The 57,671-nt window shown below is 32.6% G+C and carries 55 protein-coding genes and 2 pseudogenes (1 of these 57 only partly in view); 16 read left to right on the top strand and 41 right to left on the bottom strand.

Annotated elements, in window-relative coordinates; all coding sequences use genetic code 11:
• Positions 1–42: 42 nt before the first annotated feature.
• The 3 genes from ACU68W_RS02845 to ACU68W_RS02855 all read right to left on the bottom strand — a co-directional run bounded on the left by ACU68W_RS02845 (position 43) and on the right by ACU68W_RS02855 (position 2,547).
• The gene (locus ACU68W_RS02845; RefSeq protein ID WP_180371929.1) at positions 43–216 is read right to left on the bottom strand and encodes a hypothetical protein; all 174 of its coding nucleotides are present in this window, start codon (positions 214–216) and stop codon (positions 43–45) included.
• Positions 217–289: 73 nt separating this feature from the next.
• Positions 290–1,924 carry a MobQ family relaxase gene (mobQ, locus tag ACU68W_RS02850; RefSeq protein WP_446756078.1) on the bottom strand — a complete coding sequence of 545 codons (1,635 nt, stop codon included), beginning with the start codon at positions 1,922–1,924 and terminating at the stop codon, positions 290–292.
• A 332-nt stretch (positions 1,925–2,256) separates the two neighbouring features.
• Positions 2,257–2,547, bottom strand: coding sequence for a DUF3847 domain-containing protein (locus tag ACU68W_RS02855; protein WP_446756079.1), 291 nt, complete (start codon positions 2,545–2,547; stop codon positions 2,257–2,259).
• Positions 2,548–2,732: 185 nt separating this feature from the next.
• Here ACU68W_RS02855 and ACU68W_RS02860 point away from each other — a divergent pair.
• Positions 2,733–3,073 (top strand): annotated as a pseudogene (locus ACU68W_RS02860) (helix-turn-helix domain-containing protein); the annotation flags it as partial.
• Between the two features lie 260 nt (positions 3,074–3,333).
• On the opposite strand, the gene ACU68W_RS02865 reads toward ACU68W_RS02860, so the two are convergent.
• The 24 genes and pseudogenes from ACU68W_RS02865 to ACU68W_RS02980 form a co-directional block, all read right to left on the bottom strand.
• Positions 3,334–3,828, bottom strand: a complete 495-nt coding sequence (locus ACU68W_RS02865; protein ID WP_138159663.1) for a hypothetical protein — start codon at positions 3,826–3,828, stop codon at positions 3,334–3,336.
• A 427-nt stretch (positions 3,829–4,255) separates the two neighbouring features.
• Positions 4,256–4,474 carry a helix-turn-helix domain-containing protein gene (locus ACU68W_RS02870; protein WP_446756080.1) on the bottom strand — a complete coding sequence of 73 codons (219 nt, stop codon included), beginning with the start codon at positions 4,472–4,474 and terminating at the stop codon, positions 4,256–4,258.
• Between the two features lie 117 nt (positions 4,475–4,591).
• Positions 4,592–4,750 (bottom strand): Maff2 family mobile element protein, encoded by a 159-nt coding sequence (locus ACU68W_RS02875; RefSeq protein WP_102722993.1) that lies wholly within the window; start codon positions 4,748–4,750, stop codon positions 4,592–4,594.
• A complete protein-coding gene (locus ACU68W_RS02880; protein ID WP_002842079.1) occupies positions 4,751–5,074 on the bottom strand; it encodes a single-stranded DNA-binding protein in 324 nt (107 codons plus the stop codon).
• A gap of 87 nt (positions 5,075–5,161) precedes the next feature.
• The gene (gene ltrA / locus ACU68W_RS02885; RefSeq protein WP_446756081.1) at positions 5,162–6,415 is read right to left on the bottom strand and encodes a group II intron reverse transcriptase/maturase; all 1,254 of its coding nucleotides are present in this window, start codon (positions 6,413–6,415) and stop codon (positions 5,162–5,164) included.
• 676 nt (positions 6,416–7,091) lie between these two features.
• Positions 7,092–7,955: an Abi family protein gene (locus ACU68W_RS02890; RefSeq protein WP_019107265.1), complete on the bottom strand. Its 864-nt coding sequence runs from the start codon at positions 7,953–7,955 to the stop codon at positions 7,092–7,094.
• A 151-nt stretch (positions 7,956–8,106) separates the two neighbouring features.
• Positions 8,107–9,909, bottom strand: a complete 1,803-nt coding sequence (locus ACU68W_RS02895) for a VirD4-like conjugal transfer protein, CD1115 family (protein ID WP_070736945.1) — start codon at positions 9,907–9,909, stop codon at positions 8,107–8,109.
• Positions 9,910–9,953: 44 nt separating this feature from the next.
• On the bottom strand, positions 9,954–10,160 hold the full coding sequence (locus ACU68W_RS02900) for a hypothetical protein (RefSeq protein WP_022620867.1): 207 nt from the start codon (positions 10,158–10,160) through the stop codon (positions 9,954–9,956).
• 196 nt (positions 10,161–10,356) lie between these two features.
• Positions 10,357–10,848 (bottom strand): PcfB family protein, encoded by a 492-nt coding sequence (locus tag ACU68W_RS02905; protein ID WP_446756082.1) that lies wholly within the window; start codon positions 10,846–10,848, stop codon positions 10,357–10,359.
• 14 nt (positions 10,849–10,862) lie between these two features.
• Positions 10,863–11,720 carry an ATP-binding protein gene (locus ACU68W_RS02910; RefSeq protein ID WP_002838954.1) on the bottom strand — a complete coding sequence of 286 codons (858 nt, stop codon included), beginning with the start codon at positions 11,718–11,720 and terminating at the stop codon, positions 10,863–10,865.
• A gap of 14 nt (positions 11,721–11,734) precedes the next feature.
• Positions 11,735–12,711: pseudogene (locus ACU68W_RS02915) on the bottom strand (replication initiator protein A).
• 86 nt (positions 12,712–12,797) lie between these two features.
• The gene (locus ACU68W_RS02920) at positions 12,798–13,088 is read right to left on the bottom strand and encodes a CD1845 family protein (protein ID WP_000583243.1); all 291 of its coding nucleotides are present in this window, start codon (positions 13,086–13,088) and stop codon (positions 12,798–12,800) included.
• A 43-nt stretch (positions 13,089–13,131) separates the two neighbouring features.
• On the bottom strand, positions 13,132–14,337 hold the full coding sequence (locus tag ACU68W_RS02925) for an ABC transporter transmembrane domain-containing protein (protein WP_446756083.1): 1,206 nt from the start codon (positions 14,335–14,337) through the stop codon (positions 13,132–13,134).
• Positions 14,338–14,745: 408 nt separating this feature from the next.
• On the bottom strand, positions 14,746–15,120 hold the full coding sequence (locus ACU68W_RS02930) for a hypothetical protein (protein WP_304066091.1): 375 nt from the start codon (positions 15,118–15,120) through the stop codon (positions 14,746–14,748).
• A 4-nt stretch (positions 15,121–15,124) separates the two neighbouring features.
• Positions 15,125–16,324 carry a radical SAM/SPASM domain-containing protein gene (locus ACU68W_RS02935; RefSeq protein ID WP_304066094.1) on the bottom strand — a complete coding sequence of 400 codons (1,200 nt, stop codon included), beginning with the start codon at positions 16,322–16,324 and terminating at the stop codon, positions 15,125–15,127.
• Positions 16,317–16,709, bottom strand: coding sequence for a hypothetical protein (locus ACU68W_RS02940; protein WP_446756084.1), 393 nt, complete (start codon positions 16,707–16,709; stop codon positions 16,317–16,319). The genes ACU68W_RS02935 and ACU68W_RS02940 overlap by 8 nt, the downstream gene beginning before the upstream one ends.
• A gap of 58 nt (positions 16,710–16,767) precedes the next feature.
• Positions 16,768–17,391 carry a CPBP family intramembrane glutamic endopeptidase gene (locus tag ACU68W_RS02945; RefSeq protein ID WP_311437644.1) on the bottom strand — a complete coding sequence of 208 codons (624 nt, stop codon included), beginning with the start codon at positions 17,389–17,391 and terminating at the stop codon, positions 16,768–16,770.
• A gap of 153 nt (positions 17,392–17,544) precedes the next feature.
• Positions 17,545–18,825, bottom strand: a complete 1,281-nt coding sequence (locus ACU68W_RS02950) for a GHKL domain-containing protein (RefSeq protein WP_306479274.1) — start codon at positions 18,823–18,825, stop codon at positions 17,545–17,547.
• A complete protein-coding gene (locus tag ACU68W_RS02955; RefSeq protein ID WP_306479275.1) occupies positions 18,822–19,550 on the bottom strand; it encodes a LytR/AlgR family response regulator transcription factor in 729 nt (242 codons plus the stop codon). Before ACU68W_RS02955 ends, ACU68W_RS02950 begins: the two co-directional genes overlap by 4 nt.
• Positions 19,551–20,337: 787 nt before the next feature.
• A complete protein-coding gene (locus tag ACU68W_RS02960) occupies positions 20,338–21,798 on the bottom strand; it encodes a flippase (RefSeq protein ID WP_094223956.1) in 1,461 nt (486 codons plus the stop codon).
• 190 nt (positions 21,799–21,988) lie between these two features.
• The gene (locus ACU68W_RS02965) at positions 21,989–23,134 is read right to left on the bottom strand and encodes a double-cubane-cluster-containing anaerobic reductase (RefSeq protein ID WP_094223957.1); all 1,146 of its coding nucleotides are present in this window, start codon (positions 23,132–23,134) and stop codon (positions 21,989–21,991) included.
• Between the two features lie 414 nt (positions 23,135–23,548).
• Entirely contained in the window at positions 23,549–24,985 is a 1,437-nt protein-coding gene (locus ACU68W_RS02970; protein ID WP_446756085.1) for a UDP-N-acetylmuramoyl-L-alanyl-D-glutamate--2,6-diaminopimelate ligase, read from the bottom strand.
• A gap of 106 nt (positions 24,986–25,091) precedes the next feature.
• Complete coding sequence (locus tag ACU68W_RS02975; protein WP_446756086.1) at positions 25,092–25,946, bottom strand: beta-carotene 15,15'-monooxygenase; 855 nt, start codon at positions 25,944–25,946, stop codon at positions 25,092–25,094.
• 19 nt (positions 25,947–25,965) lie between these two features.
• Complete coding sequence (locus ACU68W_RS02980; RefSeq protein ID WP_110058589.1) at positions 25,966–26,832, bottom strand: polyphosphate kinase 2 family protein; 867 nt, start codon at positions 26,830–26,832, stop codon at positions 25,966–25,968.
• A gap of 198 nt (positions 26,833–27,030) precedes the next feature.
• Here ACU68W_RS02980 and ACU68W_RS02985 point away from each other — a divergent pair, with 198 nt between their 5' ends.
• Positions 27,031–28,017 carry an LLM class flavin-dependent oxidoreductase gene (locus ACU68W_RS02985; protein ID WP_446756087.1) on the top strand — a complete coding sequence of 329 codons (987 nt, stop codon included), beginning with the start codon at positions 27,031–27,033 and terminating at the stop codon, positions 28,015–28,017.
• 220 nt (positions 28,018–28,237) lie between these two features.
• Here ACU68W_RS02985 and rbsK read toward each other — a convergent pair whose 3' ends face one another.
• The gene (rbsK, locus tag ACU68W_RS02990; RefSeq protein WP_446756088.1) at positions 28,238–29,116 is read right to left on the bottom strand and encodes a ribokinase; all 879 of its coding nucleotides are present in this window, start codon (positions 29,114–29,116) and stop codon (positions 28,238–28,240) included.
• Between the two features lie 146 nt (positions 29,117–29,262).
• A complete protein-coding gene (locus tag ACU68W_RS02995) occupies positions 29,263–33,582 on the bottom strand; it encodes a leucine-rich repeat protein (protein WP_446756089.1) in 4,320 nt (1,439 codons plus the stop codon).
• A gap of 243 nt (positions 33,583–33,825) precedes the next feature.
• On the opposite strand from ACU68W_RS02995, the gene ACU68W_RS03000 reads away from it, so the two are divergent.
• The 3 genes from ACU68W_RS03000 to ACU68W_RS03010 all read left to right on the top strand — a co-directional run bounded on the left by ACU68W_RS03000 (position 33,826) and on the right by ACU68W_RS03010 (position 36,701).
• The gene (locus tag ACU68W_RS03000) at positions 33,826–34,665 is read left to right on the top strand and encodes a hypothetical protein (protein WP_446756090.1); all 840 of its coding nucleotides are present in this window, start codon (positions 33,826–33,828) and stop codon (positions 34,663–34,665) included.
• A 156-nt stretch (positions 34,666–34,821) separates the two neighbouring features.
• Positions 34,822–35,370, top strand: a complete 549-nt coding sequence (locus tag ACU68W_RS03005; protein ID WP_446756091.1) for a hypothetical protein — start codon at positions 34,822–34,824, stop codon at positions 35,368–35,370.
• 35 nt (positions 35,371–35,405) lie between these two features.
• The gene (locus ACU68W_RS03010; protein ID WP_446756092.1) at positions 35,406–36,701 is read left to right on the top strand and encodes a cell wall-binding repeat-containing protein; all 1,296 of its coding nucleotides are present in this window, start codon (positions 35,406–35,408) and stop codon (positions 36,699–36,701) included.
• Positions 36,702–36,785: 84 nt separating this feature from the next.
• Here the strand turns inward: ACU68W_RS03010 and ACU68W_RS03015 are convergent, their stop codons facing one another.
• Positions 36,786–37,613: a hypothetical protein gene (locus tag ACU68W_RS03015; RefSeq protein WP_446756093.1), complete on the bottom strand. Its 828-nt coding sequence runs from the start codon at positions 37,611–37,613 to the stop codon at positions 36,786–36,788.
• 156 nt (positions 37,614–37,769) lie between these two features.
• Between ACU68W_RS03015 and ACU68W_RS03020 the strand changes: the two genes are divergently transcribed.
• The 4 genes from ACU68W_RS03020 to ACU68W_RS03035 all read left to right on the top strand — a co-directional run bounded on the left by ACU68W_RS03020 (position 37,770) and on the right by ACU68W_RS03035 (position 40,181).
• The gene (locus tag ACU68W_RS03020) at positions 37,770–38,417 is read left to right on the top strand and encodes an ATP-binding cassette domain-containing protein (RefSeq protein WP_278735671.1); all 648 of its coding nucleotides are present in this window, start codon (positions 37,770–37,772) and stop codon (positions 38,415–38,417) included.
• The gene (locus ACU68W_RS03025; RefSeq protein WP_446756094.1) at positions 38,401–39,045 is read left to right on the top strand and encodes a sugar ABC transporter permease; all 645 of its coding nucleotides are present in this window, start codon (positions 38,401–38,403) and stop codon (positions 39,043–39,045) included. Before ACU68W_RS03020 ends, ACU68W_RS03025 begins: the two co-directional genes overlap by 17 nt.
• Entirely contained in the window at positions 39,046–39,567 is a 522-nt protein-coding gene (locus ACU68W_RS03030; protein WP_446756095.1) for a hypothetical protein, read from the top strand.
• 86 nt (positions 39,568–39,653) lie between these two features.
• Positions 39,654–40,181, top strand: coding sequence for a hypothetical protein (locus ACU68W_RS03035; protein ID WP_446756096.1), 528 nt, complete (start codon positions 39,654–39,656; stop codon positions 40,179–40,181).
• A gap of 210 nt (positions 40,182–40,391) precedes the next feature.
• Here the strand turns inward: ACU68W_RS03035 and ACU68W_RS03040 are convergent, their stop codons facing one another.
• The 8 genes from ACU68W_RS03040 to ACU68W_RS03075 form a co-directional block, all read right to left on the bottom strand.
• Positions 40,392–40,841 carry a hypothetical protein gene (locus ACU68W_RS03040; RefSeq protein WP_446756097.1) on the bottom strand — a complete coding sequence of 150 codons (450 nt, stop codon included), beginning with the start codon at positions 40,839–40,841 and terminating at the stop codon, positions 40,392–40,394.
• Position 40,842: 1 nt separating this feature from the next.
• Positions 40,843–41,043 (bottom strand): helix-turn-helix transcriptional regulator, encoded by a 201-nt coding sequence (locus ACU68W_RS03045; RefSeq protein WP_446756098.1) that lies wholly within the window; start codon positions 41,041–41,043, stop codon positions 40,843–40,845.
• 197 nt (positions 41,044–41,240) lie between these two features.
• Entirely contained in the window at positions 41,241–44,465 is a 3,225-nt protein-coding gene (locus ACU68W_RS03050) for a type I restriction endonuclease subunit R (protein ID WP_446756099.1), read from the bottom strand.
• Positions 44,466–44,485: 20 nt separating this feature from the next.
• Positions 44,486–45,583 carry a restriction endonuclease subunit S gene (locus ACU68W_RS03055; RefSeq protein ID WP_094223974.1) on the bottom strand — a complete coding sequence of 366 codons (1,098 nt, stop codon included), beginning with the start codon at positions 45,581–45,583 and terminating at the stop codon, positions 44,486–44,488.
• A gap of 3 nt (positions 45,584–45,586) precedes the next feature.
• Positions 45,587–47,167 carry a type I restriction-modification system subunit M gene (locus tag ACU68W_RS03060; protein ID WP_278735679.1) on the bottom strand — a complete coding sequence of 527 codons (1,581 nt, stop codon included), beginning with the start codon at positions 47,165–47,167 and terminating at the stop codon, positions 45,587–45,589.
• Positions 47,167–47,400 carry a helix-turn-helix domain-containing protein gene (locus ACU68W_RS03065; protein WP_446756100.1) on the bottom strand — a complete coding sequence of 78 codons (234 nt, stop codon included), beginning with the start codon at positions 47,398–47,400 and terminating at the stop codon, positions 47,167–47,169. Before ACU68W_RS03065 ends, ACU68W_RS03060 begins: the two co-directional genes overlap by 1 nt.
• Before the next feature lie 323 nt (positions 47,401–47,723).
• The gene (locus ACU68W_RS03070; protein WP_446756107.1) at positions 47,724–50,411 is read right to left on the bottom strand and encodes a calcium-translocating P-type ATPase, SERCA-type; all 2,688 of its coding nucleotides are present in this window, start codon (positions 50,409–50,411) and stop codon (positions 47,724–47,726) included.
• A 169-nt stretch (positions 50,412–50,580) separates the two neighbouring features.
• Complete coding sequence (locus ACU68W_RS03075) at positions 50,581–51,339, bottom strand: MBL fold metallo-hydrolase (RefSeq protein ID WP_304066915.1); 759 nt, start codon at positions 51,337–51,339, stop codon at positions 50,581–50,583.
• Positions 51,340–51,464: 125 nt separating this feature from the next.
• Between ACU68W_RS03075 and ybaK the strand changes: the two genes are divergently transcribed.
• Genes ybaK through ACU68W_RS03090 form a run of 3 tightly spaced genes read left to right on the top strand, consistent with a single transcriptional unit; the run spans position 51,465 to position 54,545 of the window.
• Positions 51,465–51,935, top strand: a complete 471-nt coding sequence (gene ybaK / locus ACU68W_RS03080; protein ID WP_094223978.1) for a Cys-tRNA(Pro) deacylase — start codon at positions 51,465–51,467, stop codon at positions 51,933–51,935.
• 2 nt (positions 51,936–51,937) lie between these two features.
• On the top strand, positions 51,938–53,242 hold the full coding sequence (locus ACU68W_RS03085; protein WP_446756101.1) for a glutamate--cysteine ligase: 1,305 nt from the start codon (positions 51,938–51,940) through the stop codon (positions 53,240–53,242).
• Positions 53,235–54,545 (top strand): glutathionylspermidine synthase family protein, encoded by a 1,311-nt coding sequence (locus ACU68W_RS03090; RefSeq protein WP_094223980.1) that lies wholly within the window; start codon positions 53,235–53,237, stop codon positions 54,543–54,545. Before ACU68W_RS03085 ends, ACU68W_RS03090 begins: the two co-directional genes overlap by 8 nt.
• A gap of 107 nt (positions 54,546–54,652) precedes the next feature.
• Here the strand turns inward: ACU68W_RS03090 and ACU68W_RS03095 are convergent, their stop codons facing one another.
• From ACU68W_RS03095 to ACU68W_RS03105, 3 genes are all read right to left on the bottom strand, one after another.
• Positions 54,653–54,913 (bottom strand): type II toxin-antitoxin system RelE family toxin, encoded by a 261-nt coding sequence (locus ACU68W_RS03095; RefSeq protein WP_094223981.1) that lies wholly within the window; start codon positions 54,911–54,913, stop codon positions 54,653–54,655.
• The gene (relB, locus tag ACU68W_RS03100) at positions 54,910–55,128 is read right to left on the bottom strand and encodes a type II toxin-antitoxin system RelB family antitoxin (protein WP_002838701.1); all 219 of its coding nucleotides are present in this window, start codon (positions 55,126–55,128) and stop codon (positions 54,910–54,912) included. The genes ACU68W_RS03095 and relB overlap by 4 nt, the downstream gene beginning before the upstream one ends.
• 115 nt (positions 55,129–55,243) lie before the next feature.
• Positions 55,244–55,501 carry a type II toxin-antitoxin system Phd/YefM family antitoxin gene (locus ACU68W_RS03105; protein ID WP_094223982.1) on the bottom strand — a complete coding sequence of 86 codons (258 nt, stop codon included), beginning with the start codon at positions 55,499–55,501 and terminating at the stop codon, positions 55,244–55,246.
• Positions 55,502–55,604: 103 nt separating this feature from the next.
• Between ACU68W_RS03105 and ACU68W_RS03110 the strand changes: the two genes are divergently transcribed.
• The 4 genes from ACU68W_RS03110 to ACU68W_RS03125 form a co-directional block, all read left to right on the top strand.
• The gene (locus ACU68W_RS03110; protein ID WP_094207779.1) at positions 55,605–55,982 is read left to right on the top strand and encodes a type II toxin-antitoxin system HicB family antitoxin; all 378 of its coding nucleotides are present in this window, start codon (positions 55,605–55,607) and stop codon (positions 55,980–55,982) included.
• Positions 55,983–56,204: 222 nt separating this feature from the next.
• Positions 56,205–56,606 carry a DUF2752 domain-containing protein gene (locus ACU68W_RS03115; RefSeq protein WP_094223983.1) on the top strand — a complete coding sequence of 134 codons (402 nt, stop codon included), beginning with the start codon at positions 56,205–56,207 and terminating at the stop codon, positions 56,604–56,606.
• Positions 56,607–56,621: 15 nt separating this feature from the next.
• Positions 56,622–57,101 (top strand): zinc ribbon domain-containing protein, encoded by a 480-nt coding sequence (locus ACU68W_RS03120; RefSeq protein WP_094223984.1) that lies wholly within the window; start codon positions 56,622–56,624, stop codon positions 57,099–57,101.
• Positions 57,101–57,671 carry the 5' portion of a DUF4234 domain-containing protein gene (locus ACU68W_RS03125; protein WP_446756102.1) on the top strand. It continues 350 nt past the right edge of the window, so 571 of the gene's 921 nt are visible here — the first part of the coding sequence; it begins with the start codon at positions 57,101–57,103; its stop codon lies beyond the right edge, outside the window. Before ACU68W_RS03120 ends, ACU68W_RS03125 begins: the two co-directional genes overlap by 1 nt.

Consider the following 57,671-nt stretch of genomic DNA (forward strand, 5'->3'; position numbering starts at 1 on the left):
TTTCTGCCTGACCAATCTCTTTTAAATCCGGCTTTTCCACCTTTAGTAGTTTATATGTGTTCTTTTGTCTGATAGATAGTTTTTCATGTTGGAATATATAATCTGTATTTCCTCATTATTCATTGCTTTTATTTCTTCTGTGCTTTTATATGTTTTATATTTTCCATCTTGGTCTGCTTTTATGAGTTCATCTATTAGCTCTTGCCTTTTATTCATCTCTATTACCTCCTAGATCTGCCTTTATTTTCTTGGTCATATTGTAGCTTGGATAAAATATTTTTACCAGGTCTTATCTTTCTTGATTTTTGTAATAGTCTTTGGTTGATTGTCTTTTTTTATTAAACATATCACTATCTTGCTTATATTCTTTTATCTTTTCTATGATACTTTCTTTTTCTCCTCTCTTAATCGCCTTGTCAATTTCTATTGATAGGTCGATACCATATTCTTTATTTACTACTTCTACTGCATATTTGATATGATTTATTTCCTTGTATCTTTCCCTTATCTTCTCTGACTCTGTATTTAATTTACTGATTTCATCTTCTAAGTTTTTGATTTCTCCTATCCATTCTTTTTCTCTTAAATTTTTCTTTCCACTAATTTTTTCAATTAAGGTTCTTGCCCTTATATGTTGGTCTATTTCCTTTTGATTATTCTTGTAGAAGCTTTCTTTGAATATTTTCTTGCTTTCATATTCTTGGTAGGTTGCCTTTGTTTTTCTTACAGTCTTTGCATAGGCTAAACATTTGTTAAGGTCTTCTATCTTTTGACTGTTTTCTTTTATGGTCTTATATATTTCAGAGTTTTTACTTCTTAAGATATTTATATGTCCTTGTAGGTCGGATATGGTTTTTATTTTATTTTCTCTTAGATAATTTATTCCACTTGCATATCTTTTTAGATCATAGATTGCCTTGTTTCTTTTCCCATAAAATGATAATCCAGCTCTATTATTTTCTTGCATTTCTTGATAAAAGCTTAAATATTCATAGAGGTTAAAGAGTCCTGATCCATTTTCTATTTGCTTTTTACTTTGGTCTTTATATTCCTTGTATGATTCTTTTAGCTTATCTTTAAAGCCTGCTAACCATGATGTTATTTTCTTTATTTCATTGCCTATGTTTTTTAATAGTTCATTCTGTTTTTTTATTTCACGATTTATATCTCCTTTTTCTGTTCTTATTCCTTTTCTTTCCATTGCACTAGCACTTGCTCCTAGATGTATTGTTGGTATTTGTTTTATACCTTGTCTTTTAAAACTCCTATGGTCTACTCTTTTTTCTATCTTATTTTTTGCTAGATATTCATTGCAAAGGTCTGAAAAATTTTCTCTCCATTTTTCTACATTGCCCTTATCATTCCAACTTGTTAGTTCTACTTTTCTTGTCTTTGGTTTTCCATTTTTGTTTAATACTTTTTCTCCTTTTTCATCTAGGATATATTCTTTTTTACTTTTTTGCCCCCATGTTCCATCTTCATTTATTGGTCTTACTATGGTCATTATATGAGCATGAATGTTTTGATTTCCATCTCTACTTTCATCATGAATTGCTATGTCTACTATCATTCCCTCTTTTACAAAGTTGGTTTGTATATATTCTTCTATCATATTTTTATTTTCTTCTATGCTTAACTCTTTTGGTAGGGATATGATAAAGTTTCTTGCAAGTTGGGCATTAGAATTTTTCTCAAATAGTTCTACCGAGTTCCACAAGGTTTTTCGGTCTTTATATTCTTTTGGTGCGTGATCTGGTAAATATATTTCTTTGCAAATTACTCCTTGTTTCTTGGTATAGTCATGGGTTACTCCATCCCATTCATTTTTTATTTTTTCTCCACTTATATATGCTGAACTTGCTACTGCACTTTTTCCTTTTCCTCTTGATATTATGTTTACTGAAAAATGAAAACTGTCTGCCATTTTATCACTTCCTTTCTTTTTTTGTTGTTTTAGGTGGAGGCTTAATAGATTTTTATAACCTCTTTGTGAATGAGCGTTTTGAAATGATAGAATAGAAAAAGCCGACTACTGAATTAATTTTTGTTGTTTCAGTATGTCGGCTTAATTGTTTTGTTCATTTCAAATTTTAAAAGTCAAGGGCGAGCGTTAGCGAGTTTATTTACCCTTGACTTTTAAAAAGCGAATGGTTGTTGGTCGCTTCAGGGGTTTGGCTCTAAAGGCACGCAAGCACCCTTTAGGGTGTATAATTGCGCCCTTAGAAATCTAAGGGAGATTTGTTTATTTTATTTTTCTTAATTTTCTCTCATTATTTTTAGTGTTTCTTTAAATTCTTTTGTCTTTGTTGCTTCTTCTAGTAGGATTTTTATTTCTTCATCTGTTAGTTTTTCTGCATTTTCTATAAGGCTTTCTAAGATTGCTCCTCTTGTTATTAGTCTGTGAGTTCTTTCTTTTCTTTTTTTCACTATGTCTTGTTTTAATATCTTCTTTTCTTGATTTTTTAGTTGCCTTAATCTTTCTTCTGTATGGTCAATTTTGTCTTTTATTTCTTTTGATTCTTGTCTTATCTGATCTAATTTTTTCATACTTATATCCTTTCCTACAATAAAAAAGACGACTAGATTTTTATTTCTAATCGTTTTCGTTTTAAATATTATAATTTGCTATATTCCGTTTTAATTTTATGTTTTCTATATTTCTTTCCATGTAATCCCAATCTGGAATGTTATAACTTTTTGTTTATCTTTTTTATCATATTTTTCTCACAAAGATAAAAGATGTAGCCAGATTCTTAGATGATCATTTCGCCATGAATGTAAACCAAGAAACTCTTGAAAAAAAATCTACAATGAGCGGGACTAAATTAAAAAATCTATTCAAAGAAAAATATGGTCAGAGCATTACAGAATACACCCAAAGAAAAAGAATGAATGTAGCTGAAACTCTTCTCTTAAATACCAAACTTCCTATAAAAGAAATAGCTCAATCTGTTGGATACTCATCCCATAGCAAATTTTCCATTTATTACAAAAGATACAAGGGAAAACTTCCTAGTGAAGTTCGTATTTCACTTGCGACCACCACAATTTAAATTGTGATTGCAGTGATTAAACTAATTTTTTTATACGCCTTTATCTTATATGAATTTGCATGTATAGATATTTGTATAGGAATGGTTCTTGTCTTGTTTTTAAGATATGCTCACATTCATTAGATTGAAGTTTCTTTCGTTTATATTTCACTCTAACCCATCTTCATACAACTGTTCATGGCTTCTATCTATTTCTGATAATTGGTTCTTTTTAAGCTACAGCCCCTTAAAATAAATAGCCAAGAAGTTGAATTGAACATTACAAGTTATGAATTTTTAGTTAAACCAAAACGGTCAGTAAATATGCCAAAATTAGGCTCACGAAAAAGAAGATTATAATTTTTGCAACCTGACTTTTCGCATTAAATCCAAAATTATCATAACCCTTAGCACCAACCGTCTCTGGGTAAACTTTAGTCGGCAATTTTAACTTGGTAAGCATGAGATAATCAAAAAAGATAATATCAAAAAGCTTATATCCTTCAAATAGTATTAAAAATCTAACAAAGGCTTGCTGAAAAGTTAAACTAAATTTTACTGTATCAACAATTGCCCAGACTAGGACGGCTGCAATGGTTAGCAATCCAAGTACCATGATAAGTCCGCCGAATATATTGACCCAAATCGGTTTATCTGGCAACTTACTCATCATAGCTTTGATATCATCGGGTGCACCGAAATGCTTCGAGCCAAATTTCGGTATAATAAGTATAAAATTCACCATCATAATTGATGCTGTTAAGCAGATGATTGTTAACATACCAAGTGTTTTCATCAATTTAGTTCACCTCCTCTCTTGAAGTATAAACCATTTCGTAAATGGGAGCAATTTTTCTTAGTTGTGTCAACTAAATTCGTATAAATTTTCTTGCTAGTATTAGTGCTATACTTTTTTACAATTATATAGTTATTTAAAATCTATAATCACAGATGTCTTCTTGTCAATGTCATTATACACATACAGGTCATGTATTAAGAAGTTTTGTAAATTCTCAAATAAATTACTCACAAAACTTTGGATTACAATCTAAAGATATTTACAAAATCATTGACAAGATATAAAAACACCCTATATAAAGATTACAATTCTAAAATTGTAAGTAAGCTATCACAAATTATACATTATTTCAATAAAATTTTAGAAACCTTTATTAAGATTTTCTTTGATCCCTTGTAAATCAAGTGTAAAGAACTATAAGAATTTAAATCTCTCTTTCGAATTCATCTTCAAAACTAATAATATCATTAGGAGTGCAAGATAGAGCCTTACATATTCTTTCTAAATTCTTAAAGGTAATTGGTTTATCCTTGCCCATTTGTGCCATAACATTTGTTGTTAGTCCTGCCATAGCTATTACATCTGTTTTCTTTAATCCTTTTTTTGCTAATTGTATCCATAATGGTTTATAGTTAAGTGCCATAATATCCCTCTTTTTCTTTTCATTAGATTTATTTAATTATAGCATGAATATTGATTTCATTCAATCTTACATTGATTCAATGTTTTGTTTTAGAGAATTTGTTGTGTTATTCCGTCCTTATTTTGCCATAAATTGCTTAATGCCTTGAGATTTAGCACCAGGGTTGTCATTCCCATAACCTTCCATCAGGTTGATAACACCCCATGCTCCAAGCCCTGCACCAATTGCTGTAACTAATATTTTTAATACATTTACTGCTTGTGTAAAAAATTCCATTTATATTTCCTCCTCTTTTTCTTCTTTTTTAATTTTATTTATGTGCTTTACGATAAAATTTTTAAATGTCTTGTCTTCTTTTTTTGTTTCCTTAAAATATCCAAAAATATGGATGTATTCTCCACTTTTAAATTCCTTCACACTTTTTGCCTTTTCTCCGTAGAGATTACAGTAGATATATTCTTTCTTAACCTTTCCTTCTTCTTTGTTCTTTCTAACTATTGTGAAGTTAGCTACTTCTTTTTCTCCTTCCTTTGTATCTATTGCAGTTGTTTTTATTTCTCCTACTAGATTTCCATTAATATTTAGCATTTCTCTTTCCATTTGTTCTATCTCCTTTATTCCAATCGAGTAGGAGCTAACATGTAGCCCCTCTCACACCACTGTACGTGCCGTTCGGCATACAGCGGTTTAATTCAAATAATAATCCAAACAACTTTGAAGTCCTCGCTTTGCGAGGATTTCTTTGTTTATGTGATGTAGTCCTGTGGTTTTGGCAACCGCTTGATAGTGATCTCCAAATCCTACTGACTGTTTTGCCATCCACATCGGAACTCCTAACTTTCGAAGTCCCCATAGGCGTTTTCCTCTTGTCTTCCACTGTTTCCATATGACTATTCTCATTCTTGTTCTAAGTCGTTCATCTATCTTTCTAAGGACCGTCTTCATATTTCCTAGTCTAAAATAGTTTATCCACCCTCTAATTACTTGGTTCAGTCTGTTGATTCTATAGGTCATTGGTACTGACCAACTCCTCTTTGTCAACTGTTTCAATTTTCTTTGAAATCTTTTTACTGAGTCTTTGTGTGGTCTTGCTTTCCATTCTGCTTTGTCTTTCCAGAATCCATATCCTAAATATTTTAGTTTTCTTGGTTTTGTAACTTTGGATTTTGTTGCATTTACTTTTAGTCCTAGTTTCTTTTCTATCCACTTTGTTACTGTTGCCATTACTCTGTTAGCTGCTGCGCTACTTCCTACGGCTATTATGCAGTCGTCTGCATATCTTACAAAGTGTAGTCCTCTTGCTTCTAGTTCTTTGTCTAATTCGTTTAGCATTATGTTACTTAGAAGGGGCGATAGATTTCCTCCTTGTGGTGTTCCCTTGGGTGTTTCTTCATAATTTCCTTTTATCATTACTCCCGCATTAAGATATTTCCTAATTAGGGATTCTGTGTCTGGGTCATTTATGAGGTTATGAATCAAGGTCATGAGTTTGTCTTGTGGGACGTTATCAAAGAATTTCTCTAGGTCTATGTCTACAATATAGGTGTATCCGTCGTTAAAGTATTCAAGCAGTTTTACTATCGCTTGTTGTGCTTTGCGATTTGGTCTAAAACCGTAACTATTATCACTAAATTGTGGTTCTGCTATTGGTGTTAGAACTTGTGCAATTGCTTGTTCTATTACTCTGTCTACTACTGTTGGTATTCCTAGATTGCGTACACCTCCATTTGGTTTTGGTATTTCTACCCTTCTGACCGGTTTTGGTTTATACTTTCTTCTTCGAATTTTGTCTCTAATTTCTACCCAGTTGTTTTTGAGATATTGGTCTATTTCTTCGGTGGATATTCCATCTATTCCTTCTGCTCCTTTGTTTGCTTTCACTTTGTTTAGTGCTGCAAACATGTTTTCTCTACTGAGTATTTGTTCTAACAGTTCTGACATTTGGATTGTCTCCTTTCTTTGTTATGCTCTGTATCCTCTTACTCCTAGCTCCTGTGAAAATTTTCCGCCGTTACGTCTTTGGTACGATTTTCTCGTCGGATATGGATACAGACTTTTGCAAGTCCATTTGACTTTGAATTATTCAGCCCTTCGCTCCACCTCTATTACAAAGGCTTCAATACTACTATGGCTTTTGCTGACTTCTCACTATTCGTTGTTACTACTTATTCACTAGTGAGACCTCACGGGATAAGCCATCAATCTTTCCTTGTCTACCTGCCTAATCTACTTGCATGGTTTACGGTTGCCTTTTGGACTTCACGACTTTTAGCCCGCTTGTCCACCACGCAAGCCTTAGTATTAGGTTTCTGTTCGTCAGGCTACAATTTTGCTATCCCTTCTTCTCGCCTGCATCTCACGGTGCAAACCTTGGGAATTACTATGAGGTTCGCTGGCAACTACGCCCTTAGTGGACTTTCACCACAGATTGATGACATGCCCGTCATACTAAAAAAAGCGATAGTTTTCTCTATCGCTTCTACTTCTAATTAATTAATATTTCATTTTTCTCTGTATCTTATTTTTTCGGCTCATCTCGTATATATTTCATTCTTCCTCCTTTGGGCATAAAAAAACACCGAAATGTTTTTTTCGGTGTAAATTTCTCTATTTAATTTTATGGTTTTAGTAATTCTTTCCAGTTTTCTATAAAGCCAACATGTCTTAATTCAATATTTTCATATCTTGCTATTAGTGCTATTAGATCATGATAAAAATTTTTGTAATTTTCTTCTTCAGAAACTATTTTAAGATTAACTAATGTAGCAAATATTGTATTGTTTGAAATATTATTTTTTAAATATTCTTTATATAGCTTTGGTGATTTTGTAAGCTTTGCTCCATATAGCCTGCCATAATGGGCACATATATTTCTTATATAGGCAAAATTTTCTATCCAAGATTCAAAGTAATGGTAGTCTGTATGAAAGACTTTTGCAATTTTACTTTTATCTTCATTTTTCATATTCTTATACATTTTAGATAAAGTTCCAAAACTTGCTACTTCTATCACTGCATAGAGTGGAATTTCTCCACCTTCATAATTGTCTTTAAAGTTTTTTATAAATGGTGAGCGTCTATTTCTTTTAACTTCCCTTGCTAATTCTTCTAGTACCCTTTCTTGTTCCTTTTGTTTCTCAAAATTATTCATATCTTTATATGAAAAGTTCCCATATCTTAAAGAAAAATAGTTTGTGATAACTGCTCTTAAAGAAACTTCAATATGCTCTATTGTTTCAAATATAAGCTGTCTAAGTTCTCTATCAAATTTATATAAACTTACAATATCTTCAAAACTTATTCCTGATATATATCTTCCATCTTTTTTTAATGTGATACTATAAGCTTTAATCAGCCTGTAATAGGATATTCTTCCAAGAATTTTCTTAGCATAAGTTTTATCTTCTACTAAAAGTCCTAAGTCTATTAAGTTTTTTACTTGATTTTCTATACTAATCGGTTCTTGATGAATTTTTTTCATTTTTTCTCCTAAAATCAAATGACCCGACTTGGTCCGCATTGTTAAGAGGCGTGTCGGGTACTGTTGACATTATTATATGCTATAAAATATTTTTTGTCAAGTAATTTCTTTTAATCTTTCCTAAATATCTATCTTACTTCTAATTTTAAATTTATTCATCTAATATTTCAACTACCATACTCTCTTTTAACTTAACCTCATCTTTTCTCTGCAGGTATTTCTCTATGTCAAATATATTTCTCTTATCATAATCTTCAAGGAACTTATAATTCTTATGTTTGGTTATGTCAAATTTATCTGAAAGAAATGGTCTAACTCCTCTTAATTGGTAGATACATTTCCCACCATCCATTACAGTTATTTCATCTTGACTCATTAATTCTTTTCCAGTTTTTTGATAGTTTAAACCAAAACTCTTTTGATTTGATCTTGTTTCTGATGTGTTATATAGGTCTATGGTTTCTTTGCCTAGGCTTTCAGATAATTCTTTTAATGTTGTTCTTTCTTTGCCTCCTAAAAATAACGTCGAATCACAATTGCCAACTATGGTATCTGCATTATCTTTATAGATACTTTTTAGTTGTGATTGTGCTTGTAATATTATACAAGCTGATATTTCTCTACTTCTAATAGTTGCTATCAGCTTTTCAAATTTAGGAATTAAGCCGATATTTGCGAATTCATCAAGTAGGCATCTCACATGAACAGGAAGTCTTCCGCCATATTCATCATCTGCTTTATCACATAATAGATTAAATAATTGTGAGTACATTATTGATACTACAAAGTTAAATGTATCATCTGTATCCGATATTATTACGAATAAAGCTGTTTTCTTTTCTCCAAGTGTATCAAGCTCCAGTTCATCTTCTTTCATTAAGTCCCTAAGTTCCTGAATATCAAATGGAGCAAGCCTTGCTCCACAGGATATAAGGATTGATTTGGCAGTTTTTCCTGCTGCTAGTTTGTATTTCTTATATTGTTTTACTGCAAAATGATTTGGCTTTTCTTTTTCTAATGCTTCAAACATATAGTCTACTGCATTTTTAAAATTTTCATCTTCTTCTCTTACCTCACTTGCATCTATCATAGCAAGTAAAGTTGTAAAGTTCTGTTCTTCTTTAGGAGCTTCATACCAGATATATCCTATAAGTGCTGTGTAATAGAGTTTTTCAGCTTTCACCCAAAAATCCTCAGTTGATTTTTCTCCTTCTCCCTTAGTATTTGCAATTATTGTTTGTACTAATTTCAAAATATCTTTTTCACTTTTCAAGTATGCAAAGGGATTATATCTCATGGATTTTTTAAAGTTTATTGTGTTTAGTATTTTTATCTCATATCCATTTCTTTCCAACATTTTCCCACATTCCAAGACTAATGTTCCTTTTGGATCGGTTACTACATATGAAGAGTGCATTTGCATGAGATTTGGCTTTACAAAAAACCTTGTTTTACCACTACCAGAACCTCCAATTACCAATACATTTTTATTTCTCGCATATTTTGGATTTTTAGGTCTATTGTTCATGGTAAGTCTTTCAGTTTGAGTTAATAGCACATTGTTTTCAAACTTCTTGTCAATGTATGGCTCAATATCTTTTTCATTTCCCCATCTTGCCGATCCATATTCTCTGCCCTCTCTAAACTTTTTTGCTTTTTTCTTTTTCTGTATAAGGATTAACTTAATAACTACTGATAGAATTAGACCGGGTATCAGATTTTTTATTTTTAATGATGGAATATATTTTAAAGTATCTATTTGACTAAAAGCTACTAGAATTCTATCTATTATATCTCCTCCTACATAAGAGTTGACATGGCTTGCAAAGATATTTCCTATATAAAAAAATAAGAGGTAAGGAAGATTTTCTAATACAAATTTCTTCTTATCTCTTATCTTAAAAACATTTTTTATATCTTTTATTATTTCATTTAGTATTTTCGAATTAATCACTTCCTCTCCATAAAAAAGAGTAGATTTCTCTACCCATTAGTATCTTATTTATCTTTTTTATATATTATTACTGGAACTTGTTTTATTTTTTTACCTATCTTTTTTCTTTCCAAGACAAAAATCATATTCTCATTTCTTTTAAAATATCCTAAATCTCTATGATAGCTTATACCACACTTGCAATGTAATAGACCTATAAACTGTTGCTTCATCTTTGAGTTACATATGGGACATATTCTTTTATTTGTCATTTTAAACCACCATTATACTTATATTTTACTTTCAAAGGTATTTTTTAGTTTTTTCCCTAATGCTTCTGTTCTCATTTTTTATCTATAGATAAGAGAAATTCTTCTACTGGATGATTCCATCTTCTTTTTCATAGTATTCAACAATAAAGCTATTCATGCCTTCTCATCATATATATTATATATCTAAGTGCTTTTATTATAAACTTTGTTCCTGATGCTTATGTTTAACCTTATCTCTGTCAATAGTATCTTTGACTTTATCCTTGAAGTTATTAAGCCTTTCTATTACAGATTTTCTTTTTCTTGACTTATCTTTAGTAAATTTCTGGACTGTCTTTTTAAAAGCTTGTTCCATCACTTTTATTTCTTTTGCTTGAAAAAAGATAATGTTGTTTCCATTTTCTAAATCTTTCTTTATGGAAAATTTCACCCCATATCTTTTTAATTCTTTTTTCAATGCTTTTAAGTCTATGTCATTTAATTCTAAGGTTTCTACTTTACCTTTTTTTACAAGATCTTTTACTTTTACTTTTTTAAATTTTTCTAAGGGTCTTGACTGTTCTGTCTGCGCTTTATGTTTATTTATTTCTAATATTTTCTTCATCAAATTTATAACTTGCTTGGCTGTAACTATCCCCGCTTTTTTTACTATGGCTATTGTTCTGCTATTTATATCATCATTTTGCATTCACTCACCTACTTTCATTCTTTTTTTAATATTTCATAGGCTAATTTTGATTTCTCCTTCATTTTTTCTATTCTTCTATTTTCTCCTGTAAATATAATGGGACTGCATATTTCAAGTATCCTTGAGTAAATTCTTTTATCTTTTATAGTTTCAGGATTAGTTAAAGCTGATATATTTAAGTTTGTTGTTATAATTAGAGGTTTCCCACTTCTATATCTACTATCTATTATGTTAAAGATATGCTCAGCTGCAAAATCTGTATCTCTTTCCATTCCAAAATCATCAATAATTAATAGTTTCTTATGATTTAGGTTATCTATATACTTACTCTTATCAATCTCAAAGTTAGTCATATCATTTAAAATTACTGAAAAATTTGTCATTTTGACTGATATTTCTTTTTCTAGTAAAGCATTTGCTATAGCACTTGCAAGATATGTTTTTCCACATCCCACATTCCCTATGAGAATTAATCCTATATTATTTTCATATATTTCATCAAATTTTTCCACATAATTTTTTGCTACTTTTTCATGCTCACTATCTTTGTCCATATTTTTAAAATTCCAATTTAATAAGATAGGATCAGAAAAACACTCTTTTTTTAAGTGTTCAATTTTTAAAAGCCTTTTATTTTCTTTTCTTTTTTCTTCCTCTAATTTTTGTCTTTCTTTTTTACATTGACATAAAATACCAACTTTTTTTATTTCTCCAAAGAAGTCTATTTCTTTTTCAATTGGTGTTTTACATTTTGCACAATATTTTAATCCTGTTTCTTGATCTATATAACTCCTATTTTCTTCATCTTTTGATGGACTATTTGTTTCTGCATTTTTTATTTTCTGTTCTAGGATTTCTTTTATTAATTCCATATGCTCCTCTCCTATCAAGTATTTAAAATTTCTCTCCATATATCCTCATCGTTACTATAGTCATAGTTTTCTCTTTTCTGATCTTCTCTCTTTATGACTTCTATGTTTCTAATATTTTCATCTGCATTGTATAAGAGAGTCAGTAGATAAGCATTAATGTTTCTAATATCCTTTGGAGCATTTTCTCTTAGGTATTTCAAAACATAGTCTATGTGTTTATAGTTAAGACTTAGAAATTTTTCTTTAAAATTTTCATTGGATATATGCCTCCCTCCTATTTTAATGTTTGTAAAGCTAGTTAAGGCTTTTACAAGTACATTTATCATTACATCTACTTGCTTCTTTTCTTCTATTCTTACTTTTTCAAAGATTTCATAAGATATATTCTTTTTTATAGTTTCTTTTAATTCTTCCTCCTCCAAAGTTTTTTTGATTTTTCTCCTAGCTTTTCTAAGGGGGATATGGGGGTGGTATTATTAAAATCAGTATTATTAGTTTCAGTATTATTAATATTAGTATTATTAGAGTCCTCTTTTGAAACTTCTTGAGGTTTGTTTTCTAAACTTCCTGAAGTTTGTTTTTTAAACTTCTTGAGGTTTGCTTTTGAAACTTCTGTAGTTTTATTATTTTCTGTGTAAATAAAGTTCTTTACATAGAGTAAATTTGGCTTTCCAAGTCCTAACCTCTTTTTTTCTAATAATCCTATCTCTTCAATTTCTTTCATTACTTTGACCGATTTATTTCTCCCCCAATTTAATACTTCCATAATTTCTTCTATGGTATAGATAATGTATACCTTGTTTTCTTCATCTAACCATTTATTCTTAATTGACAAGCTCATTCTATCGAGTAGAATTCCATAAAGAATTTTTGCTTCTACGGATAGTTTTTTAAAATTTAAGTCGGTGAATAAAGTTTTGGGAATCCTAAAAAATGAATATTGTTCTGATTCATTGCCATAATAGTATTCAAATTTAACTATTTCTTTCATCATAACCCCCTTTCTTTTCATATAAAAAGAGATAGCTTTGATTTTGCTATCTCTTTTTCATCGTTTTAATCTATTTATTTTTATATTTAAATTACTTTTATTCTTTCATTCACCCCTTCTATCACTTCTATAATAAAATATCCTAGCACTGGTAAACCATAAGGACTAAAAAGATATGCTAGTATAAACGCATCTATAGCAAGTGCTTTTTCTCCATGATAAACAGATCCTAAAAATCCCATAATAGCGATAAATGAAATCAGTTTGAAAAATATTGTGCTGAGTCCTAATACAAACGTTAAAAATAGAATTATGATACTTAACGCTATCCTAATAGGAAACAATATGATTTTGAAAAAAACTCTAAATATTATCATATTCTCTTCAATCCTTATTACTTATGTTTTCTTTTCTTTTTTGTTAATTTAATAAAAAAGATGACAGACTTAATCCTAAATCGTCTTGTTTAAAAGTTTTGTGGAAGCCTTTAAACTTTGATTTTAATGGATTTATTGTATCTGTCATCATTATATCACTGTCCCCACTACCGCTATGACCGAGTATTACATATTTTTTATTTTTCTCAATTTTGAGATTTATATTATTCAACGAAAACTCAGAATCATCATTTTTGTAGCACATATTATCTAGTTTTATAGAGTCAAAGGTATTTTCAGTAATATAAAAGTCATTTGCTTTTTTGTAGGTTAATAAATTTGTTATTTTATCCTTTATTTTACTGGCTCCTTTAATTTCCATAATTGCTGTTGTAGATTCTCCTATTGGACCCATCATCATATTTATGATTTGTGTTATCGCAATAAGACCACCTACTGTTAATTTCCCATTTATTACAAAATATCCTCCTAGAGAAAATGAGATGGCTATTATAATGTAGTTACCTAGACCAATTATCTGTGAATAAAGTCCTAAGCTAGTGTTAAATAAGTATAATGACCTTTCTAATTCTTCCAAAGATGCATCAAATTGTTTTAGAATTTTTGATTCTATTCCATAAGTATGTATTAAATCCATTGATTCAAAAACATCTTTAATCTTTTCAAGAAATTTATCTTTATTTTTTGAATACTTCGCACTTAATTCATCTATGTTTTTGCCCAGAAAAACTGGCAATAGTAATATTACAAATGAACAAAAAATCATAATAAAGGCCATTTTTATGTTTAATTTCATTAAATAAACCAAACAAAAGCATATCAATAAGCTATTTTTCAGAAGGTTTAGTATGTTTTCGAAATATTGATTGTCTATTATGTTCAAATCAGTTTCAAATACGTTTATCTTTTGAGATGAAGAAGTCTTCATGAAATCTTTATGTTCCATTTTAAAAAAGCTTTTTATGATATCTCTTTTTATTGATTTATGTATATTCTTTTTCAAATTTGCGTTGGATATAACCAACAAATAAGTTAATATGAAGTTTATGATAAATGATATTACCAAAAGCCAAATACTTTGTTTAAATGTCAGAGAGTCTCTGTTTATCATGCTATCCACAATCTTTTGGATGTTTCTCACAATAAAAATACTACATAAGCTTGTCACTATAGAAAGTATTACAATATACAATATCCTTAATTTTTGTGAGTTAAGATATTTTTTCATATACACCTCCATATAAAAATTTGGCATCTTTAATCAGACACCAAATTTAAATATGAATCTTTTAATATTAGTTAAGTATTATTACGCTGACCATTTTTTTCCTGAGTATCCTATAGATCCACAAACTACCATTCCTACTGATGCACAACCTGCGTTGTTTTTCTTCAAAAATTTAAATAACATTTTTATCTCCTTATGATAACTCTAATAATTAATTCTTTTGTTTACCGTTTTGTTGTTTTTCAAAATAATCAGATCAATTATGCTGACCATTTTTTTCCTGAATATCCAATAGATCCACAAACTACCATTCCTACTGATGCACAACCTGCGTTGTTTTTCTTCAAAAATTTGAATAACATATCTGTCACCTCCTTCAACCTTTGGATTCTCTAGAAAAATCCAGCTTTAATTTTTTATATGATCATTTAAAATGTCATAAATTTTTTTGTTGGAGCTAAGTCCTGTTAATATATTCCAGTTCACATAAAAATATATTATCTCTTCATTTTTCAGTAATAGTCTTATTGGTCTGGCTGATTTTCCAAAAACCATCCTATTTTGAGTGGCAAAATTCACCGAAGATACCACATCATCATTTTCCAAGGATATATCTTCAATTTCATCAAATTTTATTGTTTTATACCCTTTAAATTCTATGTATTTATCTGACAAAACAAACTCTCCATTGTGTTTAAACAAATTTTTCGCATTAAATCTTGTCATTATATTTTTATTTTGATTACAAATTTCTTCTATTGAAGAAGCAATATATTTGTCCATTAATCTATCCTGCTATTAAATTATTCATAACTTCATCAAAAAACCCATAGTACATTGGGCAGAACGGATCCTTACTTGTTATTTTGTCAGTATACAAGTAAGCTCTTGCTCGACATCCACCACCACATAAATATTTGAACTCACATTCTTTGCAGCCATCCATATCGTCTACTTCAACTCCGTATTTTCTTTTGGCATTATGTACAAGCAAACTCATAACGTCTTTTTCTAACAAATTTCCCATTTTGAATTCATCCTCCATTAGCATATGACAAGGATACAAGGATCCATCAGTTCCTACAGAAATCAGTTGTTCTCCTGTTCTACAGTTACATTTTCCTTCAAGGCAATCTTTAAGAGGAACATCTTCCACTTCTATTTCGTTAACTCTATAGTAGTCGACAATTTTTTTGAGATCATCTGTAGTCAATACAAATTCTCTGTTTTCATCGTCCGGTTTTACTGTAAATAAACTAAAACTTATATTTGTGCCTAGTTTTTTCGAAAGTTTAGTGTACTCATTAATGTAATCCACGTTTTTGTGATTAATAGTTGGCAGTATGGATAAAGTAATGTCTAATCCTTTTGCCCTGTCTATAAATTCCATTATTCTATCAAAAATTTTGTCTTCTCTTAGGAACGCTTTGCAATCTGAGCTGTAAGTATCCAAAGATACCGAAAGAACGTCAATGTATGGGGCAATTTTTTCTAACATATCAAAACTATGTACAGTACCATTAGTTATTACAATTAAATTATCTGGTTTTAGTTCTGTTTTGATAAGCTTCAATATTTTATCCAAATCTTTTCGTATCATTGGCTCTCCGCCAGATATAATAATATTTTCTAGATTTAATGGTTTTAAATTACCAACCACTTTTGTTAATTCATTAAATGATAGCTCTTTCTTATCACATCTCTCATCTTCTGAATAACATCCCTTACACTTCAAATTACATCTGTCTGTTATGTGTATGTAAGCATTTTTAACATTGAATCCTTTTGTAAACTCATTAACTTTTTTTATGAATTCATTTTCTACTAAAAACTCATACAAATCCTCATTGACATTTTTATCTTGTAAAATTTCCAGATAATCTTCATAAGTTTTATCGTCAAGCCCTAATACAGCTGAGTTTGCTGTATTAATCAAAAGATTTGCTCCGTTAAATTTTTCTGTTTTAACATTAGGATTTTTATACATATCTTTCACCTGCTTTTTCTTTTATTTTTAAAAATATTACTATCAAAGAAAATACCAAGAAGAAATTAATCAAACCCGTTGTCAGTACCGACTGACTGCTTACAGCGTTAATTTGTATTGAAGAATTGTTAGATATATTCTGAGAATTTCTAGCTATAGCTTCAAAATCCAAATTGATCAATTTTATAAAAATCAAATAACAAACTGAATATACAAGTGCAAAAATCCCAGATCCTATTATTTTTACTTTATCTTTTTGAATTTTTAAGATATTTATAAGCGAACAGCCCATTATTGATGAAACCAACGCCGGTAAAATAGCTCCAAAAACTAAAAACGTCACAACATTTAATGAATTTACAGTCGTTGATACTTTTACTATCAAAAAGCTCAGCGCTACTGAAGATATAACCAAAACTAAAATATTTTTTTCATAAATCCTCCTAAACAATCATTACTAATAAATTGTAGATTGCGTGTATGACAATAGGTAAGCTTAAACTTTTTGTTTTGACATAAATCCCCGATAACATAAGCGCCAAAGGTAGTCTGATTACTAAGTTTGTTAAAAAATCTTCGTTATTATGAAGGATAAATGCGAAAACAATACTTGATATAGCACAAGAAATAATGATACTCATTTTTTTAGATAACAGACTAATTAAAAGATGCCTGTATATGTACTCCTCGCCTGTGGCAACAATTAGATAATGCACTATCCAAAACCCCACAAATGTCATATCAAGTCTCGATCTAAATATTAAAAGATAGACGGCTACAAAAGATATAAAAATTACACTTGAAGTTTTTAAATATCTGAATACATCCAAATTATCTTCAATATTGAGACATTTTAATAATAATTTTGGAAGTATAATAAATGAAACCACAGTTGGTACTGTCAACATTAAAAACGGATTAGATACTTTTACATACGATAAAAGAATTATAAGCGTTAACAGTGATAACAAATTGATGACTACCAACGACATCGCTATTACTAAAGGATTTTTCTCATTTACATTTAAAAAACTAAAATCATAATTTCTACGTTTTTTTATCTCCATACACCTCACCTCTACTTTCAAATTGATTATACAATGGATTTTTAATTGGATTTTCAAAATGTATTAAATAGCCTAAAAAGTGGTATTAAAAAAACGAGCATCAAAAATTAGTTTTTAATCTAATTTTCAATACTCGTTTAATTCTTCAAATTTTTATAAAGAGCTTTGATTTTGCAGTTTACAAGGTACAATAATCAAAACTTTAAAAAAGCCATCTTCATATTTAAAATTATAAAATCCTTTTAATTTTTCTAAACGCAACTTTATACTCTTTATCCCAACTCCAAATCTATCCGATTTTGAAGACTTTATAAAGTCTTTCGAGAAATCTTCTTCAAGTTTTTCAGAAGGATTTTCAGTATATACATATATTTTTTCATCTCGATATATCAGTTTTATTATAATCGGAGAGTCAACATCTCCAACTCGTTCAACTGCCTCAATAGCATTATCTATTAAATTTCCTATTATCGCAGACAAATCTATCGAAATTTCCTTGATATTTAAGTCCTTTGGGATTTGAAGTGATATTTTATGTTTTATATTTAGTTGTTCCATTTTTTTAATTTTCATGCTTAATAGATAGTCAATCTCTGTCAATCCACTAAGATAAGTTGGATTGTCCAGTTTTTGTCCGACTATATTTTCAATTTGAGCTATAGCAAGATTAGTGTCACCACTTTTGATATTCATATCAACCTGAAGCAAAGTGTTTTTTAAATCATGTTTTAATCTTCTAAAATTCGCTTCATTTTCTATCTCTCTTTTTAGGATTTTGTTTTGTTCATCTATAACTTGATATTTAGACAGAATCAAGTTCTTTTCTTTGATTTTCCTGTGAAAAAAAACATAACAAAAATCCGAAAGAATCGCAACGAATATTAAAACAATACTTACTTTATAAGAATAATCTCCTAGTACCATGAGCATTACAAGGTTGCAAAGAAATACAATAGTAAGAATCAAATATTCAGTATTGTCCAAGTCAAAATTTTCGTAACTGCCATCTTTTATGAATTTTATGTACACATAAAACAATCCCAAAAAAGCTAAATACAAACTTATATAATAAAAAGAAAAATCTATGTCAAAAAAATCTTTGTATATGCTTGAACTAAAAAAGCTTAGTCCTACAACTTCATATAAAGTGAAATTACAAATAAAACTAATGACATAAAAAACTTTCTTGTACGCTGACCCATCAAAAAACATAAATGAAATAGCTAGATTTGCTACAGTTAAAAACGACAATTTAAGAAAAGTAGAATTTCCCATGAATTTATCCATAAGTATGATAATAAAAAAGCTGAAGAAAAGAATACTATTTTTCCTTATATTGATAAAATATTCATTGAAAAAAACATAAGAAATAGTCGTTTGCAAAAGCACAATAACTAAAAATGTAGTAAGAACTTTAATAGCTGCAATACTCATATTCCGACCTCTTTAGAAATAAATTTAGAATACAAATCAATGACACTTTTCTTTCTGTTTTTACTAATGGGTAATATTGATCCATCTATCATTATTACCTCATGAGCGTTTAAAATCTTGACTTTTTTTAAGTTTATAATGGTTCCGCTGTTTATCTTAACAAAAATTAAAGGATTGAGTTCTTTTTCTATATTCTTGATTTTCCCATAAAATGTCTCGTCATCTAATTCATTGTTAGTTTTCACCCTTAATTTTCTTCCAGATTCAGAAAATATAGCTATGATAGACGAACTATCTACTTGAATGTGATCCTTTCCTTTTTTAAAAAATACATAACTATTGGAGTTATTTATGTATTCAATAGCATCATAAAAAGCTCTGGCAAACTTTTTCGTATCAATAGGCTTTAACAAATATCGAAAAGGTCTAACTTCAAAAGATTCCAAGGTATAAGTTTCGTAACTTGTAACATAAATTATCAAAACTTGTTCGGAAAGCTTTCTCAGTTCTCTAGCAGTTTGAATTCCATTAATTCCTGGCATTTCAACATCTATAAATAAAATAGATGGAAAATCTTTCACATCTATCAATCTAAGTAGTTCTTCACCACTTAAATAAGCATCTATATCAGGTTTAAAATTGTCTAATTTTTGAGATAAATCATATATCATATCTTCTATTAAATTTATATGTTTAAGATCATCGTCACAGATAGCTATATTCATTGTGTCTCCTAACATAAGTTTTTTATGTACTCAAATTACACTCTTGATTAATTGTCATTTTATTCTTATTATATAAAATTCAATTTTCAAATTCAATACAAACTTTGTCATTATAATCTCATTTTATTGCACTATTCAAGCAAAAAAACGGCTGTCTATTTTTAGTGATCCCCATGTCAAGTGTAAGTGTCCTGCGTTTTGTTGCAATAAAAAAAGCAGATTACCTATTTTGCTAAGAATATCATACGGAGAAAATAATCATAAAATCAAGCGAAGTGAACCGTAAAAAATTGTGCTGTTTGAGTGCGTAGCACGAGTTCACAATTTTAGGTTCACAAGCTTAGAGTTTATTTATTTTCGTAGTCTAGATGTTCGTGCAAATTGGTTTTCTGCTTCGTAATTTTTGAAACTGCCTACGACAATTTTTGTAGACAGATGAATAATTTACGAGTTTTTGTAATTTTCTTCGTTCGTATCGGTGTCTATTTTTGTATGACCCTGTAAAGTGTAAATGTCCTGCGATTTTGTTGCAATGAAAAAAGCAGATTACCAAGTTTGCTAAAAATATCATACGGAGAAAATAATTATAAAATCAAGCGAAGTGAACCGTTTAAAAATTGTGCTGTTTGAGTGCGTAGCACGAGTTCACAATTTTAGGTTCACAAGCTTAGAGTTTATTTATTTTCGTAGTCTAGATATTTGTGCAAACTGGTTTTCTGCTTTGCAATTTTTGAAACGGTCTATTGTTCTCCAATCAAAAAAGAGCATCGCATGATGCTCTCATAATCTATTTTACTAATTTTTTAAGTGGTGTTTTCTTCAATGTTTCGATAAATACTTCATTTTTACCGAAGAACAATATTAAAGTGTAGCCTATGACGCTGATGAAGAATACTGCCAACAAGTTAAGCGTGTAATGTGTGATAAATTTTGTGACTACAAACTTTGTCAAAAGTATCCACAAAGCTCCTGCTACTGCATATTTCATTGTATAGAATAATTTGTCCATTTCAAAATAAACTCTTGCTTCTTTAAATTCAAATAGACACACAACAACAACTACTAATTCTGAAATCGCCGTAGTGACTGCTGCACCATTTTGTTGCCAAAGTGGTATGAAAACTAGATTTAACCCTACATTTACGAACGCCGATATCGTCGTCGCTTTTAAGTTCAACGCTTCTTTTCCCAATGGAACGTTCATACAAGTTGTGATTACTCCACCTGTTATTGCGAAAAATACTGACACTGCTAGAATTTGCAACGAAAGTGTCGCCGCAATGAATTTTTCTCCAGAGAGAATGTATACGATATTTTTGGATAATACTCCAAGTCCTGTACACATTGGTATCATTAATAATAGCAAAAAGCTTGAAATTTCTGTCAACAAATGTCTAAATTCTGTTTTATCATCCAATGTTGCAGCCTTTGATAATCTTGGAATTGTAACCATGTAAATTGCACCTAGCATTTGCTTTACAACGGAATACACCTTCACGCTTACTGCATATAGTCCTGTGTAAAAATCTCCCGAAATCCAGCCAAGCATTGTCATGTCTGCACTAACATAAACCAAAACTGCGATACTATTTGAGAAGAATAGCATGATGGGTTTAAAGTGTCTTTTCAGATTTAGTTTGAGAGTTGGTTTCAAACTTACATATCTTCTTACATGTAACATATTTGAAATGCACACCAAACCATTTACGAAAACCGTAAGTCCGGCGTATTTTAAGTAATCATCTTTGGTTTTTACTACGAAAAATAATAAAATTACACCAATAGTTTGAATTATGATACTTCTGATTGTAATGTACAAATAATCCTCGTGGATTGCGTTGACCCATTCAACTCCAAGTGTCGCGAAGATTATGGTCAAACTTTGAATGAAAACAAGCGTTGCATAGTCGTGCATTTTCACAGAAACTACGCAGAATACAGCCAAACAAATGTAAGAAATCAACGTAGACAACAAGTTGATGGAGAAAACTTCCCTCGAAAATTGATTGAGTTTTGTTCTATTTTCTCTGTATTTGGAACCTTCTCTGACTGCGTAATTGGTAATTCCAAGCGATGCAATCAGCATGAATATTTTAATAATTGAATCCCCGTAGCTTACCTTTCCCATGTTTGCTACTTGCAAAATTCTCGTAGCGTAAGGAAAAGTTATCAACGGGTACACAACGCTCAGCCCAACTTTGATTAAATTAAGCATCGCGTTTAATTTAAGTGATTTTTGCTTTGCCAAGTTCTTCCTCTCCTATGTGCAAAATTAATACTTACTATATTGTATCACACCTAGCTAGTTAGATTATTACAACATTTCAAAATTTCCAACAAAAAAATAACCGTCACTTCAGAACAATGACGATTATTTTCCAGGTAAAACCTGTATGGACTTTGCTGAAACTATTATACCACAAATTTTAAAAAAATTGTTATAACATTTCAACAAATGCACCAATTCTTGTATTTAATTGTCCGATATCTGATTTTGAGTAATCTGTTTCTACTGCAATATAAGGAACATTTTTCTTATCGTTGCAGAATCTTTTAATCGACAAGCCTTCAACTTGGTATGGAGTACAAGCTTGTAAATGCATGTCGATAACACCATCAACCTTATATTCGTCGATTAATTTGTCCAATAATTTAAGTCTGTTTTCGTTTGGACTCACACATGCGCAACCGATGTTCATGTATTTTCTAGCAATCGCATCAATCATATCTGGATTATCTTCGTCGACATTTTCATCGATAGCCTTTGCACCGCCGCAGTTTTCATAGCTGACAACAACAGCACCGTTATTTTCAACAGCTTCGATAACTTTTTCAGTAGCACCGCCGATTGGACAACCAGTAATCAAAATTCTTGGTTTGCCACTGATGTGCTTGTGTTCAGACATAACCTTAGCTTTTAATTCTTCAAGCATTTGTGGAATTTGTTCCTTGTCAAAATCAAATTGCACACCATTTAAAACATGCCACAATTCTCCACCTGTGATTGGCAAATCATCAGCCTTCATTATAGAATAGAAGTCCTTTACAGCAGATCTCTCAGCATTTTTCACTTCAATAGCATGCTTTAATTTTTCATCAGTGATTTCAACACCGAATAAATCTTCGATAGTCTTAATCATTTTTCTGATTTCTTCTTTCCATAAAATAAGACCTTGTTCAGTGTTCTTGTTTGGAAGCTCCATAACGTGAACCGGCTTGAATTCTCCCAAATATTCGTACATCTTCTTCTTGCCATCGCAAGTAGTTTCTCCAACAACCAAATCAGAGAAATAGAAGAACGGACACTTATCTGTCAACGCAAAACCATAAGAAGATTTGATAAGTGGGCATAAGTTTTTAGGCAAATCCCTCTCAGCATCTTGAATAGTTTCGTCACTTGTAGCACACAAACTAACACAAGTAGCACCAGCTGCAACAGCTAACTCTTGTGGAAAAAACGTACAAAAAATTCCTATAATAGGAATATCCTTATCCTTTATTTCTTTTACCTTCAAAAAAGCATTTTGACGACTTTCTGCAAAATCGTTAAAAACTTCTGGTAATTTCTTCTTTAAATCAACCATCTAATCACCTCTGGTTCAAATAATATCATTTAATCAATAATATATCAAAATGATAATCGTTATTTATAGATTTTTTCTATAAATGACCTCCCTCGCCCTCTCTCATAGATGATTTGAGTAAAATCTTGGAAATTTTCCAAAACCAAAAAAATCGTAAAAGAGCGAATCATTCGGAAAAAATTGTTTTAAATTAAATCAAAAAGCAGATTATCTATTTTGCTAAGAATATCATACGGAGAAAATAATAATAAAATCAAGCGAAGTGAACCGTTAAAAATTGTGCTGTTTGAGCGTTAGCGAGTTCACAATTTTAGGTTCACAAGCGATGAATTTATCAATTTTTGTAGTCTAGATATTCGTTCGTATCGGTGACTATTTTTGCTTTTATTGAAGATATGTTCGTATCTTTACTGCTTATTTATTCCTCAATTCATCCAACACTTCAGTCACAGTTTCCTTTTCAGAATAAGGAGTCTTTTCATTTCCTTTGAGTTTGATGAAGTTTTCTTGTCCTTTTCCCAAAAGTAGCACAAAATCTCCCTCATTTGCCATTTCTATCGCATGTTTAATGGCTGATTTCCTGTCCTTAATTCTGATGAACTCACCTTTTTCTTCCTCAATTCCACTGACGATATCATCGGCAATGTTTTCGTATGTGTCAAATTTCGGATCGTCCGTTGTAACCACCGAGAACACGTCGTTTTCGGCGGAAATCTTCCCAACTTCGTGTCTGATTTCACTAGTCCTGTCGCCACTCATTCCATAAACCGCGATTTTTCGTTTGTCGTTTGGCACAGATTTGTAAATATTTTCGAACGCTTTTGGAGTGTGCGCAAAATCAATCACAATATTTATTCCCTTGTCGTTGTTGATGAATTCAAATCGCGCCTCAACGCCTGTAAAACTTTCCAAAGCTTTGGCGATATCTTCCAATTCGTATCCCAATAAATTCACCGCAACAATCGCAGCCACTGCATTGTACACATCAAACATCGCAAATCTATTCAACACGAATTTCACGTTTTTGATTTCAAAATGCATCTTTCCATCAATCAATTCGACATTTTCTGCCCTAAAATCGGATTCATTTTCAAGAGAGAATGTATATGCGTCTTCAAATCGTGCCTTAGCTTTTCTTCCGTATTCATCATCTACGTTTGCTATTTTTTTCTTGGCATTTTCGAACAAAATCATCTTCGCATCGAAATAATTCTCCATATTTTTGTGAAAATCCATGTGCTCCATTGATAAATTGTTAAACACAGCCACATCGAAATCAATCCCGTCTAGTCTGTGCAAATACAATCCGTGGCTGGAACATTCCACAACAGCGTTGTCGATTTTTTTGTCCACAGAAAGCTTCAAAATCTTGTCGATTTCTGAGATTTCTGGAGTCGTGTTTGGCGTTTCGTATTTTTCTTTCGCGATAAAGGTACCGTTCGTGCCAATGTTTGTGCATGTTGAGTCCAAATTCTCCAAAATATGACTAATCATAGAAGATGTCGTCGTTTTGCCATTTGTCCCAGTAACTCCAATCACGTGAAGCTTCTTCGATGGAAAATCACACACCACATTTGAGATTTGTGCAAGAGCAACCCTTGCATCGTCGACTTTGATGTAGTTGATGCCGCCATTTTGTGTGACATCTTTTGTTACTACAATAGTGTTTGCGCCGTTTTCAATCGCCTTGTCGATAAATTTGTGTCCATCAAATTCCATCCCTGAAATCGCCACAAACACTCCACCTTCTTCGATTTTTCTAGAATCATTTGTCACATTTGTAATATCGTAGTCGTTGTTTTTTGTATAATCTATATAATCAATTTTATCTATAATATCAGTTAAGTTCATATTTTTCCCCTTTGGTTTTCATTTATATATTATTATATAACATCGGGCTACATATTAAAAAATAAAAAAACTGACCACTAGCCTAGTGATCAGTCTATAAATTTTATTATTTCATAAAAGCTATCGCAGCTGCTACTGCTACGATTCCAACTATAAGTCCGAAAACAAGTCCTGAAACTATACTTACTATCGCTGATTTCACACCAACGGCAAGCATTCTTTCATCAGAAATTCTGTCGTAGAATACTGCTGAATACAAGACAACTCCAACTATCATGCCTACAATTGAAGGAAGGAATGTTGTTGGAAGTGCCATCAACAAAATGTTAATCAACGCTTCACAAGCTACATACACTCCAAGTCTTGTGTCTCTTTCTACAGGATTTGGAACTGGTGAAATGTCCTTTTTAGTGAAATGGAATATAATTCTACACACTGCATAGTAGAAAAACATCGATATAACAGCCAAAATAATAGTATATGTTATTGGATTCAATCCAGTTTTTGTTACTTGTTCCAATTGTTGTGCTTGTTCTGGGTGAAGCTTGAATTGTACTATTGATGCCGCAAACGTGAACACTCCGTACAACAAGAACAATATTACAAATGCACCTTTTTTATTGAATTTTTCAATAAGTCCATGTAACATTGAGAAAATATTTTGGCAGAAACCAGCATAACCTGAGCTTTCTCTTTGAGTGTAATCTTCAATGTATTCTTCTTCGTCATCTTGACCTTCAAAGAAAAAACTATCGTCTGTTTTTTCGTAATGATCTTCTTTCGTATTAGAATAATTATCTTCTTGTGAAGCTTCAAAATAATTGCTATTTCTGTCAGAATAACTGTCCTTATCTTCGCTGTAACCGCCTCTTACATCTTCTTTTTCACTAAAATAGTTGCCGTCTTTAGTGTATTCACTGTCGTCATTTTCAAAGCCTTTGTAATCTCTATCGTCTGACATATTCTCCTCCTACTTTTTATTAGTCGTCTTTTTTATCCTTCTCGTCTTGTTCCAACAAAACCTTCTTCCATTTGTCTAGTTGTGATTCTTCTTCCTTGGAAAGTTTTGGTGTTTGTGGGTCCAATTGCTCGAACAAATCCAGCATAACCTCACTCACAACAAACCTCGTGAACCATTTGTTGTCCGCAGGAACCACATACCAAGGTGCATAATCAGTTGAAGTATGCTCCAACATATCTTCGTAAGCCTTGTGATATTCGTCCCAGTTTTCTCTTTCCAAAATATCACTTGCTGCAAACTTCCAATGTTTTTCTTCCAAGTTAATCCTATCCAATAGTCTTTCTTTTTGTTCGTCCTTTGACACATGCAAGAAAAACTTCACAACCTTGATACCATTATTGTCCAAATATTTTTCGAACGCATTGATATCTTCGAATCTTTTATTCCAAAAATCGTCGTCGTTTTTTTGATTAACCAAATTGTGAACTCTGGTTACCAAAACATCTTCGTAGTGTGATCTGTTGAAAATCCCAACTTCTCCATAAGAAGGAGTTGCCTTTGTAATTCTCCACAAATAATCGTGATCCAATTCTTCTGTGGAAGGTTGCTTGAAGCTTGTAACCTTGCAGCCAGCAGGATTAAGCGCGGTGAACACCTTTTTCACCAAACTATCCTTACCCGCAGCATCCATCGCTTGAAGTACAACCAAAATTCCTCTTTTGTTTTCAGCGTATAATTTTTCCTGAAATTCAAACATTTTTTCCAAATTTTGTGGAAGAATTTCTTCCTTCACTTCTTTTTTTGAATATGAATCGTCTTTTTTAGTGCTAAATTTTTCCAAATCAACTTTTTTATTAGGTTTTACCCTGTATTTCTTAATATCCATAACTTACTTCCTTTTAATATCGTTATTATATATTTATCCAAATTGGGTAAAAATAAAACAATTTCATTCACTGAATTAATTATATCATTTGTTCAATTTTTCTTCAATAGTTTACTATCACATTAGTATTACGCGGAATTTATTTGACAATCACCATTTTATATAATAAATTCATATTAACCAAAAGGAGGAACTATTATGAAAATATCAATACTAAATTTAATACCAAGATTTATAGATGAAACTGCCAAACAATCCATCGAACGTGGATTGGAACTTGCAAAATGGGCAGACGGACAACACTTCGAAAGATATTGGGTTGCAGAACACCACAACTCCAAATCAATCTCATGCTCAGCAACAGATTTGATTATCGGATATATTTTGGAAAATACAAATAGAATAAAAGTCGGAGCAGGTGGCGTAATGCTTCCTAACCACACACCATTTCAAGTTGCAGAAAGATACGGAACCCTCGAAACATTATATCCCGAAAGAATTGATTTGGGAATTGGAAGAGCGCCTGGAACAGACATAGAAACAGCGAAATTAATCTATCGTGACACATACAAAGAAGATAACTTCAAAGAAGCTATCCGAACTTTATTAAGCTATTTTGAAGAAGAGGCAGAAAACTTCAAAGTTCGTCCATATCCTGGAGTTGGCACACACGTTCCAATATATATCTTAGGAAGCTCCATGACATCTGCGCACATCGCAGCACAATTGGGACTACCTTATTCATTTGCAGGACATTTTTCGCCAAACACCGTTGATGTTGCACTCAAAATCTACCGCGAAGAATTCACGCCATCGAAGTATTTGGACAAACCATACGTAATGCTTGGCGTGTCTGCAAACGCAGCTTACGAGAAAGACGCTGCAGAACAAATCAAACAACAAGCCATCTCCATATTCTTGCAAATCCAAAACAGAAACAATAGAGATGCATTCTTAAAAGCTGACCCTAACAACAGCCCAGAACTCACATCAATCGAAAAATTCATGATAAGAACTGCCCGTGGACTTCGAATCGAAGGAGATGTGAATTCTGTAAAAGACCAATTCATGGAAATAAAACAAAAATACAATCCAGACGAAATCATCGCCGCATCCTACATTCCTGATTTCAAATTATTAAAAGAAAACTATGAAATCATACAAGATTTAGCGTTGAATGATTAGAAGGCTATTGAAAAACCATCCAGAAATTTCTGGATGGTTTTGTGTTTTAATAAAAGAATCAGGAGATGACTCCTGAAATATGAAATAATTTAAGCAGTAAACCGATCATACTAAAAAAATCAAACCATCATACACGAATATCGGATATTAGTGCATGATGGTTTATCTACTATTGTTCTGCTTTTCTAAAAGAAAAACTTTCAGGCAAATCCTGAAAGTTTTACATTATTTCGTCTATTGTTGGGATGGATTCTCCCGATCCTTTTCTGGTTACAGTCTTTGATGATGCTTTTGTGGCAAACTCCATCGCTTCTTTGATGGATTTTTGTTGATCTAACATAACAGCCATCGCTCCAATGTAGCAATCCCCTGCTGATGTTGTGTCAACGACCTTCGCTTTGATGGCATCTTGTGTAATGTGTTCTTTTTTCGAAAAATACTCAGAGCCATTTTCTCCCAAAGTTATTATCACAGAACCTACATTTTTGCCCAGCAATTCATTAGCTGCTTCTTTTAAGTTTTCTTTGGTTGAATATCTCAAAATTTCATTTTCATTAGGCACGAACAAATCCACTTTGTCCAAAATATTTTCCACTTCGAACTCACTTGGAGCAGGGTTTAATATTACAAAAACTCCCTTTTCCTTCGCTTTTTTAATAGCATATTCATTGACTTCTTGCGGAATTTCCATTTGCAAAATCAAAATATCGCATTCATCCAAAAGTTCGATGTTATCATCTATGTCTTGGATTGTAATAGCATAATTTGCCCCATGATCCAAAACTATTTCGTTTTGTCCAGTTTTGTCCACATTTATTAGCGCAGTTCCTGTGTCCACATCTTTTTTTATAATGTTAGTTGTATCCACACCGTATTCCTTCATATTTTTGAAAATAAAATCAGCGTCCACATCATTTCCCACGCACGCAAGAAACTTTACATCTCCTCCCAATTTTTGGCAAGCAATCGCTTGGTTTGCCCCCTTGCCACCGACTGATCTGCTCTTTGATATGGACGATATTGTTTCTCCAGGTTTCGGGAAATTTTCCAAATTATATGTAGTGTCTACATTCACGCTTCCTATAACTAAAATTGACATAAATCTCTCCTCAAATCTTTGCATTTACGCTAAGAGTTTTTCTTAATATATCTTATATTATACAATACAAATCAAATTTTGTAATTCAATCAAAAAAACAATGTGACTGGATAATAAATCCAATCACATTGTAAATTGGTTGAATACTATTTGTATTCTTTTATACTTTTTTCTCCACCTAGTATGATGGATTCTTTTACTTTGTTGTCTCTCAAGTATTGTTTTACTGATACAGATGCTTCATCTTTATCTATTAGAATTATTGGTGCTTGTTCTGCCTTTGATAGATAAGGTGCTATTAATGCATCTGGATATGCATCTTTGTTTGCAAATATTACTTTATCAGCAGTTTTATTGACAGCTTTTGCTACTTCTAATGCTGTTTCAACACGTGTTCTTCCTGCAAGTCTACTTGTGCTTATTCCATCATTTTTAAGTTGTGATGCTATTGTTTCTGATACTTGAGTTTTTCCACCAATTATTGTTACTTTTTCAATTCCCCAATCTTTGATTGCTTTTTCTGTGATTTCGTTTAATTGGTCTGATTGTGTTAATAATATTGGGATGTTTAGTTTACTAGCTAGGCTTCCTGCTGTTAATGCGTCAATATTATTGAATCCATTTACGAGTATTATTTCTTTTTTGTTAGTTGAATTTGCTCTGACTTGTTCTCCTAGTTTTACTGCTGTTTCGAATCTGTCAGCTCCTGCTATTCTTTGTTGTTTTATTCCTAGTTGTTTGATTTGGTCTTCAACTTTTTCGCTTATTACAGTTTTTCCACCTGCGATTATTATTTGAGTTGGGTTAAGTCTTTTGATTTCTTGAAGTACTTCATCCATTATTGAATCTTTTTCTACTAGAAGTGTTGGTGCGTTCTTTCCTACTCCGTATGGTGAAGATGATAATGCATCTACCATTTTATCGCTTGATGTTAGTATTACTGTGTCTGCTTTTTCAAATAGTGTTTTACTTACTTCTACTGCTGTTAGTTGACGATTTCTTCCTGCTATTCTTGTTGATGGTATTTTTTCGAATATTTCTTTTAGTGTGTCTGTGTCTTTGATGTCTTCTGTTGGTGTTTCTGGTTCAACAGGAGTTGTTGGATCTGTTGGAATAGTTGGTTCGGTTGGGTCTGTTGGTTCAGTTGGATCTGTTGGGTCAACAGGAGTTACTTCACCTTTCTTTTCAACAACTACAGGAATTTCTACAATTCTCTTTGAACCATTTGCAAATGTCACTTCAACTTTTGCAGTATATTCGCCAGGTTTATTTGTGTCGATTTTTGGTTCTGTTATGTCTTTTACGGTTGCTTTTTCTGGTAAGTTTTTGATGTTATCTGTTACATCGATCTTTTCACCTTGTTTTACAACTTCTTTTTCGATGTCTTCTGCTTTTACTGCTGGAATTTCTTCAATTGTTCCTGGTTTTACTTCGCCTTTGAAAATAACTTTTTGATTTACTAATGATTTTTCATTATTGAATTTTAAATGGTCTGAGTTTTCAGTGTACAACTTAACGACAACATGTTTTTTGTCAGTTGTTACAGCGTCTCTGAAAGCAGTATTTGAAATTTTCTTCAAACTCTTTGGTAAGTTAGTTTCTAAAAGAAGTGAATGTCTGAATGCAGAATCTCCGATTTCTTCGATTCCTTCTCCTAGAGTTAATTTCTTAAGTCTCTTCCATTTGATATTGTGAGCGAAAGCTTGGTTACCTATTTTCTTGACATTTCCTGGAATAGTCAATTCTTCAAGTTGGTGACCTGTGAATGCTCTGTGTTGAATTTCTTCTACTGTTTTTGAAATAGAAAGTTCTTTCAATGGTGCACCTTGGAATGCTGATCCTTCGATTACCTTGATACCTTCTGGTATTTCAAGTTTTTTAAGTTTAATATTTCTTGCAAAAGTACCATCTTTAATCTTAGTCATGTTTGGAGAAATTCTAAGTTCAGTAATTTGATTTAACGAGAATGCTCCTCCTTCAACATCTGTCACAGAATCTGGTAAGATTACTTTTTCAAGTCTGTTTCCATTAAATGCAGATCCTCCAATATATTCCAAAGTTTCTGGGAAATCTACATTTTTGAAATTGTTTAATCTGAATGCATCTTCTTCAATTCTCTTAAGATTCTTTGGTAATTTAAGAGATTTCATACCATTAGCAGAGCTTACAGTATCTGTACCGAATTTAACTCCTGGATCTTTTTCTAAACTGAATGCTGATTTGCCAATCACTTCAATATCCTTGCCATCAGGATTTTTATCCGGAAGAACCAAATCTTTATTTACTTTGAACTTAGTCTTACCACTTTCGCTAAATCCTGTAATAGCATTGTCTTTATATGTGAAATCTTCACTTGTGTAAAGCGCATTTTTGTTGATAACCAAGTTATCCATAGCCTTATCCAAGTTTTCTTGTGCAGCCTTCACTTCATCAGCTGATAAATCCAAATTTGCTAGAACTTTCTTAGCTTTGTCTAGTTCAGCCTTCATAGCATCGTAGGATTCTTTTTCAAACATTTCTGGAATTAATTCTTCCGCTTTTTTGATGGAATCTCTGAGTTTTGATCTATCTGGTGCTGATTGTCTCAATTTTGCTTCAGCTTTTACCAAATCATCAAAAGCCTTATCTATTTGTTCTTGTGTTGATTTTTGGTCTTTGAATATTGCTTTTGCTTCTTCTAATACCTTGTCGAATTCTGCTAAATCATCTTTCTTGTAATCTTCTCTTACAATTGATTTAACAGCTTGTAGTTCTTTGAAAAGTTCACTTCTGTTTACATCTGTAATCAACACAACTTTGTGATATTCGTTTTCTGGAACAATATAACTTGTAGATTGCAAATGCTCAGGATTTCTTGTTTCAAGTCTTACAACACCGCTGTTTTCATATCCAGGATTATCCCTGAAAACAAAATCTCTAAACTTAAATATAGAGTAAGGAAGATTAACAATTTCTAGCTTGTTTTCAGCAAAACTATAATTGTCTATTTGAATCATATTTACATCATCAGAGATATCAAGCTTACTAATTTCATTGTTCATGAAAGATTCGCTACCAGTTTTCCACACAGTGCTTGGAATGGAAACTTCAGTAAGCTTATTATTCTTGAATGCACGTGATTCAATGGATTTCAAGCCTTCTTCAAACTTAACCTTTATAATTCCTGCGTTTTCGAAAGCAGAATCTTTGATGATAAATTCCACATCAGACTTAGGGAAAGATACGCTATTAATTTTGATATCTTTGAACGAATTTTCCTTAATTCCTTCTACTTGCTTAACTTCACCGTCAATAGTAACTTCCTTTGGAATAACCAAATCAGGATTCTTAGCTAACTTTGCTTTACCTTTTTCAGAGAAACCAGTAATTCCGAATCTGTAAGTTTCTTCTTCCATTCTTCCCTTGTATTTGAATTGTCCATAAGTGAAATCTTCTTGTGACCATTCAGTTACAGTAGGTTGTTCTTCAGATTCTCCAAGTTTAACAGTTAGTTTAATCATTAAATTCGTAGCTGAATTATTAACATTTGGTGATGCATATCCTTCGATCAATTCAAATTCTGGAAGCTTGTCTTTATCAATATTTGCTGTTACTTCAAATTCTTTTGTTTTGTCAAATTTATCCAAGTTCCAAATCTTTTCAAGAACAACTTCTTTATCATTTAAGCCTGAACTGTCAGCTTTGTTTACATAATTTGCCACAAAATCTGCGTCAATATTTTCATTAAGCCATTTTTTAAGTTCTTCCTTGCTGTTAACATTAACTTCTACTTTACCCAAATCAAGATATTTATCTGCATCAGCTATTCCTAAAGAGTTAAAATTAATTTTAATCTTTTTGAAAGGACTTTCTGACTTTACAAATTGTATTACTTCTCCATTTAATCCAGAATGTAAATTAACAGTATTAGAATTCCTGTCACCTTTTAACAAAAGTCCAGTTACACCTGATTTATCAAAAGCAGATGTCATAACAGTCTTTACTGTTGATGGAATTGTGATTTCTCCTGTTAATGAAGAATCTTTCATAAAAGCTCGTTGACCTATAAATTCCAATCCTTCATTTAATTCAACTTTGCTTAAATTATTATTCGCCGCAAAAGCCATACTATCAATTTTCTTAACAGTTGAAGGAAGCTTGATAGTTGTCAACAGATTAGCTGTGAAAGCTCCTTGTCCTATTGTTTCAACACCTTCTGGAATAACAACTGAAGTTAGTTTTTTCTTTCCAAAAGCTTGCTTACCAATAGTCATTACAGACTTTCTATTAATTTTTTCCGGAATAACTACATCAGTAGCTGTACCCTTATATTTTTTAATAGTACCCGTACTTGCATCAAAATCGAAATCACTTTCAGCAGCGACCTCTTGTTTTTGTGGAACACCACTTGCGTATATGTTTACAGGAGCAAATCCTATAACCATAGCGAAGATTAGTATCCACGAAATAATTCGTTTTCTATTCATTTTTCCCCCTTTTGATATTTAGCTATAATTTTCTTCATAAAACCATCATTTTTAATATACCCTTTTGTAAAATATGTAAACTCTTTAAGTTTAATTATTAAAATAAATCTGGATTAAATTCCTTTTTTTGTTCAATTTTTGAAATATTTAACATAAAAAACCTCCGATAAATTACCAAATATATGAATGGATATTTCTCAAATGGGTATATTATTAAATAAGAAATATTAATAGGAGGAGACTATGGACGATAAGAAACAAGATTTTAAACAAAATCTGAAAAGTTATATGTCTGACGAAAAAATTGTTCACGATGATAGTTATTTCGAAGTGAAATCTGAAAACGATGCAGAAAATAATGCTGATGTTAATAAGGTTTTGGATGAAGAACAATCAAAAGAAGACATGTTTGAAAAGATTAACCAAAAATACACTCAAAAAGAGCGCAAGGAAGATAACGAGGAATACGAAAACTACAAGCAAAACGATTCACCTGATTGGTATTTAAGTTGTGTGAAATTCATCAATGGATTTGCCCAAAAAATCTACGATTTTTACGCATCTACAAAACACGGAATCATTTATTCATTTTTGACATCAGGTTTAATCGCTGCTTTGACTAGCGCAGTGTGGGTTAGCGTTACAACAAATGGATCTCTTGGAGAATTATCGAAAGTTTTCCACAGACCTACGATTTCTATCATGACTTTGATTTTTGTACCATTAATCAACTACGCGATGACAAGGTTTATATACATGTTTACGAAAAAATACATGCGACCAACTCCACCACCTTGCACAAGAGATGTTAAGGGCGGGGTGTTTTCGATAATTAACGCGTTGTTCATGTTCATACTTACACCGCTTGGATTTATCGGTAGCATCATTGGTTGCTTCACAGGAATGATAGCTTACTCTGCAACTTTCCTAGATTTGTATTTGGAAAAAGATAGCTTCAAAGTTGGTTTGAAATCATTCTTAGCACAAATTATTATCAGAGTTATCGTATTTATCTTAGAAATTTTATTAGTAGCTTTGGTTGGTATTTTGATTTACAATTCATTTTCAAATATGATTGGATAAATTTTACCCGATCTCGTAAGAGGTCGGGTTTTTGTGTGTTTATTTTTAAAAATAAACATCGAAAATCTAATTTACCTTGTCAGCTAAAATACGTCCGTTTCTTGAATGCTTTGTTGTACTGGGTTATAATAAATGTATAAATTAAGAGGAGTTTTTATGGAAAAATTTTATGGTGAAGTGTTTTCACGTTTGCAAAAACATATTAAAACAATAGAAAAGAAACAGGGAGCGTGGATGTTCACGCTGATTATTTCAGGAGTAATTAGTTTGCTTTCATTTATGTTGTGGATGAGGATAAGTCCTCCTAATTCGTCGCAGGATTTTCTGAGTTTATCCCTTCCATTGTCGTATTTTTCGAAGACTGTCATGTCACCTTTTTCGTGTGTGTTGAGTTTTTGGATTGCGACTAGTTTTTTGAAAAAGGATATGGTGGCAAAGATATCTAACTCAGAGTTTTTGGCTAAGGCTAGCGTGTACACTTTGGTTACGATTGTACTAGCTTCTGTGTTTAACACTAGAATTCCAGTAGTTAGCGTGATTGTAAATGTCATATCGGGTTTTGTGTACAGCGTTGTGATGTATGACAAATTTAAGTCTTCTTTTTTGAACAAGGCTACTGTAACAGCTGCTATTGTGAAGATTGTTATGAGTGCGATTGGTTTTCTGATGGGTACAACTTTGTTGTTCTTCATCGTTTTGAATTAGTCGTGTGTTAGTTGGAAATTAATAAGGAGTGTTTTATGAAAAAATTGTTGGCTTTGATGCTTGTGTGTATGTTGAGCTTTCCTGTGGTTAGCGCTGCAGATAAGGATAGTGCAAGTAATACGCCTTCGAAAAAAGTAGAATCAAGTACAAATGAAAAGAACGTAAATAATACGAATGAAAAAACTAAAAATGAGAAACAACAGGAACAAATCACCACTAATGAAGATGGCGTGTTCAAAAATGTTATTCACCAAAGATTCCAAGGTGAAAACAGAGCAAAGACTGCAGTGAATGTGCAACGTCATTACTTTGCGAATACGAACAAGGTTATTCTTGTAAATGACAACGCATATCCCGATGCAATCAGTGCGACGAACGTGTCTATGGGCAAATACCCACTTTTGTACACTGGCAAGAATTCATTATCCGTTGAGACAAAATCAGCGCTTGACAAGATGTTCTTGGACGAGATTTATCTGATGGGTGGCGTGAATACTATCAGCAAAAAAGTTGAAAATAAGTTGAGAAAGAACTTCCCACACGCAAAAATAACTAGAATTATGGGAAATAATCGCTACGACACATCAGCAGAGTCTGCGAGAACACGTGCAAATACTACGAATTTGATATTTGCCGCAGGGACAAATTATGCAGATGCATTGTATGCTACAAGCCTTGCAGCACATCAAAATGCACCGATACTACTTGTAAGTAATGATGGTATTAACCAATCTACTGCAAATTACATCAAATCATTGGGAAATATCCACAACGTGACAATCGTAGGTGGAGAAATATCTGTAAATCAATCTGTCAAAAACCAAATCGAAAATCTGACTAAAAAACGTGTCACAAGACTTGCAGGTGTGGACAGATACGAATCCAGCGTTGAAGTCGCTAAGAGAGTGAACGCAAATCCAGCGGAAGTTATCACTACAAGCGGTGAAGTGTTCGCAGATGCACTCGTATCATCTACAGTTGCACAAAAAATCAAAGCGCCAATCTTGCTTGTTAAAAAAGACGTCCTACCACTAAAAGTTAGAGAATATATGAAAGACACCAACTCCATCTATAAATTGACTACAATCGGTGGATACAATACAGTTACCAAGAACAATTACTCCACACAAGTAATATTGATATCGGGACTAGACATAGACAAGCCACTCATCGATAAACAAGGAAAAGGGCTCATCAAAGCATTCACAAAAGATTACAAAAAATACTACGTCCTTCCTAACAACAAATACTACAACTCAATCAAAAAATACGACAAATTATTCGTTTATTTGAGAGACGCATTGGCAGAAGATTACAGACCATTGGAGTAACATTGAAATGAATTAGAAGAGGACAATGTCCTCTTTTTTTACGCAAAAAAATAGACGAATTGTCTCGCCTATTTACTAGGTTATTTAAAAAAACAAATAATTCAAAACATACACCGTAACGACCGACAACAAAAATCCAAGCTCCATAATTCTCGTTTTCGTTTTCTTATAAAAATCAGACGAAATCACAAAAGTTGGGCCAATCGCCACATACATAATTATAGATTTAATCAACTGCTGATTGTTCGTCACAGCACTCACAACGACGTATGTAAACACTGGAATTATCAACAAATTCACAACAGTAAGCATAATGGATGTCAAATCAAACAAACTTTTCAAATCAATGCTTGAAATTGCAAGCGCAAATGCGATTATAATCACAACTGAACTTGTCGATTGAATAATTTTCAGAGGAGTTAGTATGTATGAAAACTTGTAAATCGCACTAATACAAAAAGCTACGGAAAAGCCCATCGCCATCAAAAAGTCTGTCACATTGAAAATTCTCTTGTAAAGCATGTACACAAGATAAATCACACAAGAAATTATAATCAGATTGTTCATAATATTCTTGTCCATAACATTTTGCAAAAACGGCCTCATAACGATAATATTTGAGAAAATAAATGCAGGTTCCAACGAATCCTTATCCTTCGTGTTGATTTGGAAAATCATCGTCATAATCTTCGACAATATCCACAAATACACGAAAAATACCCCAATTTTAATATTGAACTTTTCGTAAGTAATTTCATGCAAACTAATCGCAATATTCGCAGGAATAATCACAACGTAGATTAATTTCGAGAAAAACGCGACAATTTGCTTTTCATTTGATATCGTTCTGGCAAACAAAAATACAATTGCAAACACCACCAGAACACTTATCCAGTAATTAAAATAACTCATACTATCCTCCAACTTTATTATACCATAGCAAATCAGTAAATTGGATTGTAGAGTGTCGTTCATTTATTGAAATGATTTATAAATATATGGAAGGTGTGACATTTATTCAAATATATATTATTATATATATAACCAGTATTTTAATGAGGTGTTCACATGTTTATACGAAAAATAAACCACAAATACAAAAATTTCGAGTTAGACATCGAAAATCTAGAAATAGGAAACCATAAAATTATAGGACTAATTGGAGAAAACGGTGCTGGTAAGACAACTCTGATGGATATATTATCCAAAATGATAAAAGCAAACACAAGTTTTGATGTCCAAGATTATAACGAAAATGATATTTTATACATACCTTCTCAAGTATCTCCGTATTATTTTTTAACAGTAAATGAATTTTGTAAAATTGTAAATGAATACTCCCCTTCCAGTAAAACGTCCGAAGATTTAATAGTTGAACTTGGATTGGAAGATAAGAAAGATACTTTAATTTCTGAATTATCTGAAGGAATGAAGAAAAAGTTAACTCTGATTAACATTTTAATGGGTGATTATTCCCTAATAATTATGGACGAACCATTTAATAGCATTGATCTAAAATATTCTTATGAAATCAAAAAATTAATCCTTCAATTGAAGGAAAATTCTACAATTTTGATTTCATCACATATTTTAGACAGCCTTATTGATATATGTGATGAGTTTGTGCTTTTAAAAAATGGTAAGGTAAAAAAAGTATTCGCCAATTCAAAAGATAAGAAGCAACTGGAGGACGAGATTTTTGAAAGAAATATTTAAATTGGATATGAAACTACGTTTTAAGGAAATAAAAATAGATAAAATATCAGGTGCAATCCAATTCATTTTGATAATCTCAGCGATTTTTTTATTTTTAAAATATTTGAGTTCTCTTCCATCAGACCATTATGTGATAAAAGCTTTATTTGCGTTTTTCTTAGCTTTTATGGGATTTTTCAAGATAAGAACTGATAGTATAACTCAAAGAGAAATGGATTTTATGACCTTTTTCCCAAGCTTCAACAAAACGCAAGTCAGAAAATACTTCATGTATAAGAAAGCTACGATTACATACATCTTCATAATTTATTTGTTGTTTCCAACTTCTGTAGATATTCTGGAAATAAAATCTTTCTTTATGTATGGTTCGATTATTTATTTTTACATGTTTGTGGATACATTATTTTTTTATGTGACAGAAAACACAAGAAAATCAAATATACTGTACACAGCCCTTAGAATTTCATATTATGTTTTATTATTTTCTAGTTTGAATTTCCCAAATTTGGGAATTGATTTAGAAAAGTTACTACCAAAATTGCAATTATGGTACATGATTCCAACGTTTACAATCCTTTTTTGTGTTAACCCACTTCTGTTGAAATCACCAAATCAGAAAGGACAATAAATGACAAAACTAGTATTTCGCTATATTTTAAGGGATAAAATTAAATACGAAATTATCGTAATACTATTCATAAGTGTGTTTTCATCTATAAATTCACCACAGAGTTTATATGGATTGAATTTCTCCACTACTTTATTAAGTATACTTTTCATATTGTATTTTAGTGTTATGAATGCACACAAATCAAAGTTCTTGCTCTTATATCAGCCAAGAAATGTTAAACATCTTAGAAAAGATACCATAAAATCAATGTGCTACTTGTCTAGTATTTTCTTGGTTTTGGCTGTTATATTGGATATTCTTGTATTGAAATCACTCTATCTAACAGAATATTATCTTGTAAGCATGATAATATTTTATATTTCTACGAGAATTGTCAAAGTAAACATAGAAAAAAATACTAGAATTAATGAACCCATAATAAAATTAAAGGAATGTCTTCTAGTTTTACTCATAGCATTGGGGTTAATGGTTATGATTTTGGCTACAAAAATTCTAATTTTCAGTAATTTGTTGCAATAAAATTGATATATCGTTGACATTTTGTAAACATTTTCCACGTTGCAAATCAATAAAAGGGGTATAATAAATTTAAGGAGGATAATATCATGAAGAGGAAATTATTATTAGTATTATTGGCATGCGCTATGCTAAGTTCTTGTGGAGTGAAAAACGTTGGAAATACTGGCACTAGAACTTCTGGAGAAAATGGCATACATATCAAAAACGGTGACTCAGAAGTAAGTATCGGAAAAGATGGAATCAACGCTAAGAATGGCGACTCCGAAGCAAAAATCGGAAAAGATGGAATAGTCGCAAAAAACGGTGACTGCGAAGCAAACGTCAGCAAAGATGGAGTAAAAGTGCAAAACGGACTCGACCTTGAAGGAGAAGACCCAGAAACAAAAGAAAAAAGAAAAAATAACGTGTTCTTGGACGAAAACAAAATAAAAGAAATGGAATTAAAAGAAAATTACCTTCAAAAAGATGACATTAATGATTGGGAAATCAAATTGGACAAACAATCCCAAACATACACAATAAAATACAAAGCACTACATCAAAAACACGAAAACGAAAGAGACGCCGTCACAGGTCAATTGCTCAAAGGAATGACATCGCCAACTTCAAGATAGTGTAAAAAAAAAGTAAAACAGACAAAGGAGCGTTCAGTTAGAAATTTTGGAAAATCAAGTTTAACTGATATCCTTTAAGCGCTACATGTCTTATATATTAAATTGTTTTGTGGAACTTCTTATCCTTACCATCTTAACCTCGTAATTTTGAGTATAAAAAAGACGATAGAGTTTTAATTTCTATCGTCTTTTGCCTTTACAATGATGTTTTTAAATCTTTTTTGACCAATATATTTTTAATGTCTTTGATAATATTATTTGTACAAATGCCACTATCATTAACGCTAAAAAGGCTTCATAACTTACATATGCTACAATTAGAGAAACAATTACAATAACCATTGAAAATATAGGTATTATATTTGCTCCTGACTTCATCTTTATTAATATCATTCTTTCATCTGTTTCTTTAGTATACATCTTTTCCAATATATCTCTATTTCTATATGCTCTAATAAGCATTGCCATATAGAATACAGATACTAGTTCAAGTCCAGTAAAAAATCCTACTACATAATCTGTCACATCTTCTTTTAATGGAAATTTATATTTTAAATAAAAGTTTCTAATAATAACTGCAAGTAATGCAACTATACATAATAAGACTAAAATACTAATTCTAAATCCTATCTCTTTTTTATAATTTTCTAATTTGTTCATATTAATCATCCTCCTCTATACTAAATATTTCTTTAATACTCATATCAAAAAACTTAGCAATTTTAAAAGCCAACGGCAGTGACGCTATATATTTTCCAGTTTCAATGGAAGTTATGGTCTGTCTTGTTACTCCAACTTCATTTGCCAATTCTTCTTGAGTTATTTTACGCTGTTTTCTTAATTGAGAAATTGTGTTTTTCATTTTCCTCCTCCAATAGCAAGTTCGCTTTACATATATAGTATAGTTCGCTTTGCTTTTTATAATTTCTTAAATAAAAAAAAATACCAGAGCTAGTTTAGTCCTAGCTCTGGCATTATGTCCAACTGTGTGGGGTCAGTTCATACTCCTGTGTGGTCGTTTTCTTGTGCCGAATTTTATCGCACACCAAAAAATATGCTCTAATCATACTTTGCGGTATCTTCAGCTACCTTCTGTAATGGCTCATTTGAAACAATATCAGCATAATTCACAATATTCGTTTCATTAGTGGTAAATGAGCCACCAACACCAAAGAACTTCTCAAAGAATGATTTAAACTTTTCAATAACACCTTGCTTCTTAGTAGTTCTGTCGCCACCACCGAAACGAGATATAGGAGGCATAAGTCTATCTATGTCCGTACCTGTTGTTTTGATTTCGCCATCACAAAAGGCATTCTCAATGAACTTCCTTGTTTCAAGCTCTTTAAGTTTTTCTTCCTTAATAATCTGAACAAGTTCCTCTTCTCGTTTTTCAGCCACATAATTGTGCCATTCAGTCATAACATCCTCAACATCATTGATACCAGAAATAAAGGTTTCAATAAGCGCTTTCTTACTACGAAGTTCTGGACTGGCATCAATAGCCTTTTTGATTGTAATAAGCACTTCTTTATCTTCGCAGTGGCTGTCATGATACTTCTTAACAAGCATAAGGATATAGTCGATATTGATTTCTATCTGTTTAATAAGTTCAACTTCAAATACAACATCATCTGTAATATCTGTGCTTTCACCACGTTCTCGTATTTTTTTCCATTCATCACGCAAATCTTGATACCTGCCAAGATAATCCTGTAAATCACGTTCAGAAATCATCTCTAGCCCTTCAAATTCATCAAATGCAACCAATAGATTTCTCATGCGTAGAATTGCACCAAATAATGAGATGAAATCCTTCTGGTTCTGTTCACCTATAATTTGTGTCTCTGAAAGTGGGAATTTGGAAGTTAAGTCATCCATCATATCCATATATCCTGGATACTTTTTTCCATCAATACCTTCATAACCATAGTAGTAATCTTTGAAACTCTTCATCAGAACAATACCACCTGCATTCTTATCACCGAAAAGGGAAATAGCAGCGTCTACTCGTTTCTGAAGGTTTCTAAAACATACAATATTACCAAAAGTCTTAATGGAATTAAGAATTCGGTTTGTTCTTGAAAATGCCTGAATAAGCCCATGCATCTTGAGCTTCTTATCTACCCACAGTGTATTTAATGTAGTAGCATCAAAACCTGTTAAGAACATATTTACAACGATGAGCAAATCAAGTTCCTTATTTTTCATACGAAGCGATACATCTTTATAATAATTTTGGAACTTATCGCTATCTGTCGAATAATTAGTATGGAACATCTCGTTATAATCTTTGATTGCCATGTCAAGAAAATCTCTCGATGACTGGTCAAGTGCTGATGTATCTTCCGAGTTTTCCTCATCAAGGATACCATTTGTACCTTCGTCATTTTCGGGCTCATTTGCACCATAACTATAGATGGTTGCGATACGAAGTTTCTTCGTAGGATCATTCTCCATCTGCTTTTTAAATTCCTGATAATATAACTTTGCCATAGTAACAGAGCTAACTGCAAAGATTGAGTTAAATCCACTTACACGTTGTTTCTGTTTAATTTCTTCTATAACACCATTCTTGCCGGATGCAACTTCTGAAATATTGGTAAGCGTGTTGTAAATATATGATTTATCACCACGATAAGTTTTTCTATCAAAGTTGTTAAGAATATATTCCGTCACAAGCTTGATACGTTCAGGAGCCATCATAGCCTTTTCGCGAGCAATATCCCATACCTGTTCATCATCGATATCATCATCCATACCCATTGTCTTGACATAGTCGACTCTGAATGGCAGTACATTCTTATCATTGATGGCATCAACAATAGTATATGTATGCAACTGGTCGCCAAAAGTCTGCTCTGTAGTAAAAAACTGAGTCTTACTTGAGCTTGCTGTATTTGCAGGAAAGATTGGTGTTCCTGTGAAACCGAATAAATGATATTTCTTAAAACTTCTTACAATAGCGGCGTGCATATCACCGAACTGACTTCTATGACATTCATCAAAGATGATTACAACGTGTTTGTTGTATACTTCATGTTCTTTATTTTTCTTTATAAATGTTGCAAGTTTCTGAATAGTCGTGATGATAATGTGACAATTGGTGTCTTCCAACTGCTTTTTAAGAACGGCAGTAGAAGTATTGCTGTTAGCTGCACCTTTTTCAAAACGATCATATTCTTTCATAGTCTGGTAGTCCAAATCCTTACGGTCAACCACAAATAGAACCTTATCAATGTAAGGAAGAAGTGACGCCTGTCTTGCAGTTTTAAATGATGTAAGAGTCTTACCCGATCCTGTCGTATGCCAGATATACCCACCTCCAGCAACATCACCATATTTTTTATAGTTATTAGCTATCTCAATACGATTCAAAATACGCTCCGTTGCAGTAATCTGATAAGGTCTCATTACCATAAGCATATTTTCAGAAGTGAAAATACAATACTTCGTGATTATATTAAGAATAGTATGTTTTGCAAAAAATGTTCTTGTGAAGTCAATCAAATCAGGAATAACACGATTGTTTGCATCCGCCCAAAAGCAAGTAAATTCAAAACTGTTGCTTGTTTTGCCTTTCTTTGCAGTAGATACAGCATTTACATCCTTTATAGCATTGAAACGGGTACTGTTAGAATAGTACTTCGTGTTAGTTCCATTTGAGATAACAAAAATCTGCGTATATTCAAACAGACCACTTCCTGCCCAAAAAGAATCACGCTGATATCTATTGATTTGGTTGAAAGCCTCACGAATAGCCACTCCTCTGCGTTTTAATTCAATATGCACAAGAGGAAACCCATTTACGAGAATTGTAACATCATACCTGTTGTCGTGCCTTGATCCGTCAGCCTTTCCAATAACGTACTGATTGATAACCTGCAAAAAGTTATTGTGAATATTTTTCTTGTCAATAAGTGTGATGTTTTTCGTACTGCCATCATCTCTTTTTAATACTTGAACATTATCCTCTTGAATTTTTCTAGTCTTTTCCACAATTCCTTCATTCTGATTGGCGATACAATTCTTGAAGAACCTATCCCATTCAGAATCAGAAAATTGGTAAGCATTCAACCTTTCAAGCTGACTGCGAAGGTTGGTGATCAAATCTTTTTCTGTGTGTATATGAAGATACTCGTATCCTTGTTCTGTCAGCATACGAATAAACTCTTTTTCCAGTTCAGCCTCTGACTGATAGTTGTTAGAACGTGCCATCACAGGCTCGTATTCAGTAACAACTGTATTTTCACTTGTAGCTGCCACAATATTAAAATATGTCATACAAACACCTCCTTGTTAGATTATAACTGTTCGAAAGAAAGCAGCTTATCTCTGTAAAATTCATATTGTTTTTGTCTTGCTTCTATTTCAGCAGGGAGACCTTCTGAAATATCGTTACACAAGGAATCAAATCTATCGAGGATACCTACAATACGTTCCTGTTCCGCTAAAGACGGCAGTGGAATGTTTATTTTATTCAGATTCTTCTGATTCAGTTTTGGCTGTGCACCACCACTAATCCAAGGGGATAAATCAATAGAATTCAAATAAAACTCCACATATCTTCTGGTAGCATAGGTTTCAAATCTAAGAACATGAGCATGATTATTTACCCAGTTCTTTCCGGAAATAGAAAACGCAATCGGTGTAGAACGAGCTAAAAGATTCGCTCCGTCTTCTGATACCAGAAGATAATCACCATCAAAAATATAATCACTTACATAATCTACAATTCCAGATGCACCATAGTATGGATATTCACCAGCTTCACGATTTCCACTTGATACAGGTTTTCTCAGACTATCACAGTTTTCTGCAATTTCTTCTAACGCAACTGTTTTTATAGAATCATCAACTTTCAAAAGCTCATCTGTATAATATTCATACTGTTTCTTACGAGCTGTAAGCTCCGCTGTAAGCTCCGCTGTAAGTAACGTGAAAGAGTCCAATATACGGACTATTTCACGTTGTACCTCCAATGGAGGTACGGGAATCGCTATCTTATCAAAATCACTAACAGACAAAAAAGGCTGACTGCCCTTTTTACGTGAAGGTAAATCTAATGTTGTCAATACATAGTATAAGTATTGAGAGTCTACTTTTTCTTTATCAACTACTGTGGCTATTGTTCCGTTATATGTAACAAAACACTTGCCTTTAACTCTATTTATTAATCCAACAGCTCCTATATGACCTATAATTGTTACATCTTCACAGTTATATTCATCTATATGAGATACAATGCCATTTGCACCATAAACGTCATATTGTCCACCTGTATCTTCAGGGATTTTATTTCCTTTACCATATCTGAAAGCAAATAAAGTTTTATCAGATAATGGTTTATATTCCACCCCATTAGGGCATAATTCCTGAATCAATTCTTCTAATCTGCTCATACGTTACACCTCTGTCTCTCGTGTAGGCAGGCAGGCGATTATCTTATCAATCTCATCACGAAGAACCTGCTCACGAGCGACAATTTCTTTGATTTCTGCATTTAGCTTAACGATATCAATCTTTTCTCTTGTGTCCTCTGCTTCAACATAAGTTGATACAGAAAGGTTGTAGTCATTTTCTTCAACTTCATCATACGTTGCAAGATGTGAGAAATGTTCGATTTCACTGCGATTTGCAAAGCAGTTCACAATTTTATCCATATTATCTTGAGTAAGTTTATTATTGTTTGTGACCTTGATGCACTCTTTTGTTGCATCGATAAACAGCGTTTTATTATCTGTCTTGTTCTTTTTCATCACCATAATACAAGTTGCAATTGAAGTTCCAAAAAAAAGATTAGGTGGCAGTTGAATTACACAGTCAATAAAGTTGTTATCAATCAGATATTTTCGTATTTTCTTTTCAGCTCCGCCACGGTACATAATACCAGGAAAACATACAATCGCAGCTGTTCCGTTACTTGCAAGCCAAGAAAGTGAATGCATGATAAAGGCAAGGTCAGCTTTGCTTTTTGGTGCAAGAACACCTGCAGGAGAAAAACGAGAATCATTAATAAGTAATGGATTATCATTACCAGCCCACTTGATTGAATAAGGCGGATTTGAAACGATAAGTTCAAAAGGTTCATCATCCCAATGTGCTGGAGCTATAAGGGTATCTTCGCAGGCAATATTAAATTTATCAAATCCAATATCGTGTAAAAACATATTGATACGACAAAGGTTATAGGTTGTAATATTGATTTCCTGTCCATAAAAACCATTACGAATCTTATCTCTACCAAGTATTTTTTCCGCCTTTAAAAGTAGTGAACCTGAACCACAGGCTGGATCGTACACCTTATTGATCTCTGTTTTTCCAACTGTACCAAGTCTTGTAAGAAGTTCTGATACATCAGCAGGAGTAAAGAACTCTCCACCCGATTTACCAGCATTTGATGCATACATTGTCATTAGATATTCATAGGCATCACCAAATGCATCAATATCATGATCCTTAACATCTCCAAGATTCATATCAGCCACGCCATCAAGGAGTTTACAAAGTTTTTCGTTTCTCTTTGCAACAGTAGATCCAAGTTTGTTACTGTTTACATCAAAATCATCAAATAGACCTGCAAAGTCGGATTCTGATTCACTGCCTTTTGCGGATTCCTCTATGTGGCGGAATGCCCTTTCAAGTGTTTCATTAAGGTTCTCATCATCCTTGGCTTTTGCCCTTACATTACAAAATAGTTCAGATGGAAGAATGAAAAAGCCTTTTTCTTGTACAAGACCTTCTCTTGCCTGTTCAGCCATCTCATCAGACATCTGTGCAAAATCAAAATCAACGTTCCCTGCTTCAATTTCGCCGGTGTTTATGTAGTTAGTAATATTTTCAGAAATATATCTATAGAACATAGTACCAAGTATGTAGTTTTTGAAATCCCATCCATCTACAGCACCACGAAGTTCATCTGCAATTGCCCATATTGCTCTGTGAAGTTCATCACGTTCCTGTTCTTTTTTATTATCAATAGGCATTATCTTTTTCCCTCCACTTCAAAATCAAGCCATGCCTCTTCGACATCTGAATAATCAACATCATGTACTAGGCAGAACTCTTTTATATTTTTCATAGCATTAAGATTATGCTTTGCTTTGCCACCTTCCCATCTATTCACAGTAGAAAATGCCACTTTAATTTCTTTGGCAAAGTCTTGCTGTGTCAGAAAGCATCGTTGTCTAATTCTTTTAATTTCATCTGGAAATCTCATTATGCATCTCCTTTTGGTAAATGTTTCAATAATATAGCGTTATTATACCATGTAACCATAGTTTTTACTATCTCCCAAGGCTACATATAGTGTGTGCTTCAATCATCCCAGTGTCCGTTAAAGCAAACAATCGAAGCTTACGAATATCACCATAGAAAATTTAATGTTTCTTATGAGCGACGCTTCGAACGATGAAATCTTCATTTCATATTTTAAAAACAAGATTTCTGAAGTGAGGCTGAGCGAATAAGATTATTAAATTTTCTACCCCATCTCTTCCATTAAAAAAGACGTATCACACGATACGCCTTTATTGTTGTCTATTATTTTTTGCTTTTTATTGCTTTTAAGATTTCTCCTGCTGCGAATGGCAATAATGCGCATGGCAAGATTACTTTGTAGTGTTCAAGGTGAAGTGGTATTGTTTCGAATACATCATTTACTCCAGGAATGTAGATTACCGCAATCATCAATAATAATGAAAGTGATGTTCCCATTACTAATGCTTTGTTTGTGAATAATCCGATTTGGAATACTGATTTGTGTTCACTTCTTACTGAATAACTTCTTAGTAATTCTGATAGAATCAATGTTGCAAATGCAACTGTTCTTGCAGATTCGATGTGTCCATCAAAATGGTTCAATCCGTAGTTGTAAGCGAACAATGTTGCAACTGTAATGGCTAATGATTGAACGATAATGCTTAGTCTCATGTTTTTGTCGATGATTGGTTCTTTTGGTGAACGAGGAGCTCTGTTCATGATGTCAGCTTCTCCTTTTTCAACTCCTAGTGCCATTGCTGGGAATGAGTCTGTCACTAAGTTTAACCATAATAATTGAATTGGGATAAATGGTGTGTCCCATTTGAACATTATCGCCAAGAATACGATAAGAATTTCTGCGATGTTACAGCTTAGTAGGAATGATACGAATTTTTTGATGTTGGAGTAAATTATTCTTCCTTCTTCTACTGCGTTAACAATTGTTGCAAAGTTGTCGTCTGTAAGGATAACTTCTGATGTGTTCTTCGCAACGTCTGTTCCAGTGATTCCCATCGCAATTCCGATGTCTGCTTTTTTGATTGCAGGTGCATCGTTGACGCCGTCACCTGTCATCGCTGCAATGTGTCCATTTTCTTTTAATGCTGTTACGATTTGTACTTTGTTTTGTGGAGAAACTCTCGCGTAAACTCTCTTTTCTTTTACGATTTCACGGATTTGTTCGTCTGACATATTGTTAAGTTCAGCTCCCATGATTGCTTGTGAATCATCCGTACAAATTCCCAAATCTTTTGCGATTGCAACTGCTGTTTCTAAGTAGTCTCCAGTAATCATAACTGGTGTGATTCCCGCAGTTTTACATTCTTTGATTGCATCTTTTACTTCTAGTCTTGGTGGATCTATCATTCCAGATAATCCTACAAATACCATGTCTTTTTCGATATTTTCGGATGTAATTTCATTTGGCAATTCTTCGTGTTCACGAAGTGCATAAGCTAGTACACGAAGTGCTTGCTTAGCGTATTCGCTGTTTTTCGCCAATAATTTTTGTTTTAATTCTTCTGTTAGTGGTTTGATTTCGTTGTCGATTAAAATCTTGCTACATTTTTCGATAACTATATCTGGTGCACCTTTTGTGAAGGATACAACTTTGTCAGTTAAGAATTTGTCGTGGAATGTAGTCATCATTTTTCTTTCTGAATCGAATGGAATTTCTTCTATTCTAGGATAGTTTTGATTGGATTCATCTTTTGTGATGTCTTGTTTTCCTGCTGCTGTGTGAAGTGCTCCTTCAGTAGGGTCTCCAACGATTTTGTAAGTTCCGTCTTCTTCGATTAGTTTTGAATCATTTGTAAGACTCATTATGTGAAGCAAAGTGTTAAGAGATTTGATGTCATCTTCTTGCATTTTACGGTCTTGAATCAAATAATCTCCAACAGGTTTGTATCCAGTTCCTGTGACATCGACATCAGTTCCATCGACGTAGATTTTCTTCACAGTCATTTCGTTTTGAGTCAATGTACCAGTCTTGTCGGAACAAATTACAGTTGTTGTTCCCAATGTTTCAACAGCCAAAAGTTTCTTGACGATGGCGTTTTTCTCTGCCATTCTTCCCATTCCCAAACTAAGCACGATTGTAACTATAGCTGGTAGTCCTTCTGGAATCGCCGCAACGGCAAGTGATACTGCAGTCATAAGCATATTCAATGCATCAAAATCATACACGAAATATCCAACTGCAAACACAATTGCGCATACAACAACTGTTACGATACCCAATTGCTTAGACAATTGTGCAAGCTTTCTTTGAAGAGGAGTTTCTTCGTCTTCAACCTGTGATAAACTCGTTGCGATTTTACCGATTTCTGTGTTTTGTGCTGTTTCTACAACGACACCCTTCGCTCTACCGTAACTTACGATAGAAGAACTGTACGCCATGTTTGTTCTGTCGCCAATTCCTGCATCTGTCGTAATCTCATCCTTCGCGTTCTTTTCAACAGCAACAGATTCACCAGTCAACGATGATTCGTCGATTTTCAAGTTAGTAGATTCCAATAATTTCAAATCGGCAGGGATAATATCTCCCGTTTCCAATTCAACGATATCTCCTGGAACCAAATTTTGAGAATCCACTTCCATAATCTTGCCGTTTCTTATAACCTTGGCTTTAGGACTTGCCATTTTTTGCAAAGCTTCTATTGCTTGTTCCGCCTTACCTTCTTGATAAATCGAAAGAACCGCATTCACAATAACGATAGCGATGATAATAATACTATCTGTGACTTCCCCAATAGCCATGGATAAAATAGATGCCAATAGCAAAATAATTATCATAGGATCCAAAAATTGATCCTTTAATTTGGCTGCCATGGACTTTTTCTTCTTTTCTTTTAATACGTTCTTGCCGTATTTTTCTAACAAACTCGTTACCTTACTGTCGGATAGACCATTGTTTTGATCAGTGTCCAAACTTTTGATAACACTCTCATTAGATTCCTTGTACCAATCCAATCTCTTACCTCCTGTTAATTTCATAATAAAAAAAACTTTCACCATTTCTGGCAAAAGTCTTGCTAACCAAAGTGGCTTTGTGCCGGGTTTTAACCGTAATGACGACACAATATTTTTAAGCTACTCCCTCTTGTATATTAATTTTACCAAAAATATTATATTAAATCAATTATTTTATTATAACTTGAAAAGTATCGTGTTCCTTTTTCATATTCACAACTTTACAGCCCTCGTAATCGTGTGTGTCGATGAATGTGTCCACGATTGTTGGATCTTTTGTGAAATGCATTGGGAACAAAACTTTTGGATTGCATTTGTCGACAAATTCATTCACACCCAAATCGTATCTCTCCTTTAATCTAGGATCAACTGGGAAAAATCCTATGTCAACATGCCCAATCTTGTCGATTTCCTTGGAGAAATCCTGTTGCATCTTTTCTTTTTCTTCTTCGGTGTCTTCTTCCCACGCCCAATTGTTCAAATCTCCAGCGAAGAAAAATTTCAAATGATTCGCTTCAAAATACACGCTAATTCCCATATCAGTAGAACCAAGCGCTGTAAAATCTGCACCGTACACAGAAGTCGATTCACCAACTTCAAGTTTTATAACTTTTTTACCGAAATGCTTCTTCAAATCTTCGATATTATCTTCTCCCAAAAATACAACATTGTCCTTCGTATCGTAATCAAAAATCTCTTCGTATACATCTTCTGAGACAATATATGTAATATCACTAGAATTTTCATAATCAAAAATACTCTCATTGTAGTGATCTGCGTGTGAATGAGTCACCACGAAAATCACCTTCTTATCGTTCACATTTTTTGGCAAAGTTCCTTGAAAATAATCGAAAATAATAATCTTGTCTTCAAACTCCAAAGAAAATGAACTGTGGTATATATATCTAATGTTTAAACTTTGTTCCATTAAAAATCCTCCTCGTATATATTTACCCATAAACAGACATTTTACGCAAGTAAATGTATCAAATATTTTATAAATCCACAAAATTTTCACTTGTAGTATAATATTAATAATGAAAGGATGAGTTTATGAAAAAAACTAACGCAATGAGAATGCTCGACAAAGAAAAAATTGGGTATAAATATATAGAATACTCTGTAGGAGACGATGTAAGCGGAGAAAATGTCGCAAACAAATTGAATGAAGACGAGGCTTACGTGTTCAAAACACTTGTCACAGTTTCCAACACGAACGAAAATTTTGTGTTCGTTGTGGCTGTAAAAGACGAGCTTGACCTGAAAAAGTGTGCGAAAATAGCCGGAGTGAAAAAGCTTGAAATGATTCACGTTAAGGATTTGTTGAAAACTACGGGCTACATAAGAGGCGGTTGCTCTCCTATCGGAATGAAAACAAAATTTAAAACTTTTATAGACGAAAGTTGTGAAAATAAAGAATATATTTACGTGTCTGGAGGCAAAATTGGAGCGCAAATCAAAATCGCTCCCAAAGATTTGATAAAAATTTGTGATATTACTGTAGCAGACATTAAAAAGGAGTAAAAATGGATTACGAAAAACAGCTTGAAGCTGTAATTAACTACATTAAAAGCGGAGAAAAATTAAAGGAAGAATTCACTGTCGGAATGGAGATGGAACATTTCATCATAGACAAAGATACTTTGAAGACTGTGTCGTATTTTGGCGAAAACGGAGTCGGAGAAACTCTCAGAGAACTTCACGAAGGAGGATGTGTCGCTTACAAAGAAGGAGATTACATTCTTGGACTTGAAAATGATGATTTGGCAGTGTCGACAGAACCTGGAAGCCAATTCGAAGTTGCTTTGTCATCGAAGTGGAACATCGACGATTTGAAGGATATTTACATCAAAAATATGAGAAAACTTGTTGAAGTTTTCGATAAGAAAAACCAAGCTATGGTGACTTTGGGCTATCATCCTGTGACTAAAATCGACGAGATTAAAATCTTGCCTAAAAAAAGATACGATTTTATGTACAAATATTTCAACGAAAGAGGAGACATGGCTCACAATATGATGAAGGGCACTTGCTCTTTACAATGCAGCATCGACTATTCATCCGAAGAAGATTTCGTTAAGAAATACAAAATTGCAAACTGTTTGTCTCCAGTATTCTACACATTGTTCGACAACGCATATATTTTCGAAGGAGAGCCTGCAAAAAGTCGTAACATGAGAGAAATTATCTGGGAAAACACAGACACTGACAGATCCGGAATGTATCCTTTTAGTTTCGATGATGATTTGAGCTACAAGAAATACGCCGAAAATATATTAAACACGCCGTTGATTTTCTCAATTGACGAAAACCACGAACAATACTATGTTGGAGGAAAAACTTTCAAGGAAGTATTCGAAGACGTTAGAGATACTGATATGATTTTCCACGCATTATCCATAGTATTTCCCGATGTAAGAGCGAAACGATACATCGAAATCAGAATGATGGACGAAATCAAATATCCACTTAATTTCTCAGCAGTAGCCCTAATCAAAGGATTGTTCTACGACGATACTAACTTAGACAAATTATCTGAGCTATTCAAAAATATGACATATGAATCTTGCATGAAAGCAAAACTAGATGCACGTGAAAAAGGACTGGATGCTACATTTATGAATGTAAACATGTTAGAGTTTTGCAAAATGCTTATGGATATGGCAAAGGCAGGACTTCCTGCAAATGAAATCGGCTATCTTATTCCACTAGAAGAAATGTTGGAAAAAGGAATGAATCCTAGAGATCAGTTCGAGAAAATTTACAAGGAAAAAGGACTTCGTGAAGCTGTAGTTGCAAATGAAATTAAATTGGAGGATTTAGATGTTTAATGACGAATATTCATTAGAATTATATAAAATAATACGAGAAGACGAAGATATGTATTATAGGGATTTCGTGGATTTTATCGCCAAAACAAAAGTTTCTAAGGCCATTTATCACGGAGAACCAATCCCTATGACCTACCAAGGACTTTTCTACAACAAAAAGAACCGCTCAGATTTTGTATATATTTCAAATGTTTTGATGAGCATGACTGACAAAATCACCAAAGAATTTGTGGAAAATCCCGAATATCGTAAAATATTCCAATTGGATCCAGCAATCGAAGAACTAGTGCTTCACGATCCAGGCTACGATGTTCCCGTTCCAATCTGTCGCTACGACGTGTTCTACGACGGAGTAAACTACATGCTTTGTGAACTCAACACAGACGGATCATCTGCGATGAACGAAGACAACACATTAGGACAACTTCTTCTTCAAACAAAAGCTATGCAAAAATTCATGGAAAAACACTCAGTCGAAAACATCGACATGTTCACTCCATGGGTTTGGGAAACAGCTGATATGTACAAGAAATACGTATCCGATAAGAAACCAAACATTGCAATCGTGGATAATTTGGAAGTGGGAACTCCTAACGAATTTGATGAATTCAAAAGAGTCTACGAAGAAAATGGATTCAACTGCGAAATCATCGACATCAGAGATTTAGAATACAAAAACGGCAAATTGTGCCACGGAGATTATGTGATAGATTTGGTTTACAGAAGAATTGTAACATTAGAATTGTTGAAAATAAAAGATCAAATCAAACCATTCTTAGACGCTTACATGGACAATGCATTCTTCATGGTGGGATCATTCAGGTCACAATTAATGCACTCCAAGTTAATATTTGAAATCTTCAGAGACGAACAAACACAAGCTTTGTTGAATACTGAAGAAAAGAAATTCATCGACGAACACGTTCCTTTCACCAAAAAAATCGAAGAACGTGACGCTTACGAAATCATAATGAACAAAGATAAATACATCTTTAAACCAATTGACGGCTACGCATCACTTGGAATATACGTAGGAAGTGAAATGAGAGAAGAAGAATTGCAAGAAAAACTTCCAGAATTTATACGCACAGGCTACGTCTTCCAAGAATATTACGATATGAATAAGTGCGAGTTCTTGGAATTCGAAGAAAAATCTCCCGTACTCAACAAATTCACACAAGTTGTGGGACTGTTCATCTACAACAAACACTTCGTAGCCCCTTACACACGAATCGGAAAAGATAACGTCGTAAGCGGCGCCAGAAAATACTACACAGCACCTAACTTGTTCATAAATGAGTAATAAAAAGCCACATTGTGTGGCTTTTTTGTGTGCAGATATGATTCTTTAATTTTTGCAAATAAAAAAGTTATTTGTAGAATTAAAGCTCGTACTACAAATAACTTTTTTCAACATTTATATATATTTTTCCTATGATCGACATCTACAACGCAGATTATTAATTTATCGTCATCAATCTCGCAAATAATTCTGTAGTTCGACACTCTGTATCGCCAAAATCCTCTCAAATTGGCTGACAACGCCTTACCTCTTGCACGTGGCTCTTCTAATTGACCTACTTTCTCCATATAATGAATAATCATTTTTTGAATAGGCTTATCGAGTTTTTTCAAGGATTTTAGTGATTTTTCTGAATAAATAACCCTCATATACCCAACTCTTTTTTTACCTCATCATTACTGTAAAATTTCATTTGGTCTTTGTTTAGAAGATACTCATTAATTATTTTTTCATCATACTCTTGTTCAATTTTTTCCAATAATGATTCTCTTGCCCAGTCGGATAAAGTTTTGTTTTTTTCTTTTGAAACATTTGTGAAAAGTTCCTTATCCGATTCGCTCAATCTAATCGTTATAGTAGCCATAAAATCACTCCTTTTATTGTGTTACATCGTAACACAATTGTAATATAAATCTTTTACTAAGTCAAGCCTAAAACTTACGATCCCATCATTTTGTTGTGGCTTTTTTGGTGAAAGATTAAAAATTATTCCGATTAATTTCATCCCCAGATACACAATCATCTATTTTTGTATGTAATCCTTCTATTATTTTTTCTTTTTCTTGTGAATTTGAATATATTCTTAAAGTTTCCATTATCCCGTTATAATCTGACTCACTAAGCACGACAACATTTCCCATTTCTGTGGTAACTTTTAGCTGTTCATTTGATTTTATTAATTCGTCAATCATTTCGGATAAATTATCCCTGAAATTTTCTGCAGTTGTGATTTTCATTACCTCAACTCCTTCTATTTTTATTATATCCTATATTATTCTAATACAGTGCTGGACTTTTATGCGCATTATGCGTATTATTAAAGCATAAGGAGGTTAGACGATGTTAAAATCATATCCTGCTATTTTTCATAAAGAAGAAGATTCTTATTGGGTGGAATTTCCAGAGTTTGGCGGTGGAACTGAAGGAGATAATATCGAAGAAGCAATGGTGAATGCTCATCAAATGTTAGAAAGCGTGTTGGCGACTTTCATTGATGAAGATATTCCACTTCCTAAACCAAGTGATATTACAAAAATAAAAGTTGAAGATGGATTTACGTCTATGATTCAAGTTGATCCCACACCATTTATAAAAAACAACAAAACCATCAGAAAAAATGTTACAGTCCCTGAATGGTTGGTTAGACTTTGTGATCGCCAAAATATCAATTATTCTGAAGTTTTGACCACAGCTCTTGAAAAGAAAATCAACGCATAATTTTGTAAATATTTTTATTCCCTAAGCCACATTGTGTGGCTTTTATTATGTGTGGTTTTTATGATTATTGCTCTAAATTTATCAAATTTTACATCATACTTTTTCCATTAGTATTTGTCTGAAAATATTCATAAATAAAAAACTTAATCTATAGATTTATAATTACCAGCATGATATAATTATATATAATATATCGTTTATTTATGGGAGAAAAGAAAAACTATGAAGAGCAAAATCAAAGATTTTTTATTCTTTATAATTTCAATAGTGTTGCTATATGGAATTCTTTTTTATCTTGGATTTACCTGCCCGATTAAGGCAGTAACAGGAATATCTAGTCCAGGTTGTGGAATGACAAGAGCGTGGATATCTTTAATTAAACTAAACCCACGAATGGCTTTTTATTATCACCCCTTATTTCCATTACCCGCAATAGTTTTCCTTGGTTACATTTTTAGAAAAAATTTACCACACAAACTTAAAAAAATCAGCATAATTATAATAATTTGCTTGTTTTTTGCGGTATATATATGGAGAATGATAAATCCAAATGATACGATTGTTGTTTTTAAGCCAACAGAATCAATAGTCTACAAAGCTTACCAAAGCTTTAAGAAAAATTAAGAAAGAGGTGATGTTATGAAGTGTAAAAATTGTGGGTCTGATATCGACCAAAATGCCAAATTTTGTGGACAATGCGGAACGCCTGTAGAATTTGAAGAAGAATTAATCGAAAATTGCACAGAAGACATTAAAGAAGAAAAGCAAGTGAAAGAAAACAACGACATTCAAGAAAAGCTTGATGAAATTGTTGAGGAAGTTACAAATGAAGATGATTCTGAAAAATCCTTCGAAAATGCAGATGGAGAAAGAATCGAAAATACTTCAGAATTATTTGAAGAAGATGACAAGAGCACTAACCCTATTGGTAGTCAAGCATTCGAAGAAAATAATTTCGAAGCAAAATCTGAATCTAACGAAAAAACTACAGAGGTTAAAAATAGCGGACTTGTAAAGCCCATAGCATTAGCTGCTTGTGCAGTAATGGCTATCTTTGCTTTGGTTTATGCTATTGACCTTATCAAGTTAATTTTTTACACAATAGGAGGTATATTCTAATGCTCGGATACTTAATCTCATCATTTTTCAATATAATAGCAAGTCTATTATCCGTAGTTTCTATAGTATTTGTAGCCTACAGCTTTTTTACAGTAGGAAGACAATGGAACAAAGGAAATAATCAAGATCTTTTTAATCTTTTAGTTGTAAGTGGTGCTTTCTTAATTTTAGTAAGAATTATTGACATCGTTATCAAAAGCTCCGCATACTTCTTTAAACCAACATCTAGCATTTTTCTGGTACTTATTGCTATTGGTGTTCCAGCAATTATATATGTTATCTCAACTTCTGCTGGCGAAAAAATTTATGAAGACGGATATTTCAATAAACTTAGTGATACAGAATTTCTAAAATCAGAAATAATGGCGGCTTTTTCTCAATTCATGAAAGAAATTGAGAAAATATCTTCTAAGGTATCAAAAGAGGTAAATTCTAGTAACACTGCTCACAAAAAAGCTTCAAATCAAAATGTTGGAGCAGGAGCATACAAATACACAGAGGATGCAGGAGATTTTCACGGTATGTTAAAAGAAAATAGATCATTACTATTATTTATAATATTAAACATTA

The organism is Finegoldia sp. P2-F-LR (assembly GCF_052932265.1).

Coding starts and splice junctions, on each gene's coding strand:
- ACU68W_RS02845 (WP_180371929.1), bottom strand. CDS start 216: ATGAATAAAAGGCAAGAGCTAATAGATGAACTCATAAAAGCAGACCAA.
- mobQ (WP_446756078.1), bottom strand. CDS start 1,924: ATGGCAGACAGTTTTCATTTTTCAGTAAACATAATATCAAGAGGAAAA.
- ACU68W_RS02855 (WP_446756079.1), bottom strand. CDS start 2,547: ATGAAAAAATTAGATCAGATAAGACAAGAATCAAAAGAAATAAAAGAC.
- ACU68W_RS02865 (WP_138159663.1), bottom strand. CDS start 3,828: ATGAAAACACTTGGTATGTTAACAATCATCTGCTTAACAGCATCAATT.
- ACU68W_RS02870 (WP_446756080.1), bottom strand. CDS start 4,474: ATGGCACTTAACTATAAACCATTATGGATACAATTAGCAAAAAAAGGA.
- ACU68W_RS02875 (WP_102722993.1), bottom strand. CDS start 4,750: ATGGAATTTTTTACACAAGCAGTAAATGTATTAAAAATATTAGTTACA.
- ACU68W_RS02880 (WP_002842079.1), bottom strand. CDS start 5,074: ATGGAAAGAGAAATGCTAAATATTAATGGAAATCTAGTAGGAGAAATA.
- ltrA (WP_446756081.1), bottom strand. CDS start 6,415: ATGTCAGAACTGTTAGAACAAATACTCAGTAGAGAAAACATGTTTGCA.
- ACU68W_RS02890 (WP_019107265.1), bottom strand. CDS start 7,955: ATGAAAAAAATTCATCAAGAACCGATTAGTATAGAAAATCAAGTAAAA.
- ACU68W_RS02900 (WP_022620867.1), bottom strand. CDS start 10,160: ATGACAAATAAAAGAATATGTCCCATATGTAACTCAAAGATGAAGCAA.
- ACU68W_RS02905 (WP_446756082.1), bottom strand. CDS start 10,848: ATGCAAAATGATGATATAAATAGCAGAACAATAGCCATAGTAAAAAAA.
- ACU68W_RS02910 (WP_002838954.1), bottom strand. CDS start 11,720: ATGGAATTAATAAAAGAAATCCTAGAACAGAAAATAAAAAATGCAGAA.
- ACU68W_RS02920 (WP_000583243.1), bottom strand. CDS start 13,088: ATGATAATATTTAGAGTTTTTTTCAAAATCATATTGTTTCCTATTAGG.
- ACU68W_RS02925 (WP_446756083.1), bottom strand. CDS start 14,337: ATGAAAAAATATCTTAACTCACAAAAATTAAGGATATTGTATATTGTA.
- ACU68W_RS02930 (WP_304066091.1), bottom strand. CDS start 15,120: ATGGACAAATATATTGCTTCTTCAATAGAAGAAATTTGTAATCAAAAT.
- ACU68W_RS02935 (WP_304066094.1), bottom strand. CDS start 16,324: ATGTATAAAAATCCTAATGTTAAAACAGAAAAATTTAACGGAGCAAAT.
- ACU68W_RS02945 (WP_311437644.1), bottom strand. CDS start 17,391: ATGGAGATAAAAAAACGTAGAAATTATGATTTTAGTTTTTTAAATGTA.
- ACU68W_RS02950 (WP_306479274.1), bottom strand. CDS start 18,825: ATGAGTATTGCAGCTATTAAAGTTCTTACTACATTTTTAGTTATTGTG.
- ACU68W_RS02955 (WP_306479275.1), bottom strand. CDS start 19,550: ATGAATATAGCTATCTGTGACGATGATCTTAAACATATAAATTTAATA.
- ACU68W_RS02965 (WP_094223957.1), bottom strand. CDS start 23,134: ATGGTTGATTTAAAGAAGAAATTACCAGAAGTTTTTAACGATTTTGCA.
- ACU68W_RS02970 (WP_446756085.1), bottom strand. CDS start 24,985: ATGAACTTAACTGATATTATAGATAAAATTGATTATATAGATTATACA.
- ACU68W_RS02975 (WP_446756086.1), bottom strand. CDS start 25,946: ATGTCAGACGATAGAGATTACAAAGGCTTTGAAAATGACGACAGTGAA.
- ACU68W_RS02980 (WP_110058589.1), bottom strand. CDS start 26,832: ATGGATATTAAGAAATACAGGGTAAAACCTAATAAAAAAGTTGATTTG.
- ACU68W_RS02985 (WP_446756087.1), top strand. CDS start 27,031: ATGAAAATATCAATACTAAATTTAATACCAAGATTTATAGATGAAACT.
- rbsK (WP_446756088.1), bottom strand. CDS start 29,116: ATGTCAATTTTAGTTATAGGAAGCGTGAATGTAGACACTACATATAAT.
- ACU68W_RS02995 (WP_446756089.1), bottom strand. CDS start 33,582: ATGAATAGAAAACGAATTATTTCGTGGATACTAATCTTCGCTATGGTT.
- ACU68W_RS03000 (WP_446756090.1), top strand. CDS start 33,826: ATGGACGATAAGAAACAAGATTTTAAACAAAATCTGAAAAGTTATATG.
- ACU68W_RS03005 (WP_446756091.1), top strand. CDS start 34,822: ATGGAAAAATTTTATGGTGAAGTGTTTTCACGTTTGCAAAAACATATT.
- ACU68W_RS03010 (WP_446756092.1), top strand. CDS start 35,406: ATGAAAAAATTGTTGGCTTTGATGCTTGTGTGTATGTTGAGCTTTCCT.
- ACU68W_RS03015 (WP_446756093.1), bottom strand. CDS start 37,613: ATGAGTTATTTTAATTACTGGATAAGTGTTCTGGTGGTGTTTGCAATT.
- ACU68W_RS03020 (WP_278735671.1), top strand. CDS start 37,770: ATGTTTATACGAAAAATAAACCACAAATACAAAAATTTCGAGTTAGAC.
- ACU68W_RS03030 (WP_446756095.1), top strand. CDS start 39,046: ATGACAAAACTAGTATTTCGCTATATTTTAAGGGATAAAATTAAATAC.
- ACU68W_RS03035 (WP_446756096.1), top strand. CDS start 39,654: ATGAAGAGGAAATTATTATTAGTATTATTGGCATGCGCTATGCTAAGT.
- ACU68W_RS03040 (WP_446756097.1), bottom strand. CDS start 40,841: ATGAACAAATTAGAAAATTATAAAAAAGAGATAGGATTTAGAATTAGT.
- ACU68W_RS03045 (WP_446756098.1), bottom strand. CDS start 41,043: ATGAAAAACACAATTTCTCAATTAAGAAAACAGCGTAAAATAACTCAA.
- ACU68W_RS03050 (WP_446756099.1), bottom strand. CDS start 44,465: ATGACATATTTTAATATTGTGGCAGCTACAAGTGAAAATACAGTTGTT.
- ACU68W_RS03055 (WP_094223974.1), bottom strand. CDS start 45,583: ATGAGCAGATTAGAAGAATTGATTCAGGAATTATGCCCTAATGGGGTG.
- ACU68W_RS03060 (WP_278735679.1), bottom strand. CDS start 47,167: ATGCCTATTGATAATAAAAAAGAACAGGAACGTGATGAACTTCACAGA.
- ACU68W_RS03065 (WP_446756100.1), bottom strand. CDS start 47,400: ATGAGATTTCCAGATGAAATTAAAAGAATTAGACAACGATGCTTTCTG.
- ACU68W_RS03075 (WP_304066915.1), bottom strand. CDS start 51,339: ATGGAACAAAGTTTAAACATTAGATATATATACCACAGTTCATTTTCT.
- ybaK (WP_094223978.1), top strand. CDS start 51,465: ATGAAAAAAACTAACGCAATGAGAATGCTCGACAAAGAAAAAATTGGG.
- ACU68W_RS03085 (WP_446756101.1), top strand. CDS start 51,938: ATGGATTACGAAAAACAGCTTGAAGCTGTAATTAACTACATTAAAAGC.
- ACU68W_RS03090 (WP_094223980.1), top strand. CDS start 53,235: ATGTTTAATGACGAATATTCATTAGAATTATATAAAATAATACGAGAA.
- ACU68W_RS03095 (WP_094223981.1), bottom strand. CDS start 54,913: ATGAGGGTTATTTATTCAGAAAAATCACTAAAATCCTTGAAAAAACTC.
- relB (WP_002838701.1), bottom strand. CDS start 55,128: ATGGCTACTATAACGATTAGATTGAGCGAATCGGATAAGGAACTTTTC.
- ACU68W_RS03105 (WP_094223982.1), bottom strand. CDS start 55,501: ATGAAAATCACAACTGCAGAAAATTTCAGGGATAATTTATCCGAAATG.
- ACU68W_RS03110 (WP_094207779.1), top strand. CDS start 55,605: ATGTTAAAATCATATCCTGCTATTTTTCATAAAGAAGAAGATTCTTAT.
- ACU68W_RS03115 (WP_094223983.1), top strand. CDS start 56,205: ATGAAGAGCAAAATCAAAGATTTTTTATTCTTTATAATTTCAATAGTG.
- ACU68W_RS03120 (WP_094223984.1), top strand. CDS start 56,622: ATGAAGTGTAAAAATTGTGGGTCTGATATCGACCAAAATGCCAAATTT.